This is a genomic window from Stutzerimonas nosocomialis, assembly GCF_005876855.1.
GTDB lineage: Bacteria > Pseudomonadota > Gammaproteobacteria > Pseudomonadales > Pseudomonadaceae > Stutzerimonas > Stutzerimonas nosocomialis.
This window is the reverse complement of the sequence record NZ_QLAE01000025.1, coordinates 1-56993: the sequence shown is the minus strand read 5'-3', so window position 1 is coordinate 56993 and position 56993 is coordinate 1. Positions and strand designations below refer to the sequence as shown.

The window sequence follows — 56993 nt, the reverse complement described above, 5'->3', positions numbered from 1 at the left end:
CCTACGTGCCGATGCTGACGCTCGGCATTCCCGGCGACGCGGTGACCGCCGTGATCATCGGCGCCCTGGTGATCCACGGGCTCAACCCCGGCCCGATGCTGATGGTCGAAAGCCCCCACATCTTCTGGTTCACCGTCGGCAACCTGGCGCTGGCCAACATCTTCCTGCTGATCTTCGGCCTGATGGGCATCCGCCTGTTCGCCAAGATGGTGGAGATGCCCAAGGCGGTGCTGATTCCGCTGATCCTGGTGCTCTGCGTGGTCGGTTCCTATTCGATCAACAGCAGCATGACCGAGGTGTACTGGATGCTCGGCTTCGGCCTGCTCGGCTACTTCCTCAAGGTCTACGGCTTCCAGGTCGGGCCGGTCATCCTCGGGGTGATTCTCGGCCCGATGATGGACACCTCCTACCGCCAGGCCATGGCCTCGGTAGGTGACAGCCCGGTCGAACTGTTCCGGGAACTGCTGACCAACCCGCTCTCGCTGCTGCTCACCACCGGCATCGTGCTGATCCTGCTCAGCAAGACGCCGCTGATGGGCCTGCTCAAGAAACGCAAGACCGCACACGACTGAAAACAACAACAACCTGGAGTGACACCATGATCAAGAAACTGCTCGTTGCGCTTTCCCTGTCCGCCGGCGTGTTCGCCGCCGCGGCCCATGCCGACTACCCCGACCGCAGCATCCAGGCCGTGATCCCCTGGGGAGCCGGTGGCGCCACCGACAACGTGATGCGCAGCCTGACGCCTTACGTGGAGAAGGAGCTGGGCGGCAAACTGGTCCTGAACAACCGCCCCGGCGGCACTGCGGTGATCGGCAGCACCTACGTCCGCAGCCAGCGCCCGAACGGCTACACCATTCTGCTGGGCGCGGAAAACCCGCAGCTCTACCCGGTGCTGGGCCTGGCCGACTTCGACTACAGCGATTTCCATACGGTGAACGTCATCGGCCAGAACGTGGTGGTCATCGCCGCCAATGCCGACGCCCGCTGGAACACCTTCGCCGAGCTGCTCGCCGAAGCCCATGAAAAGCCCGACACCCTGCGCATGGGCAGCACCGGCGCCGGCGGTCTGCCGAGCACCGTCAACGCCATGATCAATGCGGTCGACCAGCTGCAAGTGCGCGAAGTGACCTTCGGCGGCGACGGCCCCGGCATCACGGCGCTGATGGGCAACCACATCGACTTCATGTCCCTCAGCCTGGCGGCCGCCAAGGAGCTGATCCGCACCGGCAAGCTCAAGGCCCTGGCGGTCCTCGCCGCCGAGGAAGTTCCGGAGCTGCCCGGCGTCGAGCCGATCACCACCGCCCTGCCGGCCATCGCCGAATACCTGCCGTGGGGCCCGTTCTGGGGCGTGTTCGTGCACAAGGACACCCCGGACGACATCAAGCAGAAGCTGGGCGATGCCTATGCCAAGGCCGTGGCCAACCCCGAATTCCAGAGCTTCCTGAAGAACTTCGGCGCCCACTCGCTGAACCTGCAGGGCGAGGAAGCCGAGCAGTTCCTCAAGCGCTGGCAGTCCGTCACCGCCTGGTCGATGTACAAGGCCAAGGCCGTCGAAATCTCGCCGGACAGCGTGGGTATCGAAAAGCCCTGATCGTCAGCCGTGAAAAAGGCCCGCTTCGGCGGGCCTTTTCGTTCCTGGCGCTCACCGAGCGCCGGATGCGTTCAGCGGAACAGCTGGGCGCTGAGGTCCTGGCTGGCGGACAGCAGGATCGGCAAGAAGCGCTTCTCCAGCTCGCTGGCCGGCACGCGGCTGGCGTGGGTGCTGACGTTCATCGCGGCGAGCACGTGCCCCGTCGAGTCGTAGACCGGTACGGCGATCGAGCGCAGCCCCTGCTCCAGCTCCTGGTCGACCAGGCACCAGCCCTGCTGACGCACCTTCTGCAGGCAATCCCAGAGTTCGTCGGGGCGATGCAGGGTGCGGCTGGTCTTGGGCAGAAGCTCGGCACTGGCCAGGTAGTCGCGCAGGCTTTCGTCATCCAGCGCCGCCAGCAGGACCCGCCCCATCGAGGTGCAGTACGCCGGCAGACGGCTGCCGACGCTCAGGTCCACCGAAATGAGCCGTTGGGGAATCGCCGAGCGCGCCAGGTAGAGCACCTGTTCGCCCTCCAGCGTGGCCAGGTTGCAGGCTTCGTGCAGCCGCTCGCTGATGCGGTCGAGAAACGGCTGGGCCGACACCGCCAGGGGCGTCGACGACAGATAGGCATGGCCCAGCGTCAGCACCTTGGGCAGCAGCGAATAGGTACGGCCGTCGGTGGTCACGTAGCCGAGCTGCATCAGGGTGTAGAGGCAACGCCTCACCGCCGCCCGCGGTATCTCGGTGCGATGGCTGATCTGGGCGATGGTGAGATGGCGCTTGCGTTCCTGGAACGCGTTGACCACGGCCAGCCCGCGGGCGAGCGAGGCCATGAAATTCGGATCGCCGGCGAACTGCTCGATGCGCTTGGCGGGGGACACGTAGCTGGGCGGCGCCAGCATAGGCGTGCGGGGTTCATCCATGCTGCGACTCCAGCGAGACCGACCGGGAATTCGATTATCGAACGATGGTTCGATAATCGCAACCGGACGGCCTCGGGGCTTCGCGAGCGGCTCGCCTGGGCCCCGCGGTATCGGACAGGGCCCGTCTGGCATTGGTCAGAGCGCCGACCGTGTCGTCTCGCCGTCGACCAGGCGGTTGATGCCCAGCGGGTTGGCGTTCTTCAGCGCATCGGGCAGCAGCGCATCCGGGAAATTCTGGTAGCACACCGGTCGCAGGAAGCGATCGATCGCGAGGGTGCCCACCGAGGTACCACGGGGATCGGAGGTCGCCGGATAGGGCCCGCCGTGGACCATCGCGTCGCACACTTCGACACCGGTCGGGTAGCCGTTGAGCAACAGGCGTCCGGCCTTCTGCTCGAGCAGTGCCACCAGGTCGGCGCTGTCGGCGAGATCCGCCGCCTCGGCGATCAGGGTGGCCGTCAGCTGCCCACGCAGCCCCTGCAGCGCGCGTATCAGCTCTGCCCGGTCGGCGACCTCGACCACCACCGTCGTCGGCCCGAAGACTTCCTCCTGCAGCACCTCCTCGCCCTCGATCAGCAGACGCGCGTCGGCCTTGAACAGTTGCGGCTGCGCCTGGTTGCCCTGCTGCTCCCGCCCGGCGAGAGGCGTGATGCCAGGCTGGTCGCGCAGATGGGCAAGGCCCTTGCGGTAGCTCTCCAGCGTGCCGGCGTTGAGCATGGTCTGCGGCGGCTGGTCGGCCATGAAGCCCGCCAGCTTGTCCAGAAAGCGCGTGAACTCGGGTGAACGGATGCCAATGACCAACCCCGGATTGGTGCAGAACTGACCGCACCCCAGCACCACCGAGGCGGTCAGCTCGTTGGCGATCAGGTCGCCGCGCTGCCTGAGCGCCTCGGGCATCAGCAGCACCGGGTTGATGCTCGACATCTCGGCGAACACCGGGATCGGTTGCGGGCGGGCGGCCGCCATGTCGCACAGCGCCCGCCCGCCGCGCAGCGAGCCGGTGAAGCCCACCGCCTGGATCGCCGGATGCTTGACCAGCCACTCGCCGACGCCTGCGCCGTAGATCATGTTGAAGACGCCCGTGGGCATGCCGGTCTTCTGCGCCGCACGGATGACCGCGTCAGCCACGCATCCGGCCGTCGCCATGTGCCCGCTGTGGGCCTTGAACACCACGGGGCATCCCGCGGCCAGTGCCGCGGCGGTATCGCCGCCGGCGGTGGAGAACGCCAGCGGAAAGTTGCTGGCGCCGAACACCGCGACCGGCCCCAGCCCCATGCGGCACTGGCGCAGGTCCGGACGAGGCAGCGGCCGGCGCTCGGGCTGCCCACGGTCGATACGCGCGCCGTAGAAGTCGCCACGCCGCAGGACCTTGGCGAACAGGCGCATCTGCCCGCTGGTACGGCCGCGCTCGCCCTGGATACGGCCAGCCGGCAAGGCGGTTTCGCGGCACACCAGCGCGACGAAATCCTCGTCGAGGGCATCGAGCTCGTCGGCAATCGCCTCGAGGAAGGTCGCCCGCGCGTCTGCAGACAATGCGCGGTAGACCGGGTAAGCCGCGGCGGAGGCCTCGGCGGCCGCGTTCACCTCGTCTTCGGTGGCCTGGTGAAAGCCGTAGGGCAAGGCCTCGCCGGTACTGGCGTCGAGGCTTTGCAGAATCGTGCTGCCGGTGGCGCTGCGCTCGCCGGCGATGTAGTTGTGGCCACGAATGTCGGTCATGGGTCTCTCCTGTCGGGTTGAGGCTCGGGCCTGCGTCACGGCAGGCCGACCACCGCCTGGCGGCGCCGGGTCGAGCGGCAGCGCTCAGAGCACGCCCACTTCGCCGGGCGCGATGGCGGGCGCGTGCACACGGATGCCGTTGATCAAGGGCGCGCCAAAGGCATCGAGGCTGACCTCGAAGCGATCGCCCGGCTGCGCCTTGACGCCATCGGCAAAGGACAGCGTAGCCGTCCCGAAGAAATGCACATGCACATCGCCCGGCCGCAGGAACTGCGCATATTTGAAGTGGTGGTACTCCAGGTTCTCCAGGCTGTGGCACATGTTCTGTTCGCCGGAGAGAAACTCCTTCTCCCAGAGCACCTGCGTGCCGCGCCGAATACGGCTGATGCCGGCGAGGTGCGCGGGCAACGCGCCGACCCGCAGCTCCGGGCCGAACGAACAGAAGCGCAGCTTCGAGTGTGCGAGGTACAGGTAATTCCTGCGTTCGAGCACATGGTCGGAAAACTCGTTGCCCAGGGCATACCCCAGCCGATAAGGCCGGCGGTCCTCACCGATCACGTACAGGCCGGTCAGCTCGGGCTCTTCGCCGAAATCCTCGGCGAAATCCGGTACCGGCAGATCGGCGCCCGGCCGCACCAGGATGGCGCCGTCGCCCTTGTAGAACCACTCCGGCTGCGCCCCGGCTTGCCCCGACGCAGGCCTGCCGCCCTGCATGCCCCAGCGGAACATCCGCATGCTGTCGGTAAGCGCGCCCTCCTCCTGCGCCGCCTGCTGGTGCATCCTGTCGCGCGTGGAGGCACTGCCCAGATGAGTCAGGCCCGTGCCGCTCACCAGGCAATGGGCCGGGTCATCGTGATCCAGGGGCGGCAACACCCGCCCGGCATCCAGAAGTTCCTGATAGACCGGCCCCACCTCGCATTCCAGCGTGCGAACATGGTCGGCCAGCCTGGAACGCGCGGCTATCGCCGCCAACGCCAGCTCACGGGTACTGCGGACCCCGCGCAACACCTCGACGCGCGGGCCGCCCACCTGCCCGACCTGGCGCTGGCCCTGGCTGTTCTCGAACTGGATCAACCGCATGGACGTGTCCTCTTCAGTGGCGCCTGCGAACAGGCCTGTCGCAGCACTGTAGAAACGCCCAATGGCGGCGCCTAGTGACAGCTGATGATGTGGGGATAACGAGCAGTTATCGTCATAGCGGCGCGCACTCCAGTCCGATGACCGCCGGCATCCGAACCCGGCCGGCCTGCCCGGCCGGGTTCGGCCGTCACAACTTGGCGATGGACACCTCGGTGGACTTGACGAAGGCGATCACCTCGCTGCCCACCTGCAGCTCCAGCTCGCGTACCGAGCGGGTGGTGATCACCGATGTGACGATGCCGGCGGCGGTCTGCACGTCGATTTCCGAGAGCACGTCGCCGTGGACGATCTCCTTGATGGTGCCCTTGAACTGGTTGCGTACGTTGATGGCCTTGATGGTCATGGGTTTTCTCCTGGGGTCGAAATAAGTTGGAAGCTGGAAGTCATCGTTCTCGCTTCCAGCTTCAGGCTTCAAGCTTTCGGCTGCTTTTCTAACGCGTGGGCAGGGGTGATACGGGCTCCGCCGGCGCCTCGGCGCCGGGCTGGGCGAGGACGCGGTCGAGCACTTCGGCCTCTAGCGCGGCCAGGCGCGCCGAGCCACGATGGCGCGGGCGCGGCAGGTCGACCGCCAGGTCCAGGCCGATGCGGCCGTCCTCGATGAGGATCACCCGGTCGGCCACCGCCACCGCCTCGGCGACATCGTGGGTCACCAGCAGCACGGTGAAGCCATGCTGCTGCCAGAGCCGCTCGATCAGCTGCTGCATCTCGATGCGGGTCAGCGCATCCAGCGCGCCGAGTGGCTCGTCGAGCAGCAGCAGGCGCGGCTGGTGGATCAGCGCGCGGGCCAGCGCCACCCGCTGTTTCTGCCCGCCGGAGAGGGCCGCCGGCCACTCCCTGGCGCGATCGGCCAGGCCGACCGCCGCCAGCACGTCCTCGGCTTTCGGCCGCCAGTCGCCGGACAATCCCAGGCCGACGTTGTCGATCACTCGCTTCCAGGGCAGCAGGCGGGCGTCCTGGAACATCAGCCGGGTATCGTCACGGGCGGCGGACAGCGGACCTTCGCCGGCCAGCAATGCGCCCCGGCTCGGCTGGTCGAGGCCGGCCAGCAGGCGCAGCAGCGTGCTCTTGCCGCAGCCGCTGCGCCCGACCACCGCGACGAACTGCCCGGCCGGGATCTGCAGGTCGATGCCCTTGAGCACGTCCCGCTGGCCGAACGCCTTGCCGATCCCCTCGATGGCCAGCGGCAGGCCGCCCGACCGAGCGCCTGGGGTAATGCTGTGCAGCGCGGTCATTGCGCACCTGCCTTGGCCTGGTAGGCCGGGTGCCAGCGCAGCCAGACGCGCTCCAGCCCGCGCGCGGCGAGGTCGGCCAGCTTGCCGAGCACGGCATAGAGCAAGATGGCCAGCACCACCACGTCGGTCTGCAGGAATTCGCGGGCATTCATCGCCAGGTAGCCGATGCCGGAGCTGGCGGAAATGGTCTCGGCGACGATCAGCGTCAGCCACATGAAACCGAGGGCGAAGCGCACGCCGACCAGGATCGACGGCAGCGCCCCGGGCAGGATTACCTGGCGAAACAGCGCGAAGCCCGACAGCCCGTAGCTGCGCGCCATCTCCATCAGCGCCGGGTCGACGTTGCGGATGCCGTGGTAGGTGTTCAGGTACACCGGGAACAGCGTGCCCAGCGCCACCAGGAAGATCTTCGCGCTCTCGTCGATGCCGAACCACAGGATCACCAGCGGGATCAGCGCCAGGTGCGGCACGTTGCGGATCATCTGCACCGAACTGTCGAGCAGGCGCTCGCCCCACTTCGACAGCCCGGTGACGAAGCCCAGCAGCAGGCCGAGGCCGCCGCCGATGGCGAAGCCGATGCTGGCGCGCCAGCCGGAGATGGCCAGATGCGTCCAGATGTCGCCGCTGCGCAGCAGCTCCCAGCCGGCGGCGACCACCGCGCTCGGTGCCGGCAGGATGCGGGTGGACAGCAGCCCCAGGGCTACCGCCCCCTGCCAGGCTGCCAGCAGTGCCAGCGGCAGCAGCCAGGGGGCCAGGCGTAAAGCCAGGTGTTTGATCGTGACGCTCATGCCTTACCTCGAAATCGAAAAGCCTTCAGGTGCGCAGGGTGGAAAGCGCGCGCAGCGCTTCTCCACACAGGCGCGCCAGACCTGGCGCCGCGCCCGCGTGGATGGCTTTGGCCATCCACCCTACGGTTTGCGCTCAACTCGCCGACGTCGCCTTCGGCAGGATGTCGCTGGAGATCATTTCGCCGAACGGGCTGACATAGCCGCGTCCTTGCGGGCGTTCCGGCTGGGCGATGTCCAGGTGTGGGAACAGCAGCTCGGCGACGCGGTAGGCCTCTTCCAGGTGCGGGTAGCCGGAGAAGATGAAGGTATCGATGCCCAGGTCGGCGTACTCCTTCACCCGCGCGGCCACCGTCGGGCCGTCGCCGACCAGCGCGGTGCCGGCGCCGCCGCGCACCAGGCCGACCCCGGCCCAGAGGTTGGGGGCGACTTCCAGCCTGTCCTTGCGCCCGCCGTGCAGCGCGCTCATGCGTTGCTGACCGACCGAGTCGAAGCGCGCCAGCGAGGCCTGGGCGCGGTCGATGGTGTACTGATCGAGGTGGCTGATCAGGCGCTCGGCGGCGGCCCAGGCTTCGTCGTTGGTCTCGCGCACGATCACATGCAGACGGATGCCGAAACGCACCGTACGCCCGAGCCGCGCCGCCTTCTCGCGCACCTGGGCGATCTTCTCGGCCACCGCCGCCGGCGGCTCGCCCCAGGTCAGGTACAGCTCCACCTGCTCGGAGGCCAGGTCCTGAGCGGCGTCCGAGGAGCCGCCGAAATACAGCGGCGGGCGCGGCTGCTGGAGCGGCGGATAGAGCAGCTTGGCGCCCTTCACCTGGATGTGCTTGCCGTCGTAGTCGACCGTCTCGCCCTCCAGCACCCGGCGCCAGATTCGGGTGAATTCCACCGAGGCCTCGTAGCGCTCGGCATGGCTCAGGCGCAGGCCGTCGCCGGCCAGTTCGTCCGGGTCGCCGCCGGTGACCAGGTTGAACAGCGCCCGGCCGCCTGACAGCCGGTCCAGGGTCGCGGCCTGGCGGGCGGCCACGGTGGGCGAGATGATCCCCGGACGCAGCGCGACCAGGAACTTCAGCCGCTGGGTGACCGGGATCAGCGAGGCCGCCACCAGCCAGGAATCCTCGCAGGAACGGCCGGTGGGGATCAGGACGCCGCCGTAGCCGAGGCGGTCGGCGGCCTGGGCGACTTGCGCCAGGTAGCCATGATCGACGGCACGGGCGCCTTCGGCGGTGCCGAGGTATTTGCCGTCGCCATGGGTGGGCAGGAACCAGAAGACGTTCAGGCTCATGTGCGTTGCTCCGTAGTGGGTGCGAGGCTTATTCAGGGTATTGGGCGAGGTTCTTCGGCGGCGTCCAGATGACGTCGCGCACGCTCAGGGTTCTGGGAATCAGCCTGAGCTCGGTGAAGGTGTCGGCGATCGCCTGCTGCGCACGCACCACCTCGGGGCCGATCGGCCTGGCGCCGTAGCCCTGGCGGATCACTGCCTTGCGCGTGATGTCGGCCGACAATCCCAGCAGCGGCGCCACCTGCGCGGTGGCCTCGTCCGGATTGGCCTCGACCCAGACGCCGATGTCGCGGATCTCCTCGATCAGCGTGCGCAGCACCTCGGGATGCCGTTCGGCGAAGGGACGCGCGGCGAGGTAGAACTGGTGGTTGCTGACCAGGCCCTGGCCGTCGCGCAGGGTGCGCGCCTGCATCTGCGCCTCGGCGGCCGCCTGGAACGGGTCCCAGATCACCCAGGCATCCACGCTGCCGCGCTCGAAGGCCGCGCGCGCGTCGGCTGGCGGCAGGTAGATGGGCTGTATGTCGCCGTAGGCCAGGCCGGCCTCCTCCAGCGCACGCACCAGCAGGTAGTGCACGTTTGAGCCCTTGTTCAGCGCGACCTTCTTGCCCTTGAGTTCCTTGACCGAGCGGATCGGCGAATCCTTCGGCAGCAGGATCGCCTCGCCGCTGGGCGCCGGCGGTTCATGGGCGACGTAGAGCAGGTCGGCGCCAGCGGCTTGGGCGAACACCGGCGGCGTCTCGCCGGTCACGCCGAAGTCGATGGAGCCGACATTGAGGCCCTCGAGCAACTGCGGGCCGCCGGGGAACTCGGTCCATTGCACCCTGACGCCCTGCCCGGCCAGCTGCTTCTCGAGCGTGCCGCGGGCCTTGAGCAGCACCAGGGTGCCGTATTTCTGATAGCCGATCCGCAGGGTGGTGTCCTGCTTCGATTGGGCCTGTGCCTGGGTCAGGGCGCCGAAGGAGATGGCCGCGGCAAGCAGGGCGACCAGTCCTCGACGCAAGGTGTTGGTGCGCATGGCACTCTCCTTGAAGTCTGGGTTGGGTTCACGACCTGCTTGCCCGTTGGCGGGCGAGTAAGGATTTCTTTTAGCGGCAAGCGGCAAGAAAGGCGCCGCCGGGTCTAGCTTTCGACTTGCAGCCTGAAGTTTTCAGCTGCTTTCAGATGCTCCACTGCGCGCTGTTCAGGCGCTCCGGCAGCAGGCCCGGGTCGAGCGGCGCGGGCCGCCGCGCCAAGGCCGCGTGCAGTTGTTCCAGTCCCTCTTCCAGCCGCGCCTGCAGGTCCGGCTCCAGACTCGACGGGTGGCCCGGCTCGCCGTAGTGGATCTGCGCGTCGACGGCGTACACGCCCTGCAGCATCTCCTGCGCCTTCAGCGCGGCGAGCACCGGCTTGAGCGCGTAATCGACCGCCAGCATGTGGGCCACGCTGCCGCCCGAGGCCATCGGCAATACCGCCTTGTGCGCCAGGGCGCGTTCGGGCAACAGATCCAGCAGCACCTTGAGCGCGCCGGCGAAGGACGCCTTGTAGATCGGCGTGGCGATCAGCAGGCCGTCGGCCAGCGCCACGTGTTCGACGAAGCGGCGCACCAGAGGGCTGTCGAAGCGGGCGTGCAGCAGGTCCTCGGCATCGAAGTCGCGGACCCGGTAACTCACCACCTCGATACCGCGGCGCTGCAGCCAGTCACGCCCGTGCTCCAGCAGCACGCCGGAACGGGAGCGCTGGCTGGGGCTGCCGGCGAGGGATACGACCACCATCGGGATGTCCTTTCCGGCTGCGGATCAACGATTGGGTTGCGGGGTCAGGCGCAGGTACGGCTTGACCGCGCGGTAGCCCTTGGGGAAGCGCCGTTTGATCTCGTCCTCGTCCTTGAGCGAGGGCACGATCACCACCTCGTCGCCGTCCTGCCAGTTGGCCGGGGTGGCGACCTTGTGGTTGTCGGTCAGCTGCAGCGAGTCGATCACCCGCAGGATCTCGTTGAAGTTGCGCCCGGTGCTCGCCGGGTAGGTGATGGTCAGGCGCACCTTCTTGTTCGGGTCGATGACGAACAGCGAGCGCACCGTGAGGGTGTCGTTGGCGTTCGGGTGGATCAGGTCGTACAGCTCGGAAACCTTGCGGTCGGCGTCGGCGATGATCGGAAAGTTGACCCGGGTGTTCTGCGTTTCGTTGATGTCGTCGATCCACTTGATGTGCGAATCCACCGGGTCGACCGACAGGGCGATGGCCTTGACGTTGCGCTGGGCGAATTCGTCCTTGAGCCTGGCGGTGAAACCGAGTTCGGTGGTGCACACCGGGGTGAAGTCGGCCGGATGCGAGAACAGCACGCCCCAGCTGTCGCCAAGCCACTCGTGGAAACGGATGCGGCCTTCGCTGGAATCCTGTTCGAAATCGGGCGCGATGTCGCCGAGGCGAATGCTCATGGTCTTGCTCCTTCAAGGTATCGGTCGGGTGACGCTCACTATGTGCAGAATCGGAGCGGATTAAAAAGAATAAATAACGATTTATTTATAACTGTATGGAACAAAAAAAAGACCAGGCTTTCGCCTGGCCAAGCCCGTGCCCACACAGGTTCATGACGAATGAGACTGGTGCAGCTCGCTCAACGCCTGCGCACGCAGGTGCGCCAGCTCTGGCGCCCGGCGATCACGCGGGCGAGCGAGCGCCACTGGCGTCTCGCACTGCACGCGGCTGGGCATGCCACCGAGCATCAGCACCCGGTCGCTGAGGTAATAAGCCTCATCCAGATCATGGGTCACCAGCAGTACGGCGATCCCGTAGCGCGCGGCCAGCTCGCCGAGCAGCTCCTGCAGGCGCATGCGGGTGAAGGCATCCACCGCGCTGAACGGCTCGTCGAGCAGCAGTACCTTCGGACGCCCGTACAGGCCCCGGGCGATGGCCGCGCGCTGCGCCTGCCCGCCGGAAAGCTGCTTGGGCAGCAGGTCCGCGTGGCTGGCCAGGCCAACGTCGGCCAGCAGTTGCCGTATCCAAGCGCGGTCGGCCCTGGCACCGTCTGCAAAGCCGACGTTCAGCGCGACGCTCAGCCAGGGCATCAACCGCGGCTCCTGGAACACCACCCCGATACGCTGGCCGGCGGCGTCCGCCCCGGCATCGAGTCGCACCTCGCCGCGGTAGTCCCGGTCGAGCCCGGCGGCGATGCGCAGCAGGCTGCTCTTGCCGCAGCCGCTGGGGCCCAGCAGGCTGACCACCTCGCCGGGCTCGAGCGAAAGGCTGACATCCTCCAGCACCCGCTGCCCGGCATAGGCCTTGTGGATGTGCAGCAGCGAAAGCACCGCCGTCATGCGCCGCCCTCCCCGCCAAAGCTGTCGCGCCAGCGCAGCGCGCGTCGTTCCCAGGCCTTGAGCAGCCCGTCGCTGAGCTTGCCGAGCAGCGCCAGCAACAGGATCGCGGCGATCACCAGGTCCGGGCGCGAGGTTTCCCGTCCGTCGCTGAGCAGATAGCCGAGGCCGCGGGTGGCGGCGATCAGCTCCGCCGCCACGAGGAACATCCAGCTCAGGCTGAGCGCGCCGCGCAGGCCGGTGAACAGGTTGGGCAGCGCCGCCGGCAACAGGATGCGCCGCACCAGCGCAAGGGGTTCCAGGCGGTAGAGCTGGCCGACCTCGACCAGCTTGCGGTCGACATTGCGAATGCCGGCGAGCAGCGCCAGGTAGACCGGAAAGAATGCTCCGAGCGCGATCAGGACGACCTTCGGCGTCTCGTCGATACCCAGCCAGAGCAGCAGCAAGGGTACCCAGGCCAGGCTGGGGATCGCCCGCAAGGCCTGGAACGTCGGCTCGAGATAAGCCTCCGCGCGCCGGCTGAGGCCCACCCAGGTGCCGATGGCGATGGCCAGCCCGGCGCCGATCAGGAAGCCGGCCGCGACCCGCAGCAGGCTGGCGTTCAGGTGCCGCCAGAGCTCGCCGCTCTGCGCCAGCGCATGGAGGGTCTGAGCCACCTGGCTCGGCGCCGGCATCTGGTGCGCCGGCAGCACGCCGCCGCGCACCAGCGCCTCCAGCATGGCGAGCAGCGCCAGCGGTACCACCCAGCCGCGTAGATCAGCCAGCGCCGGGCGCCAGCGCGGCCACCGGCCCGCCCGTGGGAGGTCGGGATTGAGCGCGCCCATGGCTCAGCGCCCCGCCGTGGTGGCTGGCTGGCCGATCACCTGGGCGGCCAGTTGCGGGGCGATCAGCTCGTCGACCACCCGCGCCACGTCGGTGCCGGGACGCACCAGCTGTTCGTCGAGCAGGATCGGGGCGGCGGCCTTGAGCGCGGCGACATGCTCGGCGCCCGGCTGCGGGTTGCTGAAATCGGTGCGCGACAGCTGCAGCCGGGCCACCTCCAGCGGCAGCTTGGCCTGCTCGGCGAGCAGTTCGGCCAGTGCGTCTGGGTTGGCGATGGCCCATTGGCGCGCCTGCTCGTAAGCGGCGATGACCTGGCGGATCAGCTCGGGTTGCTGCTCGGCGAACGTCTCGCTGACGCTGAGCACGCCGTAGCTGTTGAAGTCGATATTGCGGTACAGCAGCCGCGAGCCGGCCTGCAGCTCGCTGCCGGCCATCAGCGGGTCGAGTCCAGCCCAGGCGGCGACGTCGCCGCGCTCCAGGGCGACGCGGCCGTCCGGGTGCTGCAGGTGGACGATCTCCACGGCACTCTTGTCCAGCCCGACCTGCTGCAGGCTCTGCAACAGGAACAGGAAGGGATCGGTGCCCTTGGTGGCGGCGACCTTCTTGCCCTTGAGGTCCTCGAGACGGGTGATCGGCGAGTCCTTGGGCACCACCAGCGCGGTCCATTCCGGCCGACTGGCGACATAGACGGTCCTGATCGGCGCGCCGTTGGCGCGGCTGAGCACGGCGGCGAGGCCCGCGGTGGATGCGAAATCCGTGCTGCCGCCGTTGAGGTATTCCAGCGAGCGGTTGCTGCCCTGGCTGAACACCCATTTGACCGTGATGCCCTGGGGCTCGAGGGCCCGTTCAAGCAGCCCCTGCTGCTTGAGCACCAGGCTGGTGGGCGCGTAGTAGGCATAGTCCAGGCGCACTTCCCTGGGCGGTGCGGCCTGTGCGGAAACGGGTAGCCAGGCGGCGAGCAACGCGGCCAGGCCAAGACGCAAAGCGGCTTTCTTCATGGTCATCTCCTCGATCGGATGCGTCCTTCCGGCCCGTTGGCGGGCCGGTCAGGAGATGGGTATGGCTGTTACAGCAACGGCAGGTTGTAGCTGACGATCAGGCGGTTTTCGTCCAGGTCGGCGGCGGCGTTGCTGCGAAAGCTCGCGTTGCGCCAGGACAGGCCCAGGCCCTTGAGCGCGCCGGCCTGCAGGGTGTAGTCGAGGCGGAAATCGCGCTCCCACTCCTTGCGGTCGCGCTCGGCGCTGTCGATGCTGTCGCCCGACAGGTACACCACCGAAGCCTTCAGGCCCGGCACGCCGAGCTTGCCGAAGTCATACCCGTAGCCGACGAGCCAGGTGCGTTCGCCGGCGCTGAGGAACTTGCCGATCTGCCGGTCGGTGATCAGGTAGGCGGTGGCCCCATCGCCCTGATTGAGGAAGGGAAAGGCGCTGTCGCCCGAAACCTGCTGGTAGCCGGCGCTCAGTTCGTGGCCGCTGTGGCCGTAGGTGAACAGCGCGCTCCAGGTGCGGTTGTCGACTTCGCCGGCCTTGCTGTCGCCGGCCGCCCAGTAGCCGCTGCTGCGGTAACCCTGGGCGCGCCCCGCGACGCTGCCGTTCCTGCCGTCGGAGCCGCTGTGGAAGTAGCGCAGATCGCTCTTCAAGTTGCCGCCGCCCAGGCCCCAGTTATGCACCAGCCCCAGGAAGTGCTGCCGGTAGAAGTCTTCCAGGTTGCCGTAGTAGTACTGCGCGGTCAGGTCCTTGGTCAGCTTGTAGTCGCCGCCGGCGAAGTAGAAGGCATTGGAGTCGGCCAGCGGCGTGCTCGCCGGACTGCCGGTGGGTCGCGCCGCGCCGGCGATTCGCAGGCTGATGTCGTCGGTGGAGCTGCGGGTCTTGGTGTGCTCCAGCTTGCCGGCCGTCAAGGTCAGCCCGTCCACCTCCTGGGAGGTGATCTGGCCGCCCTGGAACAACTGCGGCAGCAGGCGACCGTCGTTGTAGGTCACCACCGGCAGCCTGGGCAGCAAGGTGCCGATGCGCAGTTCGGTCCTGGACAGGCGCGCCTTGGCGGTGGCGCCGACCTTGCCGTAGTCATGCCGGGCATTGCCGTCGCTGTCCAGCGGGAACAGCGCTCCCGGCGTGCGATCGATGCCGGCCTTGCCGGAACGGCCGCCGCCGTCCAGGCGTACGCCGAGCAGGCCGATGGCATCCACGCCGACACCGACGGTGCCCTCGGTGAAGCCGGACTGGACGTTGAGGATGAAGCCCTGCCCCCATTCCCTGCTCGAAGGCGCGCTCTGGTTACGGGTGTCCTGGTTGAAATAGAAGTTGCGAAGGTCGAGGCTGGCCTTGCTGTCTTCGATGAAACCGGCGGCAACGGCCTGGTTGGCGATGGTCGCCAGCGTGATGGCCAGGGCCAGAGAAGTCTTGTTCATGCTCGATGCTCCAGATGCATTGGCTGTGCTGTTCTAGTGTGTTGCACAGGGGCTCGAGCCGCGACAACGGGCATCCCGCTTGGCGAAACATCCAGGACCCCTGACGGGCCCGATGCGGAGGTCCGCTGTCGGCTGGGTGCCAATCTACGAGACTACCGATAATCTCTAAAAAGAATTATTTTTTACTTGCTAGTAACTAAATTGAATAAATAACGAGGCCTAAACTAATTCCTAAAAATTATTACAATCGGTCTTTTAGATCGTTTAGTTTCTCGTCACCGGATCACCGGACTTCCTCTTTCAACGAAGTTTGCGCGTGATCCGGCACCCCATGACCGGCACGCCTTCACCGAGGCCGTCATGTTCACCACCCGCTCCCGTCACACCCCACTGATCGCCGCCGCGCTGGCCCTGGGCCTGCTCGTCGCGCCGCTGTTCCAGGCCGCCGAGCCCCTGCGCATCGGCTACCAGAAATCCTCCACCCTGATCAGTCTGCTCAAGAGCCAGGGCAGCCTGGAAAAGGCGTTGGCCGCGCAGGACATCCAGGTCAGCTGGCACGAATTCCCCAATGGCCAGCCGCTGCTCGAAGCGCTCAATGTCGGCAACATCGACCTGTCCGCCGACGTCGCCGACACCGTGCCGGTGTTCGCCCAGGCGGCCGGTGCGGAACTCGTCTATTTCGCCCAGGAAGCGCCCTCCCCCAGCGCCCAGGCGATCCTGGTGCGCGCCGACTCGCCGCTGCAGGACGTGGCTGCCCTCAAGGGCAGGAAGGTGGCGGTGACCAAGGCCGCCGGCAGCCATTACCTGCTGCTCGCCGCGTTGGCCCGGGCCGGGCTGAAGTTCAACGACATCCAGCCGGCCTACCTGACGCCCGCCGACGGCCGCGCCGCCTTCGAGAACGGCAAGGTCGACGCCTGGGTGACCTGGGAGCCCTTCCTCAGCAGCGCCCAGCAGCAGTTGCCGACCCGCGTGCTCGCCGATGGCGAGGGCCTGGCCGCCTACCAGCGCTATTACCTGACCAGCGCGGCCTATGCCGAGCGCCACCCCGAGGTGCTGCAGACCGTCTTCGACGAGCTGGTGCGCGCCAGCGAATGGCTACGCGCCAACCCGGGCGAAGCCGCCGCGGTGCTCGGCCCGCTGTGGGGCAATCTGGATCCGCGGATCGTCGAGCAGGCCAACGCCAAGCGCAGCTACCAGGTGCGCCTGGTACGACCGGACAGCCTGGGCGAGCAGCAGAAGATCGCCGACGCCTTCTTCGCCGAGGGGCTGCTGCCGCGCGCAGTGGATGCCGACCAAGTCCGCATCTGGGGTCCGAAATGAGCACCGGCGCCCGTTTGCAACGCAGCCCGAACGACGAACCGCTGTTCGCCGCCCACCTGTTTCCCGCCGACTTCGGCAGCCGCACGGCCAAGGTCGAACGGCTGGCCCGGCGCCTGGCGGCCAGCGCGGTGGAGCGCGATCGCCAGGGCGGCAGCCCGCGTGCCGAACGCGAACTGCTGCGCGACAGCGGCCTGCTGACCCTGGCCGTTCCCCAGCAATACGGCGGCCAGGGTCTGGCCTGGCCGGAGATCTACCGCATCGTGCGCTACCTGGCGGCGGTGGACAGCTCGCTGGCGCACCTGTTCGCCTTCCAGCACCTGCAGGTGGCAACCCTGCTGCTGTTCGGCAGCCCCGAACAGCAGCGCCACTGGCTGACCCGCACCGTGCAGGAACGCTGGTTCTGGGGCAACGCCACCAACGGCCGCGACACCGGCTTGATGCTCAGCCGCCGCGAGGAACATTACGAACTCGACGGCAGCAAATCCTTCTGCTCCGGCGCGCTCGGTGCCGACGCCCTGGTGATCAGCGCGCCCTGCGGGAGGAACCCCGAAGACCGGGTGTTCATCGTCCTGCCCGGCCAGCGCGACGGCCTGAGCATCAATCAGGACTGGGACGGCTTCGGCCAGCGCCAGACCGACAGCGGTACCGTGCAGTTCGAGCAGGTATTCGTCGACAGCGCCGAACTGCTCGGCCCGGTCGGTCCCAGCCCACGCACCACCCTGCGCGCCTGCGTGTCGCAGCTGATCCTGACCCAGCTGTATCTGGGCAATGCCCAGGGCGCACTGGATGCGGCGCTGCGCTATACCCGCGAACAATCGCGGCCCTGGCCCGCCTCGGGCGTGGCGCAGGCCAGCGACGACCCGTTCGTCCAGCAGCGCTACGGCGAACTCTGGCTACGCTATCGCAGTGCCCTGCCCCTGGCCGAGGCGGCTGCCGTGCGCCTGCAGGCCGCCTGGGAAAAGCCCGCGCTGACGGCCGCCGAACGCGCCGACCTGGCGCTGGCCATCGCCGAGGCCAAGGTGACCGCGGCGCGCGCCGCGCTGGCAATCACCAGCGACGTGTTCGATGCCATGGGCGCCCGCGCCACCAGCTCGCGTTACGGCTTCGACCGGTTCTGGCGCAACGTCCGGGTGCACAGCCTGCACGACCCGATCGACTACAAGATCCGCGACCTCGGCCACTGGGCGCTCACCGGCCAGGGTCCGGTGCCGTCGCTCTATGGCTGAACGGAGGGCGCTGACGGCAGCGGCTTGAAAATAAACAGCTGTTCTCGATGAAGGCGGAGTATCGTCCTACTGCTCGCCCGGCAGCGAAGCCGAGTAGAAAACCGCCCAAGGCCTCCAGGTGGACTCGCCTACAAATCCAGCACCAGCCGTGCGCTCTTCGACCGTGAGCAGCACGGCGTGAACTGGTCGTTCGCCGCCTGCTCCGCCTCGGTCATGAACAGATCCCGATGATCCGGTTCGCCCTCCAGCACGCGGGTCAGGCAGGTGCCACAGATGCCCTGCTCGCAGGACAGCGGAACGATCACGCCCGCCGCTTCCAGCACCTGGGCGACGCTCTGGTCGGCAGGCACCTGAAGCACCTGCCCGCTGCTGCTCAGTTGGACCTCGAAGCTGCCGTCGTCCGCCTGCGTGGTGGGCGCTGCGCTGAAGTATTCTCGGTGAAGGTTCGCTTCGTCCCACCCCTGCGCCTTCGCCGCGCCCAGCACGTGGTCCATGAAGCCGCCAGGGCCGCAGACGTACAGGTGCGTGCCCTCGGCCGGCTCGGACAACAGCGCCGATGCGTCCAGAGGCTCGCCACCCTTGCCGTCGTCGAAATGGAAATGCACGCGGTCGCTGAAGGCGGCCTGGCACAACCGATCGACGAAGGCCGCGCGCTCGGCGGAGCGCGCGCAATAATGCAGCTCGAAATCAGCGCCCAGGTTGGCCAGCCGCTCGGCCATGCAGAGGATCGGCGTGATGCCAATGCCACCGGCGAACAGCAGGCTGCGCCGCGCTTCGTGCACCAAAGGGAACAGATTGCGTGGCTCGCTGATCTGTAGCCGGACGCCTTCGGTCAGCGTATGGGCGGCTGCGGAGCCGCCGCGCGACGCGGGATCCTTCAGCACGCCGATCTGGTAGCGGTGGAATTCGTCAGGGTGGTTACATAGCGAGTACTGGCGGATCAGCCCGCCCGGCAGATGCAGGTCGATGTGCGAGCCCGCGCTGAAGGCCGGTAACGGCGCGCCATCGTCACGCACCAGCTCGATGCCGACGATATCCAGCGCTTCCTGCCTGCACGCGGCGACCCTGACGGTGATCATGCCGCACCTCCACCTACGACCTTAACCGGCACGACACCGGGATCGGATTCGTCGGCGATGAGCCGGTCGAGGATCTTGCGCGCCTGGACGCCCCCCGCGTCGATATTGAGCTTGAGCAGATTGCGATCGGGATAGGCCAGCAGGTTGCGCTGCTGACGCTCGAGCATCTCGAGGTCTTCGGAGAAGATCTTGCCCTGCCCCTCACGGATCGACTCGGTCAGCGCCTGATCGTGCGAGTTGAAACTGCGCGCCATGCCCCAGAAGTACCAGATCGAGGTCTCAGTCTCGGGGGTGATGAAGTCCACTACGATGCTCGAGGCCTTGTACTTCGGGTCGGCGTCGTAGCCGCCGTGGCCGGCATGGGCAACGCCGACTTCGATCAGGACGTGGCTCGGCGGGCTGAAGCGGCAGATCTGCCAGCGGTCCACGGGCACGTCGTCGGCCAGGTTGTTGCCACGCAGCGCCATCTGCCAGAACGGCGGCGGCATGATGTTTTCCATGTGCCGGGCGGTGGTTACGGTGTCGCCATCCACTGTGGTCCTGGGTGCCGCCTCGTCGATTTCCTTCTGGCCGATGCTGGAGGCATGGACGTAAGTCTCGTGGGTCAGGTCCATGAGATTGTCGATCATCAGCCGGTAGTCACAGCCGATGTGGAACAGTCCGCCGCCATAGGCCCAGTCGGGGCTGTCTGCCCATTCCAAATGATGGATGAGAGCCGGATCGGCCTTGGCCTGGTCGCCTGGCCATACCCAAATGAAGCCGTAACGTTCCTCGACCGCGAACGACTTGTTGCATGGGAAGCCGCGCACCCGCTGGCCAGGCATGGAGACGGTGCTGCCATCGCAGCCCATGACCAGGCCGTGATAGCCACAGACCAGATTGCCGTTCTCGACATACCCTAGCGACAGAGGCGCGCCGCGGTGCGGGCAGAAATCCTCCACCGCCGCGACACGTCCTTCATGGCCGCGATAGAAGACGATGCGCTCACCGCAGATCATCCGGCCTAGCGGTTTGCTGTCGATTTCATCGGGGGTGCAGGCGACATACCAAGCGTTCTTGGGGAACATCACGGCCTCCTATGGGGCTTTGTTATCGTTGTATTGGATCCAATTAAGCCCGACGAAAAACTTACCCGTCAACCACTCACCGCAACCCCAATCGACGAGCGGCCGGATTCGGCTGGGTTAGAATGCGCCCTTCATCCTCTGCACGGCAGACGCCACGCCATGAGCAAGCCCGGCCAGCATGTACTGATCACCCTGCGTAAAATGATCGCCTCGGGGGAGCTCTCGGCAGGAGAACGGCTCGCCGAGATCCCGACCGCAGAGTCCCTCGGCGTCTCCCGCATGCCGGTGCGCATCGCCTTTCGCACGCTGGAGCAGGAAGGGTTGCTGAGCAAGGCCGGGGCGCGTGGCTACGTCGTTCGGGCCGTCAGCCCCGACGAGATCGCGGGAGCCGTGGAGATTCGTGGCGTGCTCGAAGGTCTCGCCGCGCGCCAGGCCGCCGAGCGCGGCCTCCCACCGGAGATCCGCGCCGCTCTGGAACAGTGCTTGGAAGACGGCGACGCGCTGTTCGCCAAGGGCTATGTCACCGAAGAGGACCTGGAGATCTATCACGACGTCAACCTGCGCTTTCATCGACTCCTGCTCGAGGCCAGCGGTAATCCGGCGATCGCTGTCACCCTGGCGCGGAACGAGAACCTGCCGTTCGCCTCGGTCAGCGCCCTGGCGGTGAACCTTAGCGACCTGACCCGTGAGTTCCGCCGTTTCAACTTCGCCCACATGCAGCATCACACCCTGGTCGACGCCTTGGTCCACGGCCAGAGCGCGCGCGCCGAACTGATCATGCGTGAACACGCCAACGTCACACTGCGTTATCGGGAAATGCTCAGCGCACCGCACAAGGATCAGGTCACCATCCTCAGGAAATGATTCGTTCGATTACCGAACCAATGTCACTTTCGCTTATTGATCAATGGATCCATTAGTGAAAAGTTAGCCCTCGCCTACAAAAATAATTACGAGGATCGCCGTCATGCCGTGTCTTGCGTCCGCTGTCGCCTACCCACCCGCCCTGAAGGTTTCTCCCCGTCGCCCGCTCGACTCGACGCACTGACGGAGAACCTGCCCCATGAATAACCAATTGCGTCACGCCGTAGACAACGGTTCGATGAACCGCTTCCAATGGACCGCCATCGGCATCTGTATCGTGCTGAACATGATCGATGGCTTCGATGTGCTGGTCATGGCATTCACCGCGGCCTCGGTATCCGCCGAATGGGACCTCGGCGGCGCGGAAATCGGCGCGCTGCTGAGCGCCGGGCTGTTTGGCATGGCCGGAGGCTCGTTGTTCATCGCCCCCTGGGCCGACCGCTTCGGACGTCGGCCGCTGATCCTGTTCTGCCTCGCCCTTTCCGGCACGAGCATGGTGCTGGCCGCCTACAGCCAGAGCCCCACTCAACTGGGCCTGCTGCGCATGATCACCGGCCTCGGCATCGGCGGCATTCTGGCCAGCAGCAACGTCATCGCCAGCGAATACTCGAACAAGCGCTGGCGTGGCCTGGCGGTGAGCCTTCAATCGACCGGTTACGCGCTGGGCGCCACCTTTGGCGGCATGATCGCGGTCTATCTGCTGGGGCAGTTCGGCTGGCGTTCGGTGTTCTTGCTCGGCGGCGTGGCGACTCTCGCCGCCATCCCCCTGACCGTCCTGTGCCTGCCGGAGTCCGTCGATTACCTCATTTCCCGACGCCCAGCCAATGCGCTGGCGCGCCTCAATGAGCTGGCCCTACGCCTCGGACACCCCCCGCTCGACTCAATGCCCGTCGCCAGCGACAGTCCGTCCACCGCCAGCGGCACCTTCAAGCGGCTGTTCGCGCCGGACCTACTGAGCAGCACGCTGCTGTTGTGGCTCGCGTTCTTCCTGGTGATGTTCGGCTTCTACTTCGTCATGAGCTGGACGCCGAAGCTGCTGGTGTCCGCCGGCCTTTCCGCCGAACAAGGCGTCACCGGCGGCGTGCTGCTGAGCGTCGGCGGCATCTTTGGCTCTACCCTGCTCGGCCTCGCGTCGGCCCGCTTCAAGCTGCACCACATCCTTGCGCTGTTCATGATCGTGACCGCCATCCTGCTGGCCGTTTTCGTCAGCACCACCTCTCACCTGACCACCGCCTTCGTCATCGGCGCCCTGATCGGTCTGTTCGCCAACGGTTGCGTCGCCGGGCTGTACGCCGCCTCTCCGCTGGTCTACGACGCTTCGGTCAGGGCCACCGGGGTAGGCTGGGGCATCGGCATCGGCCGCATCGGCGCGATCCTCTCGCCGCTCGTGGCCGGCCATCTGATCGACGCCAACTGGCACCCCAATCAGCTGTACATCGCCTATGGCGTTGTCTTCGTGGCCGCCGCCTGCGTCGTGCTGATGTTCCGCCTGCCTGCGTCCCGTCCGGCGGTCGCGCTCGGCTGATCATCGAAGCCGCGTCCAGATACGGCGCCACTCATCGCGCCGGGCGCTTGTAGGCGTCCGGCGCTCCCCATGGAGCCCGCTAGCTAGCCTGAAATGCTAAGCCGCAGCCAGATGCACCTGGGGACGCAACCCAGCACGCGCTGCAAGCTTGATCAGCTGATCAATGCTTAGTCTGCCGATCTTGCCATTTTTTAATATCGGAAACCCTCGCCTGAGTTGTATCCAGCCGCTCCGCAGCCACCGTTTGTGTCAGTCCGGAGCCTGCCAACCACGCTTGCAGCCCTTCGAGCAGCACTGCCCGAGCCTTCAGCTCAGCCGCCTCCTCGGGGGAAAACAGATCATCGAATGCACTGGTAGCCATAGCTCACCTCCTAGACTTGAGCAAGATCGCTCCGCAAAACAACTATGCAAAATTGTGCATTTGAGCAGGCATGAACTCATACACGCTTAGCCTTCCCAAACGGAGTCCGCTCGTGCTGCTCAGATGCCGATTGATGGCTCCCGCACTATCGCGCCTTCTGACCCGCGGTTTCGAGCGCACCAGGCCCGCCAACTCAGTTTCGCGCGGCCTCAAGCAAGCCTGAGCGACCGGCTCTCGATCGAAGGTCTGGCTTTTCTTGATAAACTACCCTCCTTTCGCGCATCGATCTTGGTCTGCGCAGTCATAACCATCGTCATCATCCTTGCGCGGTCGCGCCGTAATCGTCTCCCTTTCCCGATGCTACAAAACCAAGCGCAGCTACGATGTAGCACGCCGAAAAGGGCAGGAACGGGCGAAATTAGCCGAAAATCAGACAAAGCACATGCACGCAAAATCAGCCGCTAAGCCAACAACCACGCCGGATAGCCCATCCCGCCGCTTCTCCGTCGCCCCGATGATGGACTGGACGGACCGCCATTGCCGTTTCTTCCTTCGGCTGCTGTCCCGGCACGCGCTGCTCTATACCGAGATGGTCACCAGCGGCGCACTGCTCCACGGTGATGCGCCGCGTTTCCTGCGTCACGACGAGGCCGAACACCCCCTCGCCCTTCAGCTTGGCGGCAGCGTGCCGGACGAGCTCGCGCGCTGCGCGCGGATGGCCGAGGACGCCGGCTACGACGAGGTCAACCTCAACGTCGGCTGTCCCAGCGACCGCGTGCAGAACAACATGATCGGCGCCTGCCTGATGGCGCATCCCGCGCTGGTGGCCGAATGCGTGGCGGCGATGCGCGACGCGGTGGGCATCGAGGTCACGGTCAAGCACCGGATCGGCATCAACGGCCGCGACAGCTACGCGCAACTGCGCGACTTCGTGGGACAGGTCAGCGAGGCCGGTTGCCGCAGCTTCACCGTGCATGCGCGGATCGCCATCCTCGAGGGGCTTTCGCCCAAGGAGAACCGCGAGATACCGCCCCTGCGCTACGACGTGGCGGCGCAGCTCAAGACGGACTTCCCGGCCCTGGAGATCATCCTCAACGGCGGGATCAAGACGCTCGAACAGTGCGCCGAGCACCTGCAGCGCTTCGATGGCGTGATGCTGGGCCGCGAGGCGTACCAGAATCCGTACCTGCTGGCGCAGGTCGATCAGCGCCTGTTCGGCAGCAGCGCGCCGGTAATCAGCCGCACGCAAGCCCTCGAACAGCTGCGCCCTTATATCGAACGCCACCTGGCCGAAGGCGGCGCGATGCATCACATCACCCGCCACGTGCTGGGCCTGGCCCAGGGATTTCCCGGCGCGCGGCGCTTTCGTCAGCTACTTTCCGTCGACGTACACAAGACCGACGACCCGCTGGGGCTGTTCGACCAGGCGGTCGGGTTGCTCGACGGTCGTTAGAACGCTGCGATCGGACGCATCGCGGAACATGGCGGATGCGAGCCGATCAAAGCCCAGTCGCGCCCCATCCGCCGCCCGTTGAGCGGGTCGAACGGGTCGGGTAAGGTCAAGCCACTCACAGCACAGAGCGCCCCCGATGACTTCCAAGCTGGAACAACTCAAGCAATACACCACGGTCGTTGCCGACACCGGCGACCTCGACGCGATCGAGCGCCTCAAGCCGGTCGACGCCACCACCAACCCGTCGCTGCTGCTCAAGGCCGCTTCCCTGCCCCGTTACAACGAGCACCTGAAGGCCGCCATGGGCCGCTGCGAAGGTGACATCGGCATGGCGTGCGACCTGTTCGCCGTCGCGGTGGGCCAGGAAATCCTCAAGCTGATCCCGGGTCGGATTTCCACCGAGGTGGACGCGCGCCTGTCGTTCGACACCGAGGCGATGCTGCAGCGCGCCGAGCGCCTGATCGGGCTGTACGAGCAGGCCGGCATCGGCCGCGACCGCGTGCTGATCAAGATCGCGTCCACCTGGGAAGGCATTCGCGCGGCCGAGCAACTGGAAAAGGCCGGCATCCAGACCAACCTGACGCTGCTGTTCTCCTTCACCCAGGCGGTGGCCTGTGCCGAGGCCGGGGTGTTCCTGATCTCCCCCTTCGTCGGCCGGATCTACGACTGGTACAAGAAGGCCGAGGGCCGCGACTACGTCGGCGCCGAGGACCCGGGCGTGCAGTCGGTCAGCCGCATCTACGACTACTACAAGACCCACGGCTACGACACGGTGGTGATGGGCGCGAGCTTCCGCAACATCGGCCAGATCGAAGCGCTGGCCGGCTGCGATCGCCTGACCATCAGCCCCGAGCTGCTCGGCCAGCTGGCCGACGAGCAAGGCACCCTGGAGCGCAAGCTGTCGCCCGCCAAAGGCACCCAGGCACGCATCAGCCTCGACGAGAGCGGCTTCCGCTGGGGGCTGAACGAGGATGCGATGGCCACGGAGAAACTGGCCGAGGGGATTCGCCAGTTCGCTCGTGATCAGGAAAAACTCGAAGCGCTGCTGCCAGGCAAGGCCTGATCAGGTTCGTTCCAGCGCACTGACGAGGTCACGGAAGGCCTCGCGGTTGGATTCGTTGAGGCTCATCAGGATACGGTGGGCCTCGAGCACTTTCGCCTTGACCACCTCTTCGGACTGATCCTGCGTCGGCAGGTCCGCCAGGCATTCGGACTTCGGCAGCGGGCGGTCGATGATGTTGAACACCTGGTCGAACCCCATCGATTGCAGCAGCCGCGTGATGTCCTCGTGGGTGGTCACCACCGTTGGCAGTAGGCCGACCTTTTGCCGCGACAGGATCGAGAGCTTGGCCAGCAGGCCGAGGGTCGTGCTGTCGATACTGCGCGTCTCGGTCAGATCGATGACGATCGACGAGAAGTTGAGCGCAGTGAAGATCTTTTCGATCGTGGCATCCAGCGCCGAGCAGAGCGTCAGGCGGATTTCGCCGACGAACTTCAGGACGAAGGTGCCGTCCAGCTCGGCGAACTGGATTTTACCGGTACTCATGCAAGGTTCCTGCTCAGCACTAGCAAGGCGATATCGTCGGGCATGTCACTGAGATCGGCCAGACCGAACACCCGACGCAAACCATCCAGCGTACCGCCCGCGGACGCGACAAGGCCGGGCAGTGCGGATTCCTTTTCTTTGAGTGTCTCTCCGGGCAAAAGGTCCAGAATGCCATCAGAAAGCAGGGTCAGGCTGAAGGACTCCGGCAGCTCTAGCTCGTAGTCTTCATAGGTCGCTTCGTTGAACAGCCCCACCGGCAACCCCCTGCCCTGCAGGTAGCTGCCACTGCCGTTGGTGAACAGCACCGGCAACGGCAGATGCCCGCCGATGCTGTAGTGCAGGATGCCGCGCTCTTCGTCGATGACACCGCCGAGCATCGTCACGTGCTTGCCCAGCTTGCAGTTGATCAGCCCGCGGTTGATGTGATCGAGCACCTCGGACGGCTTGAACTCGCGCAGCACGCCGTTACGGCGCGATTCGTAGAGCAGGCGGGTGGTCATGAACTTGAGCAGCACCGTCACGAACGCCGAGGACGCGCCGTGGCCGGAGACGTCGGCCAGGTAGAACACTACCCGCCGGTCATCGACCCTGAAGTAGTCCACGAAGTCGCCCGACAGGTACAGCGAGGGGATGATCTGGTGGGCGAAGTGGAAGGCGTCGGCGCTCCAGGGGGTGACCGGCAGCATGTTCATCTGCACCTGGCGTCCGGCGTTCTGGTCTTCCTGCAGCAGGTTGAGGCTGGCCTGCAGGTCGCGGTTGGCCGATTCGAGCTGCTCGCGGTAGCGGCGGTTTTCCAGGCGCAGCCGCGAACGGTCCAGCGCGCGGCGCACCGAGTGTTCGAGCATTGCCAGGTCTTCGAGGGGCTTGATCAGGTAGTCGGCGGCGCCCAGGCGCAGCGCCTCGACCGCATCGCTCATCACGCCGGCACCGGACACGACGATGACCGGCAGATCGGCCTGGCGTTCGCTGACGAGACGGATGAGCTCAAGGCCATCCATCTGCGGCATGCGCAGGTCGCAGATCACCAGGTCGGGATGTTCGGCGTCGAACAGCTCAAGGCCCTTGGGGCCATTGGCCGCCTGCAGGACGCGAAATCCACTGTCATCCAGATAGGCCGCCAGACTGGCTCGGACCACATCGTCGTCATCTATGATCAGGAGCGTGGCGCTTGGGTTGTGCATGTTCCTACCAGGCGGAATTCGCCAGGACGCTTGGCGAAAGCATCGGCCCTGCGGCGGACGCCGGACCGGGTTCGTTTCAAGGCGCAGACGGTACTCCCATACGATCGGTGTTTCAAGCGTGCGCCAGTGCGCGGAGCGTGGGTTTACAGCGGCATTTGGCCAGGGTTATAACCGTTCGCCGAGGCGCTTAAACAAGAGGAAACAGGATGAGCCAGGGTGAGCGGGACTATAGCGAAAAGCGGGATTTCATCCGCATGCGCATCGAAAGCAAGGTGGTTCTGGTGCAGGGAGATCAACGCATCGAGGCGCTTTGCCTGGACCTTTCCAGCACGGGAATGCAAGTCGAAGCGACGTCGAGCCTGAACATGGGGGACAAGGTCCGCGTGCTGATCCCATCGGAACACAGCGAGCTAAAGGGGCTGGACGCAGAGACCGAGGTCGTCCGGGTACAGCAGCTGGACGACGGGCGTCAGAGCCTGGGCCTGGCCATCCTGGCCATGGACTGAAAACCTTCGATGAGCGTGACCTCTCACGCTCATCCCTCCCCGCCACGCCCCCGCCAGTCGACTAGAAGTCGTCTTCCACCACGCCATCGTTGACGCGGAACTCGCGATTCTGCAGGTAGGCGTTCCGTACGAAAATGTAACGATCTCCCTGGATCATCCGCTCGGTCTGCAGCAGGCCTGCACGGGTGTCGACGGTGTTGACCGCAAGGGTGACGTTGCGGGTCGGCACGTGGTCGATGTAGGGGTAAGGCTGCAGGAAGCTGTCGGGCACCCGGCCGAAGGTGTCGCGCACCGAACTCGGACCGAGCAACGGCAGGACCACGTACGGCCCGCTGCCAAGGCCCCAGGCGCCAAGCGTCTGGCCGAAGTCTTCGTCGTTCTTCTGCAGCCCCATGCGGCTGGCCACGTCGAAGAAACCCAGCACGCCGAAGGTGGTGTTGAACAGGATACGGCTGGTGTCGACGCCGGCATCCCTGACCTTGCCCTGCAGCAGGTTGTTGGTCAGGACCACCACATCGCCGAGGTTGCTGAACACGTTACCGATGCCGTCCTCGAGAAACTGCGGCGTGACCGCCTGGTAGCCGCGCGCCAGGGGCTTGAGCGTATAGGTATCGACCGTGTCGTTGAAGGCGAACACCGCACGGTTGACGCCCTCCCAGGGATCCTCCTCGGCGGCCTGCAGCGAGGAGCCCGTCGCCGCGAAGGAAAGAAACAGCGCGGCCTTGATATAACCGGCCCAGCCAGCACCTGTTTTCGTCATTGCAGTTTCCCTCCGGATGAAATAGTGCGGCGGACCCGCCGAGCGAAGGCGCGAGTATAAAGCCAAGCATCGCGGCGTAGCAGTAGCCCGCGCACAAATGCCGAACCCTGGAGCGGTCGACGTCGCCGGCGCCATCGTTCGAGCGCCCGTAACGCCTGGTTGCAAAGAGGCAGGCCGTCGGCGCGGCGCTGGATTACGCTAGTTCAAAGCGGACCTTTGCGCAGCCTCAGCTGTCCATCAGCTAACCAGGAGGAAGCACCATGCCGAGACAAGAACTACGCGTCCAACTCGAAGAGTTGCGCAGTCAGCTCGCTCAGGACACGCCGATGAGCGAGGAAGAACGCGCGTCGCTGGAGGCGCTCACGCAGGACATCGAGCTGCGACTGGCCAACGAGGAAAGCGCGCCAGTGGCCGACGATTCGTTGGTCGACGGCGTCAACCTGGCCGTGGAGCGATTCGAGGTCAGCCATCCCAACACCGCCATGACCTTGCGCAACATCATGCAAAGTCTGGTCAGCATGGGTATCTGATACCCCGGCGCCCGCCCTGCAGGCGGGCGCCACCTTTCATTGCCTGGCCAGCCGGCCGTTGTCGATCGTCAGCGCGTGGGTGCTGCGGTACGGGTTGATGTCCAGGCCGCCACGACGCACATAGCGCGCATACACCGTCAGCCGATCCGGCTGCAGCAGGCGCTGCAGGTCGAGGAAGATCCGCTCCACGCATTGCTCGTGAAAGTCGGCATGCTGGCGAAAGCTCACCAGGTAGGCGAGAAAGCTGGCGTGATCGAGGGCGAAGCCCTGATAGTCCACGACCACCGTTCCCCAGTCCGGCTGCTGCGTCACCGGGCAGTTGGACTTGAGCAGATGGCTGTGGAGCACGTCCGCCGTGCGCACCTGCTCATCGCAACGCAACAATTGCGGGCGAGGCTGATCGTACCCCGGCACCTCGATGTCCAGATCGTCGATGCATACCCCGGGTGCCCGGACCAGCGCCATGCCCTGGACTTCGTCCAGGCTGCGCACCCGCACCTGCACGGCGGCGCCCGCGGCAGCCGAAAGATCGGCCGCCAGCGTGGCTTCGAGTTGCGCTCGATCGGCGAAGACGCTCTGGTTCAGCGAGTTCAGATACAGCTTGAAGGACTTGGACTCGATGATGTTCGGCGAGTCGGCGGGTATGGCGAATTCACCGATCGCCACCACCGGCTTGCCCGATGGCGTGAGCCACGACAGCTCATAACAGTTCCACAGGTCCGCGCCCGTGTAGGGCAGCGTCTGGGCCGTCAGCCCCAGCTCCGCCCACTTGGTGGCCCGAGAGATGGGAAACAGCAGCCCCGGCGTGTAGGTCGAGACGTATTCGCTGGACTTGCCCAGCGGCGAATGTTCGGCGGGATGGTGCATGGAGCGGGCCTGGCGATGCTGAAAAAGGGCGCCAGTATACCGCCCTGCTCCGCCGTGCGGCCCGCCGCCACCGCCCAGGTGACGTACAGCGAGGTTGACGGGCGAGCCGCTGCCCGTCCGCCAGCCCCAGGCCCGGTTACTGACGCATGCCCCGCCCGCTCTTGAGCAGGCGGATGCAGACCCCGTAAAGCACGGCGGCCGCGACCAGCATGAAGGCGATGGCGACGCCGATGCGAATGTCCGAGACCCCCAGGATGCCGTAGCGGAAGGCGTTGACCATGTGCAGGATCGGATTGGCCATCGACAGCGACTGCCAGAACGGCGACAGCAGGTTGATCGAATAGAACACCCCGCCCAGGTAGGTCAGCGGCGTCAGCACGAAAGTCGGGATGATCGAGATATCGTCGAAGTTGCGCGCGAACACCGCGTTGACGAAGCCGCCCAGGGCAAAGATCGTCGCCGTCAGGGTGATCACCAGCAACGTGACGCCCAGGTGATGGACCTGCAGGTTGGTGAAGAACATCGACAGCAGCGTGACGATGAAGGCCACCGCCAACCCCCGCGTGATACCGCCGAGGGCGAAGCCGATCAGGATCACGTGGGGCGACACGGGGGACACCAGCAGCTCTTCGATGGAGCGCTGGAACTTGCTGCTGAAGAAGCTCGACACCACGTTGCTGTAGGAGTTGGTGATGACCGACATCATGATCAGCCCCGGCACGATGTAGTCCATGTAGCTGAACCCGTCCATCTCGCCGATGCGGTTGCCGATCAGGCTGCCGAAGATGACGAAGTACAGCACCATCGTGATCGCCGGCGGCAGCAGCGTCTGCGGCCAGATGCGGGTGTAGCGACGGATCTCCCGGTGAACGATGGTTTGCAGGGCGACCAGGTTGTAGCGCACTTCGTTGCTCATTTGGCCACCTTGTCCAGGTTGTTCTCCACGAGGGACACGAACAGCTCCTCCAGCCGGTTGGTCTTGTTGCGCAGGCTCAGCACCTCGATGCCCTGGGCCCCGAGCAGGCGAAACAGCTCGTTCACGCCCTGGGTCTTCTCGACCTGCACCTCGAGGGTGTGATGATCGACCAGGCGCGAGGCGTATCCGGTCAGCTGCGGCGCCACCAGCTGCGACTCCTTCAGGTCGAGCAGGAAGGTCTCCACGTGCAGCTGCTTGAGCAGCTCGCGCATGCTGGTGTTCTTGACGATATGGCCGCGGTCGATGATGCCGATGTTGCGGCAGAGCTGTTCGGCCTCTTCCAAATAGTGGGTGGTCAGGATGATGGTGATCCCCTCCCGGTTGAGCTCGGTGAGGAACGACCACATCGAGCGGCGCAGCTCGATGTCCACGCCCGCGGTGGGTTCGTCGAGGATCAGCAGCCGCGGCCGGTGGATCAGCGCACGGGCGATCATCAGCCGCCGCTTCATGCCGCCGGACAGCATCCGCGAGGACACGTCACGCTTGTCCCACAGGCCCAGCTGCGTCAGGTACTGCTCGGCGCGCTCCTTGGCCACCTTGGCCGGGATGCCGTAGTAGCCGGCCTGGGTGACGAGGATGTCGAAGGCCTTCTCGAACTGGTTGAAGTTGAACTCCTGGGGAACCACGCCCAGGCAGCGCTTCAAGCCCGCCGGATCGCGATCCAGGTCGTGGCCGAACACGTTGACCGTGCCGCCGGACTTGTTCACCAGCGTGGAGAGGATGCCGATGGTGGTGGACTTGCCGGCCCCGTTGGGGCCGAGCAGCGCGAAGAAATCGCCTTCGGCCACGTCCAGATCGATGCCCTTGAGGGCCTGGAAGCCATTGCCGTAGGCCTTGGTAAGCTGCCGGATGGACAGAGCAGAACTCATAGAAGATGCACGCAACGCGGAAGGAAGCCTTCTACATAAGGGCGGCGTCCGGCAAATGCAACCGCAGGTTTCAACCGACCGCCCTCGCTGCCGGCATCGAGCGCGCCAGGGCTGCGCGTACGAACTCAACCCGCGCGCCACGGGTCATTATCCTATCCGCGACCCGCGTCGCCATTGGCCGCCACCACCGCATCACCGCGGGTTCCGGCGGCTCGCCCTCGACGCCTCGCCCACAAGGAGAACCGCATGACCCTGATATGGTTGCTCGCCCTGCTGCTCGGCATTGCCGTCCTTGCCCACCTGCGGGTTTCGCCGCTGCCGGCGCTGGTGCTCGTCGCCGTCTACTTGCTGGTGATGGGCTCGGCCTACGAAACGCCCGTGTGGCTGATGCTGATCCTCTGGCTCGTCTGGCTCGCGGTGGCGGTGCCGCTGCTGATGCCGGACCTGCGTCGGCGCCATTTCAGCGCACCGATGTTCGACTGGTTCAAGAAGGTCCTGCCGCCGATCTCCGACACCGAGCGCGACGCCATCGACGCCGGCACCGTCTGGTGGGACGGCGAGCTGTTCAGCGGCCGCCCCGCCTGGGACACCCTGCTCGGCTATCCCGCCGCGCGCCTGACCGACGAGGAACAGGCCTTTCTCGACGGCCCCACCGAAACGCTCTGCGCCATGGTCAGCGACTGGGACATCGCCCAGCGCATGGACCTTCCGCCAGAAGCCTGGGCCTACATCAAGGAACAGGGCTTCTTCGCCCTGATCATCCCCAAGGAATTCGGCGGCAAGGGCTTCTCGGCCTATGCCCATTCGCAGATCGTGATGAAGCTCGCCACCCGCAGTGGCGACCTGGCGACCACGGTGATGGTGCCCAACTCCCTCGGCCCCGCCGAGCTGCTGCTGCACTACGGCACCGATGAGCAGCGCAACCATTACCTGCCGCGCCTGGCCAACGGCACCGACATCCCCTGCTTCGCCCTGACCGGCCCCTATGCCGGTTCCGACGCCGGTGCGATGAACGACAGCGGCGTCATCTGCCGCGCCCTCTGGCAGGGCGAGGAAACCATCGGCCTGCGCCTGAACTGGGAAAAGCGCTACATCACCCTCGGCCCGGTGGCGACCCTGCTCGGCGTGGCCTTCAAGACCTATGACCCCGAGGGCCTGCTGGGCGGCGAGGTCGAGCTGGGCATCAGCCTGGCGCTGATTCCCACCGACACCGAAGGCGTGCAGATCGGCCGGCGCCACCTGCCCCTGGGCGCCGCGTTCATGAACGGGCCGAACTGGGGCAAGGACGTCTTCGTGCCGCTGGACTACATCGTCGGTGGCCGCGACATGATCGGCAAAGGCTGGATGATGCTGATGAACTGCCTCTCCGTCGGGCGCTCCATCTCCCTGCCGGCGATGGGCACCAGCGCGGCCAAGACCTGCAGCTACGTCAGCGGCCGCTACGCCTCGATCCGCGAGCAGTTCAACGTCCCGCTGGCCGCCTTCGAAGGCATCCAGGAGCCGCTGGCCCGCATCGGCGGCAACGCCTGGCTGATGGACAGCGCCCGCATCCTCACCGCCAACGCGGTCGATCTCGGCGAAAAGCCGTCGGTGCTCTCGGCCATCCTCAAGTACCACCTCACCGAGCGCGGTCGCGATTGCATCTCCGACGCCATGGACATCCACGGCGGCAAGGGCATCATCTCGGGTCCCAACAACTACCTCGGCCGCGCCTGGCTGTCGGCGCCGATCTCGATCACCGTCGAGGGCGCGAACATCCTTTCGCGCAACCTGATGATCTTCGGCCAGGGGGCGATCCGCTGCCATCCGTTCGTGCTGCGGGAAATGGAGCTGGTGCACGAGCCGGATCGCGACGCGGCCATCACCAGGTTCGACGAGCTGCTGATGGAGCACATCGGCTTCGCGGTCAGCAACGCCGCCAGCACCCTGGTGCTCGGGCTCACCTTCGGGGTGGCCGGGCGCGTTCCCGGCAACGCGCTGGTACGCCCGTACTTCCGCGCGCTGAACCGGCTCGCGGCGGCCTTCGCGCTGCTCGCGGACCTGTCGATGATGCTGCTCGGTGGCGAGCTCAAGCGTCGCGAACGGCTCTCGGCACGGCTCGGCGATGTGCTGAGCCACATGTACCTCGCCTCGGCGGCGCTCAAGCGATACCACGACCTGGGCTATCCGGCGGAGCAGGAAGCCCTGTTGCGCTGGGGGTTGGAAGACAGCCTGGCCAAGGCCGAACAGGCACTGGCCGGCATCCTGTCGAACTTCCCCAACCGTCTGCTCGGTGGCCTGCTCCACCTGCTGGTATTCCCGTTCGGCGCTCGCCACAAGGGGCCGTCCGATGAGCTCGACGCCGAAGTCGCGGCCATCCTCGGGCGCTCCGAAGGCGATCCGGCCCTGGAACGGATCCTCGATGGCGTCTATCGCCCCCATGATCCGCAGCAGCCGCTGGGCGCGCTGCGACATGCCTTCGAGCAACTGGCCGCCAGCCAGGGCCTCTCGCGCAAGCTGCACAAGGCGCTCAAGAGCGGCGCGCTGAAGCCTTCGCCCGGAGAGGACCCCATCGCCGCGGCGCTGCTCGCCGGCGTCATCAGCGATGCCGAAGCGCTGCAGCTGACCGCCGCCGAAGCGGCGCGACGCACCGTGATCAGCGTGGACGATTTCGCCAAGGAGGAGCTCGAACTCACCCCGGGACGCATACGCTAGCCCCGCCACCCATACCCGGGCGCGCATGCCTATAATCGCGCCCCTCACACGACAGAGGTGCCCAATGGCCAATCCGTATCTTGATCATCACCTGGCCCTGCTGGCCCACCTGCGCGGCATCCTGCTCGCCATGGGCGAGAACGAACAGGTCTCCGAGGAGAGCCATGCCTTGTTTCTGGAGCGCTTCGACGAGCTGCTCGCCGCCTTGCCGAACGTGCCCGAAGAACGCCACCTGGGCCAGGACATGATCTGCCAGGTGTTCCACCGCTACCCGCAGATCGCCCACCTGGTGCCGCGCGACCTGTTGTGGTTCTTCGGCGGCGACTGCCTGCACTACATGCCCGACGAGGAAATCGCGGTGTTCCAGGAACTCGAGGAACGTCGCTACGAGGCGGAACAGAACGACGAACCCTTCGACTGGAACCGGGAAAAACAGCTGCTGACCCTGCCCGACCAGAGCTCCCAGCACTGACAGGAAAAGCCCGCGCAAGCGGGCTTTTTCATTCGGCCCCCTCGAATGCCGGAAACGAGAACGCCGCCCTTCGAGGCGGCGTTTTCGCGGAAACAACGCTCAGATCACGCGGCCCGGCACCGCCTCAACGCGTCCTTAGAGGTACTCGACATTGCCATCGACGCTGATCGCCTGGCCGGTGATGTTGACGGCGGCCTGGGACGACAGGAACAGCGCCATGGCCGCAACGTCCTCCATCGTCACCATCCGGCGCAGCGAGATCTTCTCCAGGTACTGCTCACGCATGGACTCGAAGCTGACGTCCATCGCCCTCGCCCGCGCGTCGATGACCCGGTCCATCCGCTCGCCCGCCACGACACCGGGCAGGATCGCGTTGATGCGCACGTCGTGCGGCCCCAGTTCGTTGGCCAACGACTTCATCATCCCGACGATGGCCCACTTGCTCGAGGCATAGGGCGTCCTGAAGGGATACCCCAGCCGTCCGGCCACCGAGGACATGGCGATGATATGGGGGTTCCGCTTCGACGCCTTCAGCAACGGAACCGCTTTTTTCAGGAAATAGAACTGGCTGTTGAGGTTCGTCGAAATCGTCTGCTCCCACGCCTCGGCCTCCAGCTCCTCGATATTCCCCGTCGGACCGGCGATGCCCGCGTTGTTGACCAGCACGTCGATGCCGCCGAGCCGCGAGACCGCCTCGTCCATGACGCGGTCGACATCCGCCTTGTTGCCGACATCCGCCACGCCGGCGTGGATTCCGGGGTATTCCCGCGTCATCCGCTCGACCGCGCCCGGGTCGATGTCGCAGACGTACACCTGTGCATCCACCTCGTGGAATGCCCGGGCGATGACGGCGCCGATCCCCGCGGCGCCTCCGGTGATGACCACTTTCAGGTTCGCTGGCGGTGTCAGCAGATCGACGATCTTCATGAGGCTCTCCTTGTTATTGGGCAACGGGTTCTGCCATCAGCGGACGCGGCTCGGTACCGATTGCCCGTGCCAGCAGCGGCACCAGCAGCAAACCCAGCACCGCGGCGGCCACGATCACCTGGAAACCGGACGAGCTGGAGCCCGACGCCTTTTCCATCAGCCCGAACAGGTATGGCCCGACGAAGCCGCCCAGCAGGCCGATGGTGTTGATGAACGCAAGGCCCGCGGCGGCCTGGATGCCCTGCAGACGTTTCATGGCGATGGCCCAGTAGATCGGCAGCACGCCGCCGGCGAAGAAGGCCGTCGCGGTGAACAGCGCGATGCGTACCGGCGGCGCGTCGAACAGGGTGAAGGCCACGGCGCTTGCGATAAGACCGCAGGTGAACAGCGCCAGGCAGAAGCAATCGCGGTCGATCTTGCGGTGAATCCTCGGCAGCACCATGACCCCGGCGAAAAAGCCGATCCCGACACTGCTCGACAGCAGGCCGACGGTCAACGGCGAAGTGATCTGCATCTGCTGGATGATCGAAGGCGTGAAGAACACCAGCCCCACGAACGCCACCTGGTTCAGGAAGTAGATCAGCCCGATCAGGATGGTCGTCGGTCGTTTCAACGCCTTGCCCCAATGGCCGGAATATTCATGCGACTCGGCGTGACCGGGGAGCTGTGCATGGGCCTCGAGGGACTCGGCCTGGGCCTGGGTCAGCCAGCGGGCATCACGAGGACGCTCGGGCAGCTTGAACCACAGGACCACGCCGAGGATGACGCTCGGCAGCCCTTCGATCAGGAACATCCATTGCCAGCCGTGCAGCCCGCCGATGCCGTCCATCTTCATCAGCGCCCCGCCGATGGGGTTGCCGATGACCAGCGCCAGCGCCGGCGCCAGGTAGATCCAGCCGATGGCGATGGCGCGGTCCTTGGGCGCGAACCACAGGGTGACCATGTACATGAGCGCGGGAAACAGGCCCGCCTCGGCGATGCCCAGCAATAGCCGGAGCATGTAGAAGGACCACTCGCCCTGGACGAACATCATCGCCGAGGACAGGGTGCCCCAGGACACGGCGATCCGGGCGATCCAGCGACGCGGCCCGATGCGGTGGGCGATCAGGTTGCTGGGCACCTCCAGCAGCGCATAGCCCAGAAAGAAGATTCCCGCCCCGAGGCCGTAGGCGGCCGCGCTGATGCCGAGGTCGGCATTCAGCGCCTCCTTGGCCAGCGCAACGTTCGTGCGGTCCAGATAGGACATGAAGTAGATGGCGCACATCATCGGGATGAGCCGGGTCATCGCGCGCCGGGTGGCCAGCCAGTGGGTATCCGCGGTATCGAGCATTGTCATGGTGAAACCTCTTTTTATTTTTCTTGGCGGGTTCGAACAACGAACTCAAAGGTGAACGTTGTGCTTGCCTTTGAGGCCAAGCATCTGCCGGGCGTCCTCGGGCGTCGCGATCTCGTAGGACAACTCTTCGAGAATGTGGCGGACCTTGCGCACCTGCTCCGCATTGCTCCGGGCCTTTACGCCCTTGGCCAAGTAGATGCTGTCTTCCAGGCCGACACGCACGTTGCCGCCCAGGATGGCGCCCATCGTCACGAACGGCAGCTGGTGCCTTCCGGCGCCCAGGATGGAAAACGCGTAGTTCTCGCGCCCGAACAGGCGATCGGCCGTGGCGCGCATGATCGTCAGGTTTTCCGGGTCCGCGCCCAGGCCGCCGAGAATGCCGAAGCAGGACTGGATGAACAGCGGTGGCTTGACCAGCCCCTGCTCGACGAAATAGGCCAGGTTGTAGAGATGGCCAACGTCATAGCATTCGAACTCGAAGCGGGTCCCGTACTCGCCGAGCTCCAGCATGATGGCCTTGATGTCCTTGAAGGTGTTCTTGAACACCACATCTTCCATGCCTTCGATGTGTTCCCTTTCCCAGTCGTGCTTCCACGAGGAAATCTTCCGGGCGATCGGGTGGATCGAAAAGTTCATCGACCCCATGTTCAGGGAACAGAGCTCCGGCTTGGCGAGCAGCGGATAGGCCAGACGCTGCGCCAGCGTCATTCGCGTGCTGCCGCCGGTGGTGATGTTGATGATGGCGTCGGTCGCCCGGGCGATCGCCGGAACGAACTGGCTGAACACCTCCGGATCCGGCGTCGGCCGGCCATCCTGGGGGTCGCGCGCATGCAGGTGCAGGATCGCCGCCCCGGCTTCGGCCGCCTCGATCGACTGCCGCTCGATTTCGTCGGGGGTGAGCGGAAGGTGTTCGGACATCGACGGCGTGTGGGTGGCGCCGGTTATCGCGCAGGAAATGATGACTTTACGGCTCGGCTGGCTCATTGACGTGACCTGTATTGTTATTGGATTTGCAGGCGCGTTCGAGACCCACGGCTTGCTCGAACGCTTTCTTTACGGAGCAGCTTATGGAATTTTCAACTCGCCGGAAGATCATTACCGGACAGAAATGAATCCCTAAGGGACACCGCACAGGAGTGACCCGATGCCGCCGAAAAAGCCGCTGTTCAACGAACGCATCTACGCCCCCTACAAGATCGCCGCGCTGGTGGAGGTGCTCGCCGAACAGGGCATCGCACCGGCCGACAGCCTGAAGGGCAGCGGCGTGACCGAGGACGAGATCAACGACGCGACGGCACTGACCTCGGTCCGCCAGTACGCCACCGTGTGCGGCAACGCGGTGACCCTTTCGAAGGACCCTGCCACGCCCTTCAAGACCGGCGCCCGCCTCCACCTGTCCGCCTACGGCATGTACGGCTATGCGCTGATGTCCTGCCTTTCGCTGCGCGACTATTTCAGGCTGGGCGTGAAATACCACTCGCTGGCCACGCCGACGCTGACCATCGAATGGCAGGAATACGAGGACGAAGCGGTATGGACCTTCCCCGACGCGTCCAACCCGAGCCCCTCGAGGGAAATCAAACAGTTCTGGATCGAACAGCAGTTCACCCAGCACGTCACCCATCTTCAGGATGTGTTCGGCAGGAGCTGCCCGCCCACCAAAGCCTGTTTTTCCTACCCGGCCCCGGCCCATGCAGAGATCTATCCGCAGTACCTGGGTTGCCCGTGCATCTTCGATCACGACCAGTGCGAGCTGCACTACGACAGCTCGATCCTCGACCAGAAACCCCACCTGGCCCACCGGCTGACGGCGACCGTGCTGCAAGATACCTGCGACCGGCTGATCGGCCAGGCCAAGGTGGATTCAGGAGTGTCAGGCGAGGTCTACCAGATGATGATGCAGACCCCCGGAGCCTTTCCCAGCATGGACGTGGTGGCCGAACGGTTGCACATGACCATCCGCACGCTGCGCCGCAAGCTCCTGGAAGAAGGTACCTCGTTCGTCGCCATCACCGACGATGTGCGCTGCTCGCTGGCCATCGAATACCTCAAGACCACGGTCATGAGCACCGACGACATCGCCCTGCTCCTGGGCTTCTCGGAACCCACCAACTTCCGGCGGGCATTCAAGCGATGGACCGGCAAGACCACCAAGGACTACCGCCAGGGCTGACGCTCGCTGCCGGCCGACGTCCGGCTGGCAGAAGGAATCTGCTCCGCTGGCGGGTGGCACTGCACCGGCCGGAATCGGCATCGGGCCCGTTCGCGGTCAAGACTCGGCGTCCCCGACCGCTCCCACGAATCCTGCGGGTATGGCGCCCAGCCGCCGATCGAGCAGGCACCTCCGTGGAGCGGTCTTGACCGCGAACTCTTCAGCGCACCGGTAGGCACCTCTTCGTCAGTGCATCGCCGCGCCGGCGCCCTGCTGGTATTCCCGTGGCGTGCAGCCGAACTCGCGGCGAAACACCGTGTGCAAGTACTGCGCCGATTTGAAGCCGCAGCTGCGGGCGATATCGGCGATCGCCGAGTCGGTGCGTTCCAGCCCGCTGGCCGCGGCGGCGAGTTTGAAGCGCAGGATCTCGTCGTGCACGCTGCGCCCGCGCACCTTGCGAAAGTGCGACTCCAGTGACGAACGCGATACCCCCACGTACCCGGCCACCTGCGCGGTCTTGATGCCCTGGCAGGCGTATTGGCGGATGAAGAGCATGGCCTGCATGACATAGGGGTTGCCCAACGGCTGATGCAGGCTCGAAGCCTGCACGTTGATCGCATCCGGTGGCACCAGGATCTGCATGCCCCTGGACGGCATGCCGTGCAGCATCTGGTGAAGCAGGTGCGCGGCGGTCCGGCCCATGGTTTCGGTCCCCTGGATCACCGAACTCAGCGGCACCCGCGTCAGGCTGCGGGTCAGGGGATCGTTGTCGATGCCGATCAGCGCCACCTGTTCCGGCACGGCGATGCCGGCGGTCAGGCAGGCCTGCAGCAACTGCCGGGCACGGGCGTCACTGACGGCGATGATGCCGATGGGCTTGGGCAGGCTTTGCAGCCAGGCGATCTGCTGTTCGACGGCGGTGTCCCAGAGCGGCGCGCTGGTGCCCAGGCCCCGGTAGATCTCGGCATGCAGGCCATCGCGCTGCACCAGGCTGCGAAAGGCCTTTTCCCGTTCCTGGGCCCAGCGATTGGCCTGCGCCTCGGGCAGGCTGAAGCAGGCGAAGCGCGTCAGCCCCGCCTCGATCAGGTGCTGGTAGGCCAGCTTCATCAATGCGAAATTGTCGGTGGCGACATAGGGAATGCGCATCGGATAGGCACCCACGTCCTGGTACGAACCGCCCACCGCCACCACGGGGAGCCCGATGCCGGCCAGCGCCTCGCCGATCTGCGGGTCGTCGAAGTCGGCGATGATCCCGTCGCCCTGCCAGCGCTCGATGCCTTTCAAGCGACAGAGAAAGTCTTCTTCGAGGAACAGATCCCAGGACGCACGGGTGCTGCTCAGGTAGTTGCCGATGCCGCTGATGATGCCGCGGTCGTAGATCTTGCTGCCGTTGAACAGCAGCGCAATGCGGTGAGCGGGCGGTACGGTCTTCATCGTTCTGCCTGGGCCATCGACACGGAGTGACCTCTTCAGGCTAGGCGCGCGGACGGGCAATCTCAATACGCAAAATCGAACTGCGCCTTGGTGATTTTCGCAAAAGGCGGCCACAGGGCCGTTGCTAGTATCGGGACACCGCCCAGAACAACAAGGACATACCCGATGCCGTACTTTCCCGCTGTCGACACGATCCGCTACGAAGGCCCGGCCAGCAGTTCCCCCCTCGCCTTCCGCCATTACGACGCCGACAAGCTCGTCCTCGGCAAGCCCATGCGCGAGCACCTGCGGATGGCCGTCTGCTACTGGCACACCTTCGTCTGGCCAGGGACCGACATGTTCGGCGTCGGTATCTTCAAGCGCCCCTGGCAACACGCCGGAAATCCGATGGAAGTGGCCATCGGCAAGGCCGAGGCGGCCTTCGAGTTCTTCTCCAAGCTGGGCATCGACTACTACAGCTTCCATGACACGGACGTCGCCCCGGAGGGCAGCTCGCTGAAGGAGTACCGCAACCATTTCGCGCAGATGGTCGACCACCTGGAGCGCCATCAGGAAGAGACCGGGATCAGGCTGCTGTGGGGAACCGCCAACTGCTTCAGCCACCCGCGCTTTGCCGCGGGCGCAGCCACCAATCCGGACCCGGAGGTGTTCGCCTGCGCCGCCGCCCAGGTGTTCAGCGCCCTGAACGCCACGCAGCGCCTCAAGGGCGCCAACTACGTGCTGTGGGGCGGGCGCGAGGGTTACGAAACGCTGCTCAACACCGACCTGAAGCGCGAACGCGAGCAACTGGGTCGCTTCATGAGCATGGTGGTCGAGCACAAGCACCGGATCGGCTTCACGGGCGACCTGCTGATCGAGCCCAAGCCCCAGGAGCCGACCAAGCATCAATACGATTACGACAGCGCCACGGTGTTCGGCTTCCTGCAGCAGTACGGCCTGGAAAAGGAAATCAAGGTGAACATCGAGGCCAACCACGCCACGCTCGCCGGCCACAGCTTCCAGCACGAGATCGCCACGGCCGCCTCGCTGGGCATCTTCGGCAGCATCGATGCCAACCGCGGCGATCCGCAGAACGGCTGGGACACCGACCAGTTCCCCAACAGCGTCGAGGAAATGACCCTGGCCACCTACGAAATCCTCAAGGCCGGCGGCTTCACCCATGGCGGCTTCAACTTCGACTCCAAGGTCCGCCGCCAGAGCATCGAGGAAGTCGACCTGTTCCACGGTCACGTCGCGGCCATGGACGTGCTCGCCCTGGCGCTGGAACGCGCGGCGGCCATGCTGCAGGACGATCGACTCCAGCAGTTCAAGGACCGGCGCTACGCCGGCTGGCGGGAACCGTTCGGGCAGGCGGTCCTGGCCGGCGAGTTCAGCCTCGAATCACTGGCCGAACACGCCTTCAGCCGGGAGCTGAATCCGCAGCCCGTCAGCGGTCGGCAGGAGATGCTGGAAAACGTCGTCAACCGCTTCATCTACCCCTGACGGCAGGCAGGTTCCGGCTGGCGCCACGCGGTTACATTCTCGCGACAATTCTGTGCTCGCGGCGCCTTTCGACTTTCTACAGTTCTATCAGTACCACCCTCATCGTCAGGCAGTGTCTCCAACAACAATAAAAGGACGCACCACCATGAAAACAGTCAAGCGCATGCTGCTCGCCGGGGCCCTGGCCCTGTTCTCGCTTCCGCTCATGGCCGATCCGGCGAACCCGAAAATCGGCTTTTCCATCGATGACCTGCGCCTGGAGCGCTGGTCGCGGGATCGTGACTACTTCGTCGCGGCGGCGGAGGAAATGGGCGCCAAGGTCTTCGTCCAGTCGGCCGACGCCAACGAGCAGAAGCAGATATCCCAGATCGAGAACCTCATTTCCCGCGGCGTCGACGTGATCGTCATCGTGCCGTTCAACGCCACCGTGCTGACCAACGCGGTGGCCGAGGCCAAGCGCGCCGGGATCAAGGTGGTCTCCTACGACCGACTCATACTGAATGCCGACATCGACGCCTACATCTCCTTCGACAACGAGAAGGTCGGTGAACTGCAGGCCCAGGGCGTGCTGCAGGCGGCACCCAAGGGCAACTACTTCCTGCTCGGTGGCGCCCCCACGGACAACAACGCCAAGGTCCTGCGCGAGGGCCAGATGAAGGTGTTGCAGCCGGCCATCGACCGGGGCGACATCCAGATCGTCGGGCAGCAGTGGGTCAGGGAGTGGAACCCCACCGAAGCGTTGAGCATCGTCGAGAATGCCCTGACCCGGAACGACAACAAGATCGATGGCATCGTCGCCTCCAACGACGCCACGGCAGGCGGTGCGATCCAGGCCCTGGCGGCGCAGAAGCTGGCCGGCAAGGTACCGATTTCCGGCCAGGATGCCGACCTCGCGGCGGTCAAGCGGGTGATCGACGGTACCCAGACCATGACCGTCTACAAGCCGCTCAAACTCATCGCCTCGGAAGCCGCCAAGCTCTCGGTGCAGCTGGCGCGCAACGAGAAGCCGGCCTTCAGCTCCCAGCTCGACAACGGTGCCAAGAAGGTCGACACCATCCTGCTCACCCCGACCCTGCTGACCCGCGACAACATCGACCTGCTGGAAAAGGACGGTTTCTACACCAGGGCACAGATAGCCGGGCAATGACCCTCGAGCCGAGCAGACTCGACTGACGCCCGAGCGCGACCCCGTGGCTCGGCAGGCCACCCCTGCCGACGCCCCGCCTGTTGCCTATCCGTGAGTATCTCACCGTGTCCGATTACCTGCTGCAAATGACCGGCATCGTCAAAACCTTCGGCGGTGTCAAAGCCTTGAACGGCATCGACCTCAAGGTCAGGCCCGGCGAATGCGTCGGCCTGTGCGGCGAGAACGGCGCCGGCAAGTCCACCCTGATGAAGGTGCTCTCGGGGGTCTATCCCCACGGCACCTGGGAAGGCGAAATCCTATGGGACGGCCGGCCGCTCAGGGCCAGGTCGATCAACGAAACCGAAGCCGCCGGAATCGTCATCATCCACCAGGAGCTGACCCTGGTACCCGACCTGTCGGTGGTCGAGAACATCTTCATGGGCCACGAGCTGATCCTACCCGGCGGGCGCATGAACTATCCGGCGATGATCCACCGCGCCGAAGCCCTGATGCGCGAACTCAAGGTGCCGGACATGAACGTCTCGCTGCCGGTTTCGCAGTATGGCGGCGGCTACCAGCAGCTGGTGGAGATCGCCAAGGCGCTGAACAAGCAGACGCGGCTGCTGATCCTCGACGAGCCCTCGTCCGCCCTGACCCGTTCGGAAATCGAGGTGTTGCTGGACATCATCCGCGACCTCAAGACCAAGGGCGTCGCCTGCGTCTACATCTCCCACAAGCTCGATGAAGTGGCGGCCGTGTGCGACACCATATCGGTGATCCGCGATGGCAAGCACATCGCCACGACCGCCATGGCGGACATGGACATCCCGAAGATCATCGCGCAGATGGTGGGACGGGAGATGAGCAACCTCTACCCCACCGAACCCCATGAGGTCGGCGAGGTGGTCTTCGAGGCGCGCCACGTCACCTGCTACGACGTCGACAACCCCCGGCGCAAACGGGTCGACGACATTTCCTTCGTGCTCAGGCGCGGGGAAATCCTCGGTATCGCCGGGCTGGTCGGGGCCGGCCGCACGGAACTGGTGTCCGCGCTCTTCGGCGCCTATCCGGGCCGCTACGAAGCCGAAGTCCTGCTGGACGGCCAGCCGGTCGATACCCGCACGCCGCTCAAGTCCATCCGCGCCGGGCTGTGCATGGTCCCCGAAGACCGCAAGCGTCAAGGCATCGTGCCGGATCTGGGGGTCGGCCAGAACATCACCCTGGCGGTCCTGGAGAACTACGCGAGGATGACCCGCATCGACGCCGAAGCCGAACTGAGCGCCATCGACAAGGAAATCTCGCGCATGCACCTCAAGACCGCGAGCCCCTTTCTGCCGATCACCAGCCTCTCCGGCGGCAATCAGCAGAAGGCCGTGCTGGCCAAGATGCTGCTGACCCGGCCCCGCGTGCTGATCCTCGACGAGCCCACCCGTGGGGTGGACGTCGGCGCCAAGTACGAGATCTACAAGCTGATGGGCGCGCTGGCGGCTCAAGGCGTGTCGATCATCATGGTTTCGTCGGAGCTGGCCGAAGTGCTGGGGGTCTCCGACCGCGTCCTGGTGATCGGCGAAGGCCACTTGCGCGGCGACTTCATCAACCACCAGCTCACCCAGGAACAGGTGCTCGCCGCGGCGCTCAGCCAACCGGACGGCCATCACGACATTCATCGGACGACCGCGTAGATGAACCAGCTCAAACAGCTCTTCGCCCGTTACAAGATGCTCGCGCTGGTGATCGCCGTGGCGGTCATCTGGCTGTTCTTCAGCTGGCAGACCGACGGCGGCTTCCTGACACCGCGCAACCTTTCCAACCTGCTGCGGCAGATGTCCATCACCGGGATTCTCGCCTGCGGCATGGTGCTGGTGATCATCAGCGGCGAGATCGACCTGTCGGTGGGCTCGATGCTCGGCCTGCTGGGCGGCCTGGCGGCGATCCTGGACGTGATCTACAACGTGCCGCTGCTGGCGAACCTGAGCCTGGTCGCCCTGTGCGGCCTGATGATCGGCCTGGCCAACGGCTACATGACCGCCTACCTGCGTATCCCGTCCTTCATCGTGGGCCTGGGCGGCATGCTGGCGTTTCGCGGAATCCTGCTGGGGATCACGGACGGCACCACCATCGCTCCGGTGTCGCCGTCCCTGGTTTACATCGGCCAGGGTTATCTGCCGCGTACGGTGGGGGTGGTGCTCGGCCTGCTGCTGTTCGCCCTGACGCTGTTCCTGACCTGGAGGCAGCGCCGCAATCGCGCCCTCCATGGCCTGGCGGCACACTCTCTGGTTCGCGACCTGCTGCGCGTGGCGTTGATCGGCACCGTGCTGGCCGGGTTCGTCTACACGCTCAACAGCTACGATGGCATTCCGGTCCCGGTGCTGCTCCTGCTCGTGCTGCTCGGCGTGTTCAGCTACGTCACCAGCCAGACCGTGTTCGGCCGCCGCGTCTACTCGGTGGGCAGCAACATGGAGGCCACGCGGCTGTCGGGCATCAACGTGAAGGCCGTGAAGCTGTGGATCTTCGGCATCATGGGGGTGATGTGCGCCCTCGCCGGCCTGGTCAATACCGCGCGCCTGGCCGCCGGCTCGCCTTCGGCCGGGAGCATGGGGGAACTCGACGCCATCGCCGCCTGCTTCATCGGCGGCACGTCCATGCGCGGAGGCTCCGGCACCGTCTATGGCGCCCTGCTCGGCGCACTGGTCATCACCAGCCTGGACAACGGCATGTCCATGCTCGATGTCGACAGCTACTGGCAGATGATCGTCAAGGGCAGCATTCTGGTGCTGGCGGTATGGGTCGACGTGAGCAGTCGAACCGAGCGCCGCTGAGCATGGCGCCATGGGCGCCTTCGCTCTGCGCAGGAATCGTATGGCTGCGTGGCTCAGGTTCGCCGCGTGCCTCGCTCGATCCCGGCAGTCGCTCGCGCAGAACGCGCACCGGGTATCCGGGTGCAAAGCGTGCGCGCCTGCTCGAACCGCTGTCAGTAGATGCGATCGTCCATGCGGATCAACACCTCTGGCTCTACCGACCGGCTCGAAATCCTGCACCGCGACTTCGGCACATAGCCGTTGACTTGCGCGAGCAGATGCTGGCCGCGCACAGAGGCGACTCGGTGCCACTGGTAAATCGCCACAGTTGCCACAGTAGAGAATAGCGAGAGCTCTGCTCAGAACTCTTTAAACGCTCGGTAAGGCAAGTGCTGCTGAATGCAGGTGCTGCTGGATACTGTTCCCCGTAATAGCTCTTGGCGTTAAGCGAGCTCTCCGTTACGCTGAAGCCCCTATACATACCACTCTGCATGTATCTGGTGTAGGAGCTTTTATGCCTTCGTCCCAAGCGCTATCCCGTCTTTCCGTTGTTGTGCTTCTAGGGCTGACACCTGCATTCGCCATGGCTAATTCACTGTCGCTCAAAGTGGAAAACGATCTGCTGGCCAGTGGCGAAGACGGCCATTACAGCAATGGCTTCGAACTCTTCTGGAACTTCGAGCCGGACGATCAGCACTGGAGCCGAGGCTTGGCCGGCAGCCTGCCCGGCTGGCGCGCCGAGGAAGTCGACAACGTCGCCTACCGTTTCGGCCACCAGATCTATACCCCGAACGACATCGAGCGCGTCGAGCTGAGCAAGGATGACCGGCCCTATGCCGGCCTGGTCTTCGCCGGCTTGTCGGTATTCGGCGACACCCCGCATGACGGCTGGCGAGAGGCCAAGGGGCTGCACCTGGATGTAGGCCTGGTCGGGCCGGGCACCGGGGCGAAGAAGATCCAGCGCAAGGTCCACAAGGTGACCGGCAGCAACGAGCCCAAGGGCTGGGATCACCAGCTGGAGAACGAGCCCTTCGTCAACCTTGCCTATACTCACCGCTGGTTGCAGCAGCAGCGTATCGGCGGGCTCGAACTCGAATACGGCCCAGGCCTGGGTCTGGCCGTCGGCAACCTGTACACCTACGCCTCCAGCAGTCTCGGCCTGCGCTTCGGGCAGCGGCTCGACCGCAGCTACGGCATCCCGGCAGTGACGCCGGCCAGCAGTGGCAGCCAGTTCTTCACTCCCGCGGCCCACTTCGGCTGGTACGGATTCGCCGAACTGGAGGGGCGCTACATGGCGCACAACATGCTGCTGGACGGCAACACCTTCGAAGACAGCCATTCGGTGGACCGCCGCGAGTGGGTCGGCGACGCCAAGGTTGGCGTGGCGCTGACCTGGAGCCGCTGGCAGCTGGCGTTCGCCACGGTCTGGCGGACCCACGAGTTCGAAGGGCAGGACGAGCACGACCAGTTCGGCTCGCTGACCCTGTCCACCTGGCTGTAGCGCGACCGCAGGAAACCCTCGCCAAACGCCCCTTACGGAATGACTGAATGCACTCCAGGCCAGCGGGCACGAGAGAACCTTCGAGGTGAGGCGGAGCAAATCGCAAACCCATGCGAATTTTTAGATGACGCAAGCGTTCGTAAGAACCTCAACGCCATTTTGGTTGATATCAAGGCTTTACCATGCAGGACGAAACCTTCTACATCCATGGATTGGTCAGTTTTACCCTTGCCATCATGCTGCTGTTCGTTGGTAAGAGCCTCGTCCATCGATACGAACTGTTACGTCGTTACAGTATTCCGGAACCAGTGCTAGGCGGTTTCTTCTGTGCGGCAATCACCGCCGTACTGTTCTTCGCGTTGAACATCGAAGTGACTTTCGACCTGGAAGTGCGCGACGTGCTGTTGCTCTACTTCTTCGCCGGTATCGGCTTGAAGTCCGACGTTCGCGAACTGCTCAAGGGCGGACGCCCCTTAGCGATCCTGCTGCTTCTCGCCAGCCTGTTCATCGTGCTGCAGAACTTGCTGGGGATGGGCGTGGCCAGCGGCTTCGGCCTACCCGCCACAGCCGGCCTGCTGCTGGGTTCGGTGTCGCTGACTGGTGGGGTCGGCACCACCCTGGCCTGGGCGCCCATCTTCACCGAGCGCCTGGGCATCGGCAATGCAATGGAGCTAGGCATCGCCGGCAACACCGTGGGATTGATCGCCGCTTGCTGCATCGGCGGGCCGATCGCCAACTACCTGATACGCCGCCATCGCCTGACGCCCTCTCGAGACCCAGCATTGGAGATCGGGGCCCCCGCCACACCAAGCGGACCGCCCTTGAACTACTACGACGTGCTTTGGGCCTGGATGTGGCTGAACATGACGCTGATGCTGGGCCACGGCCTCAACCTGCTGTTGCTCAACAGCGGCATCACACTGCCCGCCTTCGTCAGTTGCTTGATGGCCGGCATCCTCATCCGCAACTTGATGTTTGTCGCCTTGGGCGAGCAGCGGATGAAAGGCTGGAGCGGCGCTGGCCAGGGATTGGCGCTGATCTCCGATATCTGCCTGGGGATGTTCCTGACTATGGCCCTGATGGGCCTGCAGCTCTGGCAACTGAGCGGCGTGCTGGTCTTCGTCCTCACCACTCTCGCCTTGCAGGTGCTGCTGACGGTCACTTACACCCTGGTTGTGGTTTTCCGCTGCATGGGCCGCGACTACGAATCCAGCGTGATCGCCGCCGGTTTCGGCGGCATAGCGCTTGGTTCCACCGCCACAGCTATCGTCAATATGACAGCGGTCACCCAGAAGTATGGCGCGGCACACCATGCATTCATCATCGTGCCGCTGGTGTGCGGATTCTTCATCGATATCGTCAACGCTCTGCTCATCACCTTGATGAGCGGCGCCTGACATACTCCCGGCATGTGCGCCCCTATCCGGTCATTGCTGGGGATTCGCCGGCGCACAGCTCGCGGTAGCGACCGGGCGACATGCCGAACCAACGCAGACAGGCTTTGTGGAAACTACTCGGCTCCTTGAAGCCCAGCAGGTCGCCGATGCGGGACAGGCCGTACGTATGATGTCGCAAGTAATAATCGGCCAGTTGCCGACGCGCTCCATCCTGCACGCTCCTGAACGTCACGCCTTCCCGGGCGAGCCCGCGCTGCAGGACGCGCTTGCTGACGTCCAGCCCTAGCGCCACCGCTTCCATGTCGCAGCCGCCGACGCTTAAATGTTCGATGAGCCACGCCCTGGTGCGCTTCGAGTAACCCGCCTCGTGCAATTGGCCCATGCGGTGTTCGGCGAAACGCCCATGCAACAACGACAGCGCCTCGTTAGCGGTACTCAGCGGATGCGATAGCGCTTGCTGATCGAATAGGATGCTGTTGCGCGCCGCACCGAACCGCAGCAGACAGCCAAACACCTGTTGATGTTCGGAAGTATCGGCCGGTTCCGGATAGGTGAACTCGATTTCCCGCAGGCGTGGCAGGCTGCCCCCGGTCAGCCAGCGGCAGAATCCCAGCATCGAAGCCAGTCCGGCGTCTTGAAATGTTCTTGGCGCCGGGCCGTCCGCGGGATCGGAGAGCCCCCAGAGCCGTTGGCATTCGCCCTCCTTTGCAAGGCCGACTGTGAAGCCGTTCCCGATCAGGGGGGCATAGCGCACCAGCGATTCCAGTGCCCCCCTCAGGTTAGGGCTGGACATCATTGTGTAGCCCACCAGCTGGAACCCGCCGGGGAGAACATGCCGGTAGGCACGCAGGCCGATATCCGGATTGCCGGATTCGCGCTCAGCCAGGGACATCAGGCGATAGGCATCGACCCGCAGTACGAACCTATCCGGGTGCCCGAGCGTTCGAAGATCAATGCCCGCCTCTCGACACAGGCGGGCGGAATCCAGGCCTTCGCTTGCAAGGCTATTGGCCAACTGGGCGACAAAGCTGGTGCTTATCCTATACATCGCTTTCCAATTATCGGCTGTCCGGAGAGGATGCTAAATGATCCCGAAAGCATCCCCATGATCCAGATCATCGAATAGCCTCGCAAGCGCTTAGGTGGCATCTGCGGACAAACCAAAGGTATCTCCAGACATTGCCAGATTTGGGGACCACGTCGATGATCCCATGCATTGTTCTTCATGCGTTCCTGGAACGCTGGTGGCGACTCGCCTCGCTGGTCCTGATCCAGTACCACCGTACGGCAAACACGTGAAGTCTTAACCAGCCCCGTGCATGCACTGTCGCCGACCTGCCCCAGGGCTAGGAGCGCGCATGAATAGCGCAACGCGTAGCCATCGCTCCGCGGAGAAACTATCGGCGATTTCTGCACGCGTCTGGACTAGCGACCACGGTCACCAGAGCGCGAAACATGCCTTTTCGGCAATAAATGACGGTTGGAGGAACATGACGAAATGCATGGGAAAGCACAGAAGAAGCTGGTCAAGATCCTGATCGCGGTCGCGGCTCTGGTCGGCGTCGCCGTACTGGTCTGGATGGAGCTTCGCCCGAGCGGCCTTGCTGAAGGCTTCGCCAGCGCCAACGGCCGAATAGAGGCCACCGAGGTGGATGTCGCCAGCAAGCTCGCCGGCAGGCTCCTAGACATCCTGGTCGACGAGGGCGACTTCGTCGATGCCGGACAGACGCTGGCGCGCATGGACACCCAAGTGCTCGAAGCCCAGCTGAGCCAGGCCGAAGCTGGGGTACGCAAGGCGCAGAACGCCATTCGCACGGCCAATTCCCAAGTGGCGCTGCGCATCAGCGAGAAGGCAACCGCCGAAGCGGTGGTGCACCAGCGCCAGGCCGAACTGGTCGCCGCCCAGAAGCGCCATCAGCGCACAGAAACGCTGGTGGCACGCAACGCCCTGGCTCGCCAGCAACTCGATGACGACCTCGCAGCCTACCAGAGTGCCCAAGCGGCGCTCAGCGCTGCCCGTTCCCAAGTATTGTCGGCCCAGGCTGGCATCGAGGCTGCACAGTCGCAGGTCATTGAGGCGGAATCCGCCCTGGAGGCCGAACAGGCCAACGTCCGACGCCTGCAGGCCGACATCGAGGACAGCCGGCTCAAGGCACCTCGCGCCGGCCGGGTCCAGTACCGCATCGCCCAGCCCGGCGAGGTGCTGGCCGCCGGCGGCAGGATCCTCAATCTGGTGGACCTCAACGACGTCTACATGAACGTCTTCCTGCCGGCGCATCAGGCGGGGCGAGTCGCGCTCGGCTCGGACGTGCGACTGGTCCTGGATGCTGCTCCCCAGTATGTGATCCCGGCCAAGGTCACCTTTGTCGCCAGCGTAGCGCAGTTCACACCCAAGACCGTGGAAACCGCCAGCGAACGGGAAAAACTGATGTTCCGGGTCAAGGCGCGCATCGATCCGCAGTTGCTCAAGGAGCACCTCGAACAGATCAAGACTGGGGTTCCCGGCATGGCTTACCTGAAACTCGACGATGCAGCCGAGTGGCCCGAAGCGCTGCAGATCCGGATCTCGCAATGACCGCGAACACCGCCGCGGTGGCGCGGCTTGAGCATGTCAGCCTGCATTATGGGGCGACGGCGGCGTTGGACGGCATCAGCCTCGACATCCCCGCCAATCGCATGATCGGCCTGATCGGTCCAGACGGGGTGGGCAAGTCCAGCCTCCTCGCGCTGGTTGCTGGCGCACGCAAGATACAGGAAGGCACCATCTACGTGCTCGACGGTGATATGGCCGACCCCGCCCACCGCCGCGAGGTCTGCCCGCGCATCGCCTACATGCCCCAAGGGCTGGGTAAGAATCTCTATCCCACGCTGACGGTGTTCGAGAACCTCGATTTCTTCGGCCGTCTTTTTGGCCAAGATGCTGAGGAGCGCCGAGCGCGCATCGCCGATCTGACTCGCAGCACCGGCCTGGCGTCTTTCACCGAGCGTCCGGCCGGCAAGCTCTCCGGCGGCATGAAGCAGAAGCTCGGGCTGTGCTGCGCGCTGATCCATGACCCGGACCTGCTGATTCTCGACGAGCCCACAACCGGCGTCGATCCGCTGGCGCGCAACCAGTTCTGGAGTCTGATCGAGCGTATCCGTCAGCGCCGCCCTAACATGAGCGTGGTCGTCGCCACAGCCTACATGGACGAGGCTCAGCGCTTCGACTGGCTGGTGGCCATGGACGACGGCAAGGTGCTGGACACCGGCACGCCACGTGCATTGCTCGAATGCACCGGCAGCGACAACCTGGAAGAAGCCTTCATCGCCCTGCTGCCGGAAGAAAAGCGCCGCGACCACCAGACGCTCGTGATCCCACCGCGCCAGCGCGCCACCGGCAAGGACGCAATCGCCATCGAGGCCCATGGCCTGACCTGCCGCTTCGGCGACTTCGTCGCCGTCGACCATGTGGATTTCCGTATCGAGCGCGGAGAAATCTTCGGCTTCCTCGGCTCCAACGGCTGCGGAAAATCCACCACCATGAAAATGCTCACCGGCCTGCAACCGGCTACCGAAGGCGAAGCCTTCCTGTTCGGTCAGCCGGTCGACCCCAGGGACATCGGTACCCGCCGACGGGTCGGCTATATGTCCCAGGCGTTCTCGTTGTACAGCGAGCTGACGGTATTGCAGAACCTCGAGCTGCATGCACGCCTGTTCCACATCCCCGACGAGCAACGTCCGGCGCGCGTGCAGGAAATGCTCGAGCGCTTCACCCTCAATAGCGTCGCCAACCAGTTGCCCAGCGACCTGCCCTTGGGCGTGCGTCAGCGCTTGTCGTTGGCGGTGGCGGTGATACACAGGCCGGAAATTCTGATCCTCGACGAGCCCACCTCAGGGGTCGACCCGATCGCCCGCGACGGCTTCTGGGAGCTGCTGGTCAAGCTGTCGCGTGAGGATGGCGTGACCATCTTCATTTCCACCCACTTCATGAACGAAGCGTTGCGCTGTGACCGCATGTCGATGATGCACGCCGGCCGCGTGCTGGACAGCGACAGGCCGCAGGCGCTGATGGACAAGCGCGGCCTGCCGACCCTGGAGCAGACCTTCATCGCCTATTTGCAGGACGTCGTCGACGACCAAGCTGAGCCGGACGCCTCGTCCGAGGCGCCGACACCGAGCGGCAGCGCCGGTCGGTCTCGCTTCAGCCTGCGCCGCCTGTACAGCTATGCCCAGCGCGAAGCGATGGAGCTGCGCCGCGACCCGATCCGCGCCACCCTCGCACTGGTCGGCACGGTGCTGCTGATGTTCATCATGGGCTATGGCATCAGCATGGACGTAGAGGATCTGAGCTACGCGGTGCTTGACCGAGACCAGACAACTACCAGTGCGGCCTATGCGGAGAACATCGCTGGCTCACGTTATTTCGTGGAAAAGGCGCCACTGCGAAACTACGAAGAGCTCGATCAGCGCATGCGCACCGGCGACATCGCCTTGGCGGTAGAAATCCCGCCCGGCTTCGGCCGTGATCTCAAGCGCGGGGACGTGCCGGAGATCGGCTTCTGGGTCGACGGCGCCATGCCGACGCGCGCCAACACGGTCCAGGGCTACGTGCAGGGTATCCACCAGAGCTATCTGCAGGAACTCGCCCAGCAGGCGCCCCAGGGAGCAGCGAGCGCGCCATTCGACGTCGCCTTGCGCTATCGCTACAACCCCGACGTGAAAAGCCTACCGGCCATGGTTCCGGCGGTCATCCCGATCCTGCTGATGATGATCCCTGCGATGCTCACTGCACTCGGCGTGGTCCGCGAGAAGGAGCTCGGCTCGATTACCAACTTTTACGTCACGCCGGTCACCCGCCTGGAGTTCCTGCTCGGCAAGCAACTGCCCTACGTCGCCCTGGGCATGGTCAACTTCTTCATGCTGGTGGCCCTTTCGGTGCTGGTGTTCGACGTGCCGGTCAAGGGCAGCATGCTCTCGCTGACCATCGGCGCGCTGCTGTACGTGTTTTGCGCTACTGGATTGGGCCTGCTGATCTCGGCGGCGCTCAACAGCCAGATCGCCGCGATCTTCGGCACCGCCATCGCCACCCTGGTGCCCGCTACCCAATTCTCCGGTCTGATTCACCCGGTATCAGCGATGGAAGGGGTCAGCGCTCTGGTCGGGCATATCTATCCGACCAGCCACTTCCTGACCATCAGCCGAGGGGTGTTTTCAAAGGCCCTCGGCTTGCCCGATCTGTACGGTTATTTCATTCCCCTGCTGCTGACCATTCCTGTGCTGATGCTGCTCAGCATCGCCGGCCTGAAAAAGCAGGAGAAATGACATGCGCAAACTGAGCAACATCCTGCAGCTGGGCATCAAGGAGCTGCGCAGCCTGTACCGCGACCCGGCCCTGCTGCTGCTGATCGTCTACGCCTTCACCTTGAGCATCCATTCCCAGGCCACCGGTGTGCCGGAGTCGCCGTTCCACGCCACCATCGCCGTGGTCGACGAAGACCGCTCGCAGGTTTCCAACCGCATCGTTGGCGGCTTCCAGGAACCCTACTTCCTCAAGCCGAGCTACATCACCCTCAGCGAAATGGACAGCGGCCTGGATACGGGACTCTATACCTTCACCCTCAACATCCCGCCCAACTTCCAGCGGGACCTGCTCGCCGGACGCCAACCGACCATCCAGCTGAACGTCGACGCCACCCAGATCAGCCAGGCCTTCAGCGGCGCCGGACATATCCAGCGGATCATCAACGACGAAACCATGGAATTCCTTAGGCGTCACCGAGGCGCCAGCGCCACGCCGGTCGAGGCCGTGGTACACATGGCCTACAACCCCAACCTGGTGCAGTCGTGGTTCGGCTCGGTCAATGCCATCGTCAGCCAGATCACCATGCTGTCGATCATTCTTACCGGCGCCGCACTGATCCGCGAGCGCGAGCACGGCACCATCGAGCATCTGCTGGTGATGCCGGTCACGCCTTTCGAAATCATGTCCGCCAAGGTCTGGTCGATGGGCATCGTGGTGCTGCTGGCGGCCGCCTTTTCCCTGCGCTTCGTCATCCAGGGCTGGCTGGCCGTACCGATCCCAGGCTCCACTCTACTATTCCTCGGCGGCGTCACCCTGCACCTGTTCGCCACCACCTCAATGGGCATCTTCTTCGGCACCCTGGCCCGCTCGATGCCCCAGCTGGGCCTGCTGATCATCCTCGTGCTGTTGCCGCTGCAGATACTCTCGGGCGGCATGACACCGCGCGAGAGCATGCCGCCGCTGGTCCAGCACATCATGCTGGCGGCGCCCACCACGCATTTCGTCGAACTGGCCCAGGCCATCCTGTTCCGCGGCGCCGGCGCCGCGGTGGTCTGGCCACAGCTGCTGGCGCTGGCGGTCATTGGCGGGGTGTTCTTCCTCGGCGCGCTGTCGCGGCTGCGCAAGTCGCTGCATTAGTGCGGGCAACGGATTTGAAACCTTCATTCTCGAAAGGACCTGACGTGCAATCGCCAAACACCCGATACCTATTTTGTTCATTGGGCCTGATCGTGGGTATCGTCTCCGCCAAGATGGCCTGGGCAGAAAGCCCCGCTCCGCTCGCCAGCAAGACCGATTTGGTCAGCGTCTATCAGCAAGCCGTCAACAACAATGCCGACCTCGCCACGGCCCGTGCACAGTTCCACGCCCGCCAGGAGATCGTGCCCCAGGCACGCGCCGGGCTCCTGCCCAACCTCAGTGTCGGCGCCGAACTGAGCGATACCGAAACGGATGTCGACACCAGCACCGGCTCGACCTCGCTGTCGCGCAGCGGCGCCGCCTACCAGGCGACCCTCAACCAACCCATCTTCCGCGCCGACCGCTGGTTCCAGTTCAAGGCCGCCGAGGCCTTCGGCGAGCAGGCAGCGCTAGAATACTCGATCGCCGAGCAGGGCCTGATCCTGCAGAGCGCCCAAGCCTATTTTGCCGTGCTGCGCACTCAGGACAACCTGGCCGCGGTGAAGGCCGAAGAAGCCGCGTTCAAGCGCCAGTTCGACCAAGCCAATGAGCGCTTCGAGGTCGGCCTGTCCGACCATACCGACGTGCTCGAAGCCCGGGCCGGCTTCGATACAGCACGGGCCAACCGCTCCATCGCCCAACGCCAGGTGGATGACGCCTTCCAGGCGCTGTTCACCCTGACCAACCGCGAATACATCGCCCTGGAAGGCATCCGCCATACCCTGCCGGTGCTGGCGCCGACGCCGAACGACGCCAAGGCCTGGGTCGATACCGCCACGCAACAGAACCTCAACCTGCTGGCGGTGAACTACGCCGTGACCGCGGCCGAGGAAACCCTGCGCCAGCGCCGCGCCGGCCATGCGCCGACGCTCGACGCGGTGGCCTCCTACCGCAAGGGCGACAACGACTTGCTGGGCTTCACCAACAGCGACGTCACCGGCCTGCCGCCAGGCGTGGTGCCGCGCTATACCGGCGATGCCGAACAGCGCAGCATCGGCCTGCAGCTGAACATCCCGCTCTACAGCGGCGGCCTGACCAGCTCGCAGAGCCGCGAGGCCTATCACCTGCTCAGCCAGAGCGAACAGCAGCGCGAAAGCCTGCGCCGGCAGGTGGTCGAATCCACCCGCAACCTGCATCGGGCGGTGAATACCGATATCGAACAGGTACAGGCGCGCCGGCAGTCGATCATTTCCAACCAGAGCGCCCTGGAAGCCACGGAGATCGGCTACCAGGTAGGCACCCGCAACATCGTCGACGTGCTCGACACCCAGCGCCGCCTGTACGCGGCCGTACGCGACTACAACGACGCGCGCTACGCCTACATCCTCGATAGCCTGCGACTCAAGCAGGCCGCCGGCACGCTGAGTCCCGATGACCTGCAGCAACTCGCTCTCTACCTGAATCCGGACTACGAGCCGGACACCGACTTTCTACCGCCGAACATCGAGTTGCACCCCACCCCGTCCCTGTAATCCGCACTAACGGACTTACACGATGCAAAAGACCTTTTTGACCGCGTCGTTCCTGACCCTCGGCTTACTCGCCGGATGTTCGACACCCTCGCTCATCGTGCTCAATGACGGCGGTGAGATCCAGACGCTGAATACCCCCGAGTACGATGCCAAGAGCAGCTTCTACGAGTTCAAGCAACCGGACGGCAAGCTCCAACGTCTCAACAGAGATCAAGTCCAGACCATCCGGGAGCTTTAAGCCGCGCCATATTTTTCGAGAGCACACCGGCGTGCCAAAGCACGACTGTTCTGCTCCCACGACACAGCCAATTGACACCTCCACTGCATCGAACCGATGCGCCCTAAAAACTGAACTGACATCGACCATCTGGAACCTTCGTGCCGCGCTCTTTTTTACTCGCATCTCGCCTCTGTTTGTTCATCTTCGCTGCGCTTGGCCTTT

At 65.1% G+C, this 56993-nt stretch carries 52 protein-coding genes (1 of these 52 running past the window's edge); 24 read left to right on the top strand and 28 right to left on the bottom strand.

The window, feature by feature from the left end:
* Positions 1-572, top strand: the final stretch of a protein-coding gene (locus DN824_RS15575; protein WP_138409325.1) for a tripartite tricarboxylate transporter permease. It extends 934 nt beyond the left edge of the window; 572 of the gene's 1506 nt are visible here — the last part of the coding sequence; its start codon lies beyond the left edge, outside the window; its stop codon occupies positions 570-572.
* 26 nt (positions 573-598) lie between these two features.
* On the top strand, positions 599-1594 hold the full coding sequence (locus DN824_RS15570) for a tripartite tricarboxylate transporter substrate binding protein (RefSeq protein WP_138409324.1): 996 nt from the start codon (positions 599-601) through the stop codon (positions 1592-1594).
* A 71-nt stretch (positions 1595-1665) separates the two neighbouring features.
* Here DN824_RS15570 and DN824_RS15565 read toward each other — a convergent pair whose 3' ends face one another.
* The 14 genes from DN824_RS15565 to DN824_RS15500 all read right to left on the bottom strand — a co-directional run bounded on the left by DN824_RS15565 (position 1666) and on the right by DN824_RS15500 (position 15173).
* Positions 1666-2499: an IclR family transcriptional regulator gene (locus DN824_RS15565; protein ID WP_138409323.1), complete on the bottom strand. Its 834-nt coding sequence runs from the start codon at positions 2497-2499 to the stop codon at positions 1666-1668.
* Between the two features lie 135 nt (positions 2500-2634).
* The gene (locus tag DN824_RS15560; RefSeq protein ID WP_138409322.1) at positions 2635-4215 is read right to left on the bottom strand and encodes an aldehyde dehydrogenase (NADP(+)); all 1581 of its coding nucleotides are present in this window, start codon (positions 4213-4215) and stop codon (positions 2635-2637) included.
* 84 nt (positions 4216-4299) lie between these two features.
* On the bottom strand, positions 4300-5295 hold the full coding sequence (araD1, locus tag DN824_RS15555; protein ID WP_138409321.1) for an AraD1 family protein: 996 nt from the start codon (positions 5293-5295) through the stop codon (positions 4300-4302).
* A gap of 187 nt (positions 5296-5482) precedes the next feature.
* Positions 5483-5698, bottom strand: a complete 216-nt coding sequence (locus DN824_RS15550; RefSeq protein WP_138409320.1) for a TOBE domain-containing protein — start codon at positions 5696-5698, stop codon at positions 5483-5485.
* Positions 5699-5786: 88 nt separating this feature from the next.
* Positions 5787-6587, bottom strand: a complete 801-nt coding sequence (ssuB, locus tag DN824_RS15545; protein ID WP_138409319.1) for an aliphatic sulfonates ABC transporter ATP-binding protein — start codon at positions 6585-6587, stop codon at positions 5787-5789.
* Complete coding sequence (gene ssuC / locus DN824_RS15540; protein ID WP_138409318.1) at positions 6584-7375, bottom strand: aliphatic sulfonate ABC transporter permease SsuC; 792 nt, start codon at positions 7373-7375, stop codon at positions 6584-6586. The genes ssuB and ssuC overlap by 4 nt, the downstream gene beginning before the upstream one ends.
* 133 nt (positions 7376-7508) lie before the next feature.
* Positions 7509-8657 carry an FMNH2-dependent alkanesulfonate monooxygenase gene (ssuD, locus tag DN824_RS15535; protein ID WP_138409317.1) on the bottom strand — a complete coding sequence of 383 codons (1149 nt, stop codon included), beginning with the start codon at positions 8655-8657 and terminating at the stop codon, positions 7509-7511.
* A gap of 28 nt (positions 8658-8685) precedes the next feature.
* Positions 8686-9669 (bottom strand): sulfonate ABC transporter substrate-binding protein, encoded by a 984-nt coding sequence (locus DN824_RS15530; RefSeq protein WP_138409316.1) that lies wholly within the window; start codon positions 9667-9669, stop codon positions 8686-8688.
* Between the two features lie 142 nt (positions 9670-9811).
* Complete coding sequence (ssuE, locus tag DN824_RS15525) at positions 9812-10405, bottom strand: NADPH-dependent FMN reductase (protein WP_138409315.1); 594 nt, start codon at positions 10403-10405, stop codon at positions 9812-9814.
* A gap of 24 nt (positions 10406-10429) precedes the next feature.
* On the bottom strand, positions 10430-11068 hold the full coding sequence (locus tag DN824_RS15520) for a peroxiredoxin (protein WP_138409314.1): 639 nt from the start codon (positions 11066-11068) through the stop codon (positions 10430-10432).
* A 150-nt stretch (positions 11069-11218) separates the two neighbouring features.
* On the bottom strand, positions 11219-11947 hold the full coding sequence (locus DN824_RS15515) for an ABC transporter ATP-binding protein (RefSeq protein WP_138409313.1): 729 nt from the start codon (positions 11945-11947) through the stop codon (positions 11219-11221).
* Positions 11944-12768, bottom strand: a complete 825-nt coding sequence (locus DN824_RS15510; RefSeq protein ID WP_138409312.1) for an ABC transporter permease — start codon at positions 12766-12768, stop codon at positions 11944-11946. Before DN824_RS15510 ends, DN824_RS15515 begins: the two co-directional genes overlap by 4 nt.
* Positions 12769-12771: 3 nt before the next feature.
* Positions 12772-13764 (bottom strand): aliphatic sulfonate ABC transporter substrate-binding protein, encoded by a 993-nt coding sequence (locus tag DN824_RS15505; RefSeq protein ID WP_138409311.1) that lies wholly within the window; start codon positions 13762-13764, stop codon positions 12772-12774.
* 68 nt (positions 13765-13832) lie between these two features.
* Entirely contained in the window at positions 13833-15173 is a 1341-nt protein-coding gene (locus tag DN824_RS15500) for an OprD family porin (RefSeq protein ID WP_138409310.1), read from the bottom strand.
* Positions 15174-15533: 360 nt separating this feature from the next.
* Between DN824_RS15500 and DN824_RS15495 the strand changes: the two genes are divergently transcribed.
* On the top strand, positions 15534-16493 hold the full coding sequence (locus DN824_RS15495) for an aliphatic sulfonate ABC transporter substrate-binding protein (RefSeq protein ID WP_138409309.1): 960 nt from the start codon (positions 15534-15536) through the stop codon (positions 16491-16493).
* On the top strand, positions 16490-17719 hold the full coding sequence (locus DN824_RS15490; protein WP_138409308.1) for an acyl-CoA dehydrogenase family protein: 1230 nt from the start codon (positions 16490-16492) through the stop codon (positions 17717-17719). Before DN824_RS15495 ends, DN824_RS15490 begins: the two co-directional genes overlap by 4 nt.
* 128 nt (positions 17720-17847) lie before the next feature.
* Here the strand turns inward: DN824_RS15490 and DN824_RS15485 are convergent, their stop codons facing one another.
* Both DN824_RS15485 and DN824_RS15480 read right to left on the bottom strand, forming a co-directional pair.
* The gene (locus tag DN824_RS15485) at positions 17848-18798 is read right to left on the bottom strand and encodes a PDR/VanB family oxidoreductase (RefSeq protein WP_138409307.1); all 951 of its coding nucleotides are present in this window, start codon (positions 18796-18798) and stop codon (positions 17848-17850) included.
* Positions 18795-19865, bottom strand: a complete 1071-nt coding sequence (locus DN824_RS15480; RefSeq protein WP_138409306.1) for an aromatic ring-hydroxylating oxygenase subunit alpha — start codon at positions 19863-19865, stop codon at positions 18795-18797. Before DN824_RS15480 ends, DN824_RS15485 begins: the two co-directional genes overlap by 4 nt.
* Positions 19866-20024: 159 nt before the next feature.
* Between DN824_RS15480 and DN824_RS15475 the strand changes: the two genes are divergently transcribed.
* Complete coding sequence (locus DN824_RS15475; RefSeq protein ID WP_138409305.1) at positions 20025-20729, top strand: GntR family transcriptional regulator; 705 nt, start codon at positions 20025-20027, stop codon at positions 20727-20729.
* A gap of 199 nt (positions 20730-20928) precedes the next feature.
* Positions 20929-22254, top strand: coding sequence for an MFS transporter (locus DN824_RS15470; RefSeq protein ID WP_138409304.1), 1326 nt, complete (start codon positions 20929-20931; stop codon positions 22252-22254).
* 160 nt (positions 22255-22414) lie between these two features.
* Here DN824_RS15470 and DN824_RS15465 read toward each other — a convergent pair whose 3' ends face one another.
* Positions 22415-22615 carry an XRE family transcriptional regulator gene (locus tag DN824_RS15465; protein ID WP_138409303.1) on the bottom strand — a complete coding sequence of 67 codons (201 nt, stop codon included), beginning with the start codon at positions 22613-22615 and terminating at the stop codon, positions 22415-22417.
* Between the two features lie 442 nt (positions 22616-23057).
* Between DN824_RS15465 and dusA the strand changes: the two genes are divergently transcribed.
* Both dusA and tal read left to right on the top strand, forming a co-directional pair.
* Positions 23058-24068 (top strand): tRNA dihydrouridine(20/20a) synthase DusA, encoded by a 1011-nt coding sequence (gene dusA / locus DN824_RS15460; protein ID WP_138409302.1) that lies wholly within the window; start codon positions 23058-23060, stop codon positions 24066-24068.
* A 136-nt stretch (positions 24069-24204) separates the two neighbouring features.
* Entirely contained in the window at positions 24205-25131 is a 927-nt protein-coding gene (tal, locus tag DN824_RS15455) for a transaldolase (protein WP_138409301.1), read from the top strand.
* On the opposite strand, the gene rssC is transcribed toward tal, so the two are convergent.
* Entirely contained in the window at positions 25132-25614 is a 483-nt protein-coding gene (gene rssC / locus DN824_RS15450) for an anti-sigma factor antagonist RssC (RefSeq protein ID WP_138409300.1), read from the bottom strand.
* Positions 25611-26795, bottom strand: a complete 1185-nt coding sequence (rssB, locus tag DN824_RS15445) for a two-component system response regulator RssB (protein WP_138409299.1) — start codon at positions 26793-26795, stop codon at positions 25611-25613. Before rssB ends, rssC begins: the two co-directional genes overlap by 4 nt.
* A 206-nt stretch (positions 26796-27001) precedes the next feature.
* Here rssB and DN824_RS15440 point away from each other — a divergent pair, with 206 nt between their 5' ends.
* Positions 27002-27301 carry a PilZ domain-containing protein gene (locus DN824_RS15440; protein ID WP_138409298.1) on the top strand — a complete coding sequence of 100 codons (300 nt, stop codon included), beginning with the start codon at positions 27002-27004 and terminating at the stop codon, positions 27299-27301.
* 61 nt (positions 27302-27362) lie between these two features.
* Here DN824_RS15440 and DN824_RS15435 read toward each other — a convergent pair whose 3' ends face one another.
* Positions 27363-28061, bottom strand: a complete 699-nt coding sequence (locus DN824_RS15435; protein WP_138409297.1) for an MlaA family lipoprotein — start codon at positions 28059-28061, stop codon at positions 27363-27365.
* A gap of 260 nt (positions 28062-28321) precedes the next feature.
* Here DN824_RS15435 and DN824_RS15430 point away from each other — a divergent pair, with 260 nt between their 5' ends.
* Positions 28322-28591, top strand: a complete 270-nt coding sequence (locus tag DN824_RS15430; protein WP_138409296.1) for a DUF4404 family protein — start codon at positions 28322-28324, stop codon at positions 28589-28591.
* A 36-nt stretch (positions 28592-28627) separates the two neighbouring features.
* On the opposite strand, the gene queF is transcribed toward DN824_RS15430, so the two are convergent.
* From queF to DN824_RS15415, 3 genes are all read right to left on the bottom strand, one after another.
* Complete coding sequence (gene queF, locus DN824_RS15425) at positions 28628-29458, bottom strand: NADPH-dependent 7-cyano-7-deazaguanine reductase QueF (RefSeq protein ID WP_138409295.1); 831 nt, start codon at positions 29456-29458, stop codon at positions 28628-28630.
* Positions 29459-29594: 136 nt separating this feature from the next.
* Complete coding sequence (locus DN824_RS15420; RefSeq protein WP_138409294.1) at positions 29595-30374, bottom strand: ABC transporter permease; 780 nt, start codon at positions 30372-30374, stop codon at positions 29595-29597.
* Complete coding sequence (locus DN824_RS15415; RefSeq protein WP_138409293.1) at positions 30371-31303, bottom strand: ABC transporter ATP-binding protein; 933 nt, start codon at positions 31301-31303, stop codon at positions 30371-30373. Before DN824_RS15415 ends, DN824_RS15420 begins: the two co-directional genes overlap by 4 nt.
* A gap of 246 nt (positions 31304-31549) precedes the next feature.
* Between DN824_RS15415 and DN824_RS15410 the strand changes: the two genes are divergently transcribed.
* Positions 31550-33997: an acyl-CoA dehydrogenase gene (locus DN824_RS15410; protein WP_138409292.1), complete on the top strand. Its 2448-nt coding sequence runs from the start codon at positions 31550-31552 to the stop codon at positions 33995-33997.
* 64 nt (positions 33998-34061) lie between these two features.
* Complete coding sequence (locus DN824_RS15405; RefSeq protein ID WP_138409291.1) at positions 34062-34469, top strand: PA2817 family protein; 408 nt, start codon at positions 34062-34064, stop codon at positions 34467-34469.
* A 135-nt stretch (positions 34470-34604) separates the two neighbouring features.
* On the opposite strand, the gene DN824_RS15400 is transcribed toward DN824_RS15405, so the two are convergent.
* From DN824_RS15400 to kce, 3 genes are read right to left on the bottom strand one after another with little or no spacing between them, the layout of a single operon-like run.
* Complete coding sequence (locus tag DN824_RS15400) at positions 34605-35396, bottom strand: SDR family oxidoreductase (protein ID WP_138409290.1); 792 nt, start codon at positions 35394-35396, stop codon at positions 34605-34607.
* A 13-nt stretch (positions 35397-35409) separates the two neighbouring features.
* Positions 35410-36732 (bottom strand): MFS transporter, encoded by a 1323-nt coding sequence (locus DN824_RS15395; RefSeq protein WP_138409289.1) that lies wholly within the window; start codon positions 36730-36732, stop codon positions 35410-35412.
* Positions 36733-36777: 45 nt separating this feature from the next.
* Positions 36778-37716 (bottom strand): 3,5-dioxohexanoate:acetyl-CoA acetone transferase, encoded by a 939-nt coding sequence (gene kce / locus DN824_RS15390; RefSeq protein WP_138409288.1) that lies wholly within the window; start codon positions 37714-37716, stop codon positions 36778-36780.
* Positions 37717-37876: 160 nt separating this feature from the next.
* Between kce and DN824_RS15385 the strand changes: the two genes are divergently transcribed.
* Complete coding sequence (locus DN824_RS15385) at positions 37877-38905, top strand: AraC family transcriptional regulator (RefSeq protein WP_138409287.1); 1029 nt, start codon at positions 37877-37879, stop codon at positions 38903-38905.
* 225 nt (positions 38906-39130) lie between these two features.
* On the opposite strand, the gene DN824_RS15380 is transcribed toward DN824_RS15385, so the two are convergent.
* Positions 39131-40318, bottom strand: coding sequence for a XylR family transcriptional regulator (locus tag DN824_RS15380; protein ID WP_138409286.1), 1188 nt, complete (start codon positions 40316-40318; stop codon positions 39131-39133).
* Between the two features lie 165 nt (positions 40319-40483).
* Here DN824_RS15380 and xylA point away from each other — a divergent pair, with 165 nt between their 5' ends.
* The 6 genes from xylA (at position 40484) to gltS (ending at position 48622) form a co-directional block, all read left to right on the top strand.
* Positions 40484-41800: a xylose isomerase gene (xylA, locus tag DN824_RS15375; RefSeq protein ID WP_138409285.1), complete on the top strand. Its 1317-nt coding sequence runs from the start codon at positions 40484-40486 to the stop codon at positions 41798-41800.
* 145 nt (positions 41801-41945) lie between these two features.
* On the top strand, positions 41946-42947 hold the full coding sequence (xylF, locus tag DN824_RS15370; protein WP_138409284.1) for a D-xylose ABC transporter substrate-binding protein: 1002 nt from the start codon (positions 41946-41948) through the stop codon (positions 42945-42947).
* Between the two features lie 104 nt (positions 42948-43051).
* Entirely contained in the window at positions 43052-44608 is a 1557-nt protein-coding gene (gene xylG, locus DN824_RS15365) for a D-xylose ABC transporter ATP-binding protein (RefSeq protein WP_138409283.1), read from the top strand.
* A complete protein-coding gene (locus DN824_RS15360; protein WP_138409282.1) occupies positions 44609-45745 on the top strand; it encodes a sugar ABC transporter permease in 1137 nt (378 codons plus the stop codon). It abuts the gene before it with no gap.
* 493 nt (positions 45746-46238) lie between these two features.
* A complete protein-coding gene (locus tag DN824_RS15355) occupies positions 46239-47225 on the top strand; it encodes a lipid A deacylase LpxR family protein (protein WP_138409281.1) in 987 nt (328 codons plus the stop codon).
* A 182-nt stretch (positions 47226-47407) separates the two neighbouring features.
* Entirely contained in the window at positions 47408-48622 is a 1215-nt protein-coding gene (gene gltS, locus DN824_RS15350; RefSeq protein ID WP_138409280.1) for a sodium/glutamate symporter, read from the top strand.
* Between the two features lie 22 nt (positions 48623-48644).
* Here gltS and DN824_RS15345 read toward each other — a convergent pair whose 3' ends face one another.
* Positions 48645-49670: an AraC family transcriptional regulator gene (locus DN824_RS15345; protein ID WP_138409279.1), complete on the bottom strand. Its 1026-nt coding sequence runs from the start codon at positions 49668-49670 to the stop codon at positions 48645-48647.
* Positions 49671-50120: 450 nt separating this feature from the next.
* Between DN824_RS15345 and DN824_RS15340 the strand changes: the two genes are divergently transcribed.
* The 5 genes from DN824_RS15340 (at position 50121) to DN824_RS15320 (ending at position 56789) form a co-directional block, all read left to right on the top strand.
* Positions 50121-51197 (top strand): HlyD family secretion protein, encoded by a 1077-nt coding sequence (locus DN824_RS15340; RefSeq protein WP_138409278.1) that lies wholly within the window; start codon positions 50121-50123, stop codon positions 51195-51197.
* Entirely contained in the window at positions 51194-53923 is a 2730-nt protein-coding gene (rbbA, locus tag DN824_RS15335; protein ID WP_138409277.1) for a ribosome-associated ATPase/putative transporter RbbA, read from the top strand. Before DN824_RS15340 ends, rbbA begins: the two co-directional genes overlap by 4 nt.
* A gap of 1 nt (position 53924) precedes the next feature.
* Positions 53925-55040, top strand: coding sequence for an ABC transporter permease (locus DN824_RS15330; protein WP_138409276.1), 1116 nt, complete (start codon positions 53925-53927; stop codon positions 55038-55040).
* 113 nt (positions 55041-55153) lie between these two features.
* Positions 55154-56551: a TolC family outer membrane protein gene (locus tag DN824_RS15325; protein WP_138409341.1), complete on the top strand. Its 1398-nt coding sequence runs from the start codon at positions 55154-55156 to the stop codon at positions 56549-56551.
* A gap of 22 nt (positions 56552-56573) precedes the next feature.
* The gene (locus DN824_RS15320) at positions 56574-56789 is read left to right on the top strand and encodes a YgdI/YgdR family lipoprotein (protein ID WP_138409275.1); all 216 of its coding nucleotides are present in this window, start codon (positions 56574-56576) and stop codon (positions 56787-56789) included.
* Positions 56790-56993: the final 204 nt, after the last annotated feature.

Coding starts and splice junctions, on each gene's coding strand:
- DN824_RS15550 (WP_138409320.1), bottom strand. CDS start 5,698: ATGACCATCAAGGCCATCAACGTACGCAACCAGTTCAAGGGCACCATC.
- DN824_RS15500 (WP_138409310.1), bottom strand. CDS start 15,173: ATGAACAAGACTTCTCTGGCCCTGGCCATCACGCTGGCGACCATCGCC.
- rssC (WP_138409300.1), bottom strand. CDS start 25,614: ATGAGTACCGGTAAAATCCAGTTCGCCGAGCTGGACGGCACCTTCGTC.
- DN824_RS15340 (WP_138409278.1), top strand. CDS start 50,121: ATGCATGGGAAAGCACAGAAGAAGCTGGTCAAGATCCTGATCGCGGTC.
- DN824_RS15515 (WP_138409313.1), bottom strand. CDS start 11,947: ATGACGGCGGTGCTTTCGCTGCTGCACATCCACAAGGCCTATGCCGGG.
- araD1 (WP_138409321.1), bottom strand. CDS start 5,295: ATGCGGTTGATCCAGTTCGAGAACAGCCAGGGCCAGCGCCAGGTCGGG.
- DN824_RS15475 (WP_138409305.1), top strand. CDS start 20,025: ATGAGCAAGCCCGGCCAGCATGTACTGATCACCCTGCGTAAAATGATC.
- ssuD (WP_138409317.1), bottom strand. CDS start 8,657: ATGAGCCTGAACGTCTTCTGGTTCCTGCCCACCCATGGCGACGGCAAA.
- xylF (WP_138409284.1), top strand. CDS start 41,946: ATGAAAACAGTCAAGCGCATGCTGCTCGCCGGGGCCCTGGCCCTGTTC.
- gltS (WP_138409280.1), top strand. CDS start 47,408: ATGCAGGACGAAACCTTCTACATCCATGGATTGGTCAGTTTTACCCTT.
- DN824_RS15420 (WP_138409294.1), bottom strand. CDS start 30,374: ATGAGCAACGAAGTGCGCTACAACCTGGTCGCCCTGCAAACCATCGTT.
- ssuE (WP_138409315.1), bottom strand. CDS start 10,405: ATGGTGGTCGTATCCCTCGCCGGCAGCCCCAGCCAGCGCTCCCGTTCC.
- tal (WP_138409301.1), top strand. CDS start 24,205: ATGACTTCCAAGCTGGAACAACTCAAGCAATACACCACGGTCGTTGCC.
- DN824_RS15330 (WP_138409276.1), top strand. CDS start 53,925: ATGCGCAAACTGAGCAACATCCTGCAGCTGGGCATCAAGGAGCTGCGC.
- DN824_RS15505 (WP_138409311.1), bottom strand. CDS start 13,764: ATGAAGAAAGCCGCTTTGCGTCTTGGCCTGGCCGCGTTGCTCGCCGCC.
- DN824_RS15410 (WP_138409292.1), top strand. CDS start 31,550: ATGACCCTGATATGGTTGCTCGCCCTGCTGCTCGGCATTGCCGTCCTT.
- DN824_RS15510 (WP_138409312.1), bottom strand. CDS start 12,768: ATGGGCGCGCTCAATCCCGACCTCCCACGGGCGGGCCGGTGGCCGCGC.
- rssB (WP_138409299.1), bottom strand. CDS start 26,795: ATGCACAACCCAAGCGCCACGCTCCTGATCATAGATGACGACGATGTG.
- DN824_RS15430 (WP_138409296.1), top strand. CDS start 28,322: ATGCCGAGACAAGAACTACGCGTCCAACTCGAAGAGTTGCGCAGTCAG.
- queF (WP_138409295.1), bottom strand. CDS start 29,458: ATGCACCATCCCGCCGAACATTCGCCGCTGGGCAAGTCCAGCGAATAC.
- DN824_RS15385 (WP_138409287.1), top strand. CDS start 37,877: ATGCCGCCGAAAAAGCCGCTGTTCAACGAACGCATCTACGCCCCCTAC.
- DN824_RS15485 (WP_138409307.1), bottom strand. CDS start 18,798: ATGATCACCGTCAGGGTCGCCGCGTGCAGGCAGGAAGCGCTGGATATC.
- DN824_RS15560 (WP_138409322.1), bottom strand. CDS start 4,215: ATGACCGACATTCGTGGCCACAACTACATCGCCGGCGAGCGCAGCGCC.
- DN824_RS15360 (WP_138409282.1), top strand. CDS start 44,609: ATGAACCAGCTCAAACAGCTCTTCGCCCGTTACAAGATGCTCGCGCTG.
- DN824_RS15325 (WP_138409341.1), top strand. CDS start 55,154: ATGGCCTGGGCAGAAAGCCCCGCTCCGCTCGCCAGCAAGACCGATTTG.
- kce (WP_138409288.1), bottom strand. CDS start 37,716: ATGAGCCAGCCGAGCCGTAAAGTCATCATTTCCTGCGCGATAACCGGC.
- DN824_RS15440 (WP_138409298.1), top strand. CDS start 27,002: ATGAGCCAGGGTGAGCGGGACTATAGCGAAAAGCGGGATTTCATCCGC.
- xylA (WP_138409285.1), top strand. CDS start 40,484: ATGCCGTACTTTCCCGCTGTCGACACGATCCGCTACGAAGGCCCGGCC.
- rbbA (WP_138409277.1), top strand. CDS start 51,194: ATGACCGCGAACACCGCCGCGGTGGCGCGGCTTGAGCATGTCAGCCTG.
- DN824_RS15320 (WP_138409275.1), top strand. CDS start 56,574: ATGCAAAAGACCTTTTTGACCGCGTCGTTCCTGACCCTCGGCTTACTC.
- DN824_RS15355 (WP_138409281.1), top strand. CDS start 46,239: ATGCCTTCGTCCCAAGCGCTATCCCGTCTTTCCGTTGTTGTGCTTCTA.
- DN824_RS15465 (WP_138409303.1), bottom strand. CDS start 22,615: ATGGCTACCAGTGCATTCGATGATCTGTTTTCCCCCGAGGAGGCGGCT.
- DN824_RS15480 (WP_138409306.1), bottom strand. CDS start 19,865: ATGTTCCCCAAGAACGCTTGGTATGTCGCCTGCACCCCCGATGAAATC.
- DN824_RS15565 (WP_138409323.1), bottom strand. CDS start 2,499: ATGGATGAACCCCGCACGCCTATGCTGGCGCCGCCCAGCTACGTGTCC.
- dusA (WP_138409302.1), top strand. CDS start 23,058: ATGCACGCAAAATCAGCCGCTAAGCCAACAACCACGCCGGATAGCCCA.
- DN824_RS15435 (WP_138409297.1), bottom strand. CDS start 28,061: ATGACGAAAACAGGTGCTGGCTGGGCCGGTTATATCAAGGCCGCGCTG.
- DN824_RS15520 (WP_138409314.1), bottom strand. CDS start 11,068: ATGAGCATTCGCCTCGGCGACATCGCGCCCGATTTCGAACAGGATTCC.
- DN824_RS15380 (WP_138409286.1), bottom strand. CDS start 40,318: ATGAAGACCGTACCGCCCGCTCACCGCATTGCGCTGCTGTTCAACGGC.
- DN824_RS15405 (WP_138409291.1), top strand. CDS start 34,062: ATGGCCAATCCGTATCTTGATCATCACCTGGCCCTGCTGGCCCACCTG.
- DN824_RS15495 (WP_138409309.1), top strand. CDS start 15,534: ATGTTCACCACCCGCTCCCGTCACACCCCACTGATCGCCGCCGCGCTG.
- DN824_RS15490 (WP_138409308.1), top strand. CDS start 16,490: ATGAGCACCGGCGCCCGTTTGCAACGCAGCCCGAACGACGAACCGCTG.
- DN824_RS15345 (WP_138409279.1), bottom strand. CDS start 49,670: ATGTATAGGATAAGCACCAGCTTTGTCGCCCAGTTGGCCAATAGCCTT.
- DN824_RS15415 (WP_138409293.1), bottom strand. CDS start 31,303: ATGAGTTCTGCTCTGTCCATCCGGCAGCTTACCAAGGCCTACGGCAAT.
- DN824_RS15395 (WP_138409289.1), bottom strand. CDS start 36,732: ATGACAATGCTCGATACCGCGGATACCCACTGGCTGGCCACCCGGCGC.
- DN824_RS15470 (WP_138409304.1), top strand. CDS start 20,929: ATGAATAACCAATTGCGTCACGCCGTAGACAACGGTTCGATGAACCGC.
- ssuB (WP_138409319.1), bottom strand. CDS start 6,587: ATGACCGCGCTGCACAGCATTACCCCAGGCGCTCGGTCGGGCGGCCTG.
- DN824_RS15530 (WP_138409316.1), bottom strand. CDS start 9,669: ATGCGCACCAACACCTTGCGTCGAGGACTGGTCGCCCTGCTTGCCGCG.
- ssuC (WP_138409318.1), bottom strand. CDS start 7,375: ATGAGCGTCACGATCAAACACCTGGCTTTACGCCTGGCCCCCTGGCTG.
- DN824_RS15400 (WP_138409290.1), bottom strand. CDS start 35,396: ATGAAGATCGTCGATCTGCTGACACCGCCAGCGAACCTGAAAGTGGTC.
- DN824_RS15570 (WP_138409324.1), top strand. CDS start 599: ATGATCAAGAAACTGCTCGTTGCGCTTTCCCTGTCCGCCGGCGTGTTC.